General features: G+C 37.7%; 51 protein-coding genes, 1 pseudogene and 3 riboswitches. Of the genes and pseudogenes, 38 read left to right on the top strand and 14 right to left on the bottom strand.

The annotated features are described in order from the left end of the window. Window positions 1-804 precede the first annotated feature (804 nt). Window positions 805-906: riboswitch (purine riboswitch) on the top strand. Between the two features lie 110 nt (window positions 907-1,016). The 13 genes and pseudogenes from purE to Q9306_RS15745 form a co-directional block, all read left to right on the top strand. Beyond that, window positions 1,017-1,502, top strand: coding sequence for a 5-(carboxyamino)imidazole ribonucleotide mutase (gene purE / locus Q9306_RS15685; RefSeq protein WP_306200118.1), 486 nt, complete (start codon window positions 1,017-1,019; stop codon window positions 1,500-1,502). Beyond that, complete coding sequence (gene purK, locus Q9306_RS15690) at window positions 1,499-2,650, top strand: 5-(carboxyamino)imidazole ribonucleotide synthase (RefSeq protein ID WP_306200121.1); 1,152 nt, start codon at window positions 1,499-1,501, stop codon at window positions 2,648-2,650. Before purE ends, purK begins: the two co-directional genes overlap by 4 nt. Beyond that, window positions 2,647-3,948: an adenylosuccinate lyase gene (gene purB, locus Q9306_RS15695; RefSeq protein WP_306200124.1), complete on the top strand. Its 1,302-nt coding sequence runs from the start codon at window positions 2,647-2,649 to the stop codon at window positions 3,946-3,948. Before purK ends, purB begins: the two co-directional genes overlap by 4 nt. 94 nt (window positions 3,949-4,042) lie before the next feature. Then, window positions 4,043-4,762 carry a phosphoribosylaminoimidazolesuccinocarboxamide synthase gene (gene purC / locus Q9306_RS15700; protein ID WP_306200127.1) on the top strand — a complete coding sequence of 240 codons (720 nt, stop codon included), beginning with the start codon at window positions 4,043-4,045 and terminating at the stop codon, window positions 4,760-4,762. Further along, window positions 4,755-5,009 carry a phosphoribosylformylglycinamidine synthase subunit PurS gene (gene purS / locus Q9306_RS15705; RefSeq protein ID WP_306200130.1) on the top strand — a complete coding sequence of 85 codons (255 nt, stop codon included), beginning with the start codon at window positions 4,755-4,757 and terminating at the stop codon, window positions 5,007-5,009. The genes purC and purS overlap by 8 nt, the downstream gene beginning before the upstream one ends. After that, the gene (gene purQ, locus Q9306_RS15710) at window positions 5,006-5,689 is read left to right on the top strand and encodes a phosphoribosylformylglycinamidine synthase subunit PurQ (RefSeq protein WP_306200133.1); all 684 of its coding nucleotides are present in this window, start codon (window positions 5,006-5,008) and stop codon (window positions 5,687-5,689) included. Before purS ends, purQ begins: the two co-directional genes overlap by 4 nt. After that, window positions 5,673-7,892 carry a phosphoribosylformylglycinamidine synthase subunit PurL gene (gene purL, locus Q9306_RS15715; RefSeq protein ID WP_306200136.1) on the top strand — a complete coding sequence of 740 codons (2,220 nt, stop codon included), beginning with the start codon at window positions 5,673-5,675 and terminating at the stop codon, window positions 7,890-7,892. Before purQ ends, purL begins: the two co-directional genes overlap by 17 nt. Continuing rightward, window positions 7,877-9,292 carry an amidophosphoribosyltransferase gene (gene purF / locus Q9306_RS15720; protein ID WP_306200139.1) on the top strand — a complete coding sequence of 472 codons (1,416 nt, stop codon included), beginning with the start codon at window positions 7,877-7,879 and terminating at the stop codon, window positions 9,290-9,292. Before purL ends, purF begins: the two co-directional genes overlap by 16 nt. Window positions 9,293-9,611: 319 nt before the next feature. After that, entirely contained in the window at window positions 9,612-10,652 is a 1,041-nt protein-coding gene (purM, locus tag Q9306_RS15725) for a phosphoribosylformylglycinamidine cyclo-ligase (RefSeq protein WP_306200142.1), read from the top strand. Next, the gene (gene purN / locus Q9306_RS15730) at window positions 10,649-11,227 is read left to right on the top strand and encodes a phosphoribosylglycinamide formyltransferase (protein WP_306200146.1); all 579 of its coding nucleotides are present in this window, start codon (window positions 10,649-10,651) and stop codon (window positions 11,225-11,227) included. The genes purM and purN overlap by 4 nt, the downstream gene beginning before the upstream one ends. A gap of 36 nt (window positions 11,228-11,263) precedes the next feature. Then, the gene (gene purH / locus Q9306_RS15735) at window positions 11,264-12,799 is read left to right on the top strand and encodes a bifunctional phosphoribosylaminoimidazolecarboxamide formyltransferase/IMP cyclohydrolase (RefSeq protein WP_306200149.1); all 1,536 of its coding nucleotides are present in this window, start codon (window positions 11,264-11,266) and stop codon (window positions 12,797-12,799) included. Window positions 12,800-13,030: 231 nt separating this feature from the next. Beyond that, window positions 13,031-14,293: a phosphoribosylamine--glycine ligase gene (gene purD, locus Q9306_RS15740; protein ID WP_306200152.1), complete on the top strand. Its 1,263-nt coding sequence runs from the start codon at window positions 13,031-13,033 to the stop codon at window positions 14,291-14,293. A gap of 62 nt (window positions 14,294-14,355) precedes the next feature. Next, a pseudogene (locus Q9306_RS15745) lies at window positions 14,356-14,592 on the top strand (hypothetical protein); the annotation flags it as partial. A gap of 44 nt (window positions 14,593-14,636) precedes the next feature. On the opposite strand, the gene Q9306_RS15750 reads toward Q9306_RS15745, so the two are convergent. From Q9306_RS15750 to Q9306_RS15760, 3 genes are all read right to left on the bottom strand, one after another. After that, window positions 14,637-14,795, bottom strand: coding sequence for a type II toxin-antitoxin system antitoxin (locus Q9306_RS15750; protein ID WP_098916934.1), 159 nt, complete (start codon window positions 14,793-14,795; stop codon window positions 14,637-14,639). Between the two features lie 15 nt (window positions 14,796-14,810). Next, on the bottom strand, window positions 14,811-15,656 hold the full coding sequence (locus Q9306_RS15755) for an SPFH domain-containing protein (RefSeq protein ID WP_306200156.1): 846 nt from the start codon (window positions 15,654-15,656) through the stop codon (window positions 14,811-14,813). A gap of 481 nt (window positions 15,657-16,137) precedes the next feature. Next, window positions 16,138-16,521, bottom strand: a complete 384-nt coding sequence (locus tag Q9306_RS15760) for a YgaP family membrane protein (protein WP_306200159.1) — start codon at window positions 16,519-16,521, stop codon at window positions 16,138-16,140. 195 nt (window positions 16,522-16,716) lie between these two features. On the opposite strand from Q9306_RS15760, the gene pcrB reads away from it, so the two are divergent. The 6 genes from pcrB to pruA all read left to right on the top strand — a co-directional run bounded on the left by pcrB (window position 16,717) and on the right by pruA (window position 25,605). Further along, the gene (pcrB, locus tag Q9306_RS15765) at window positions 16,717-17,406 is read left to right on the top strand and encodes a heptaprenylglyceryl phosphate synthase (protein ID WP_306200161.1); all 690 of its coding nucleotides are present in this window, start codon (window positions 16,717-16,719) and stop codon (window positions 17,404-17,406) included. Beyond that, window positions 17,407-19,647, top strand: a complete 2,241-nt coding sequence (pcrA, locus tag Q9306_RS15770; protein ID WP_306200164.1) for a DNA helicase PcrA — start codon at window positions 17,407-17,409, stop codon at window positions 19,645-19,647. It begins immediately after the preceding gene. Window positions 19,648-19,662: 15 nt separating this feature from the next. Next, window positions 19,663-21,672, top strand: coding sequence for an NAD-dependent DNA ligase LigA (gene ligA, locus Q9306_RS15775; protein WP_306200167.1), 2,010 nt, complete (start codon window positions 19,663-19,665; stop codon window positions 21,670-21,672). Between the two features lie 16 nt (window positions 21,673-21,688). Beyond that, window positions 21,689-22,864 carry a CamS family sex pheromone protein gene (locus Q9306_RS15780; protein ID WP_306200171.1) on the top strand — a complete coding sequence of 392 codons (1,176 nt, stop codon included), beginning with the start codon at window positions 21,689-21,691 and terminating at the stop codon, window positions 22,862-22,864. Window positions 22,865-23,112: 248 nt separating this feature from the next. Continuing rightward, window positions 23,113-23,898, top strand: a complete 786-nt coding sequence (locus tag Q9306_RS15785) for a TSUP family transporter (protein ID WP_306200174.1) — start codon at window positions 23,113-23,115, stop codon at window positions 23,896-23,898. 159 nt (window positions 23,899-24,057) lie between these two features. Next, window positions 24,058-25,605 (top strand): L-glutamate gamma-semialdehyde dehydrogenase, encoded by a 1,548-nt coding sequence (gene pruA / locus Q9306_RS15790; protein ID WP_306200177.1) that lies wholly within the window; start codon window positions 24,058-24,060, stop codon window positions 25,603-25,605. Between the two features lie 168 nt (window positions 25,606-25,773). On the opposite strand, the gene Q9306_RS15795 is transcribed toward pruA, so the two are convergent. Continuing rightward, window positions 25,774-26,190, bottom strand: a complete 417-nt coding sequence (locus Q9306_RS15795; protein WP_306200183.1) for a PH domain-containing protein — start codon at window positions 26,188-26,190, stop codon at window positions 25,774-25,776. 251 nt (window positions 26,191-26,441) lie between these two features. Further along, window positions 26,442-27,005 carry a cysteine hydrolase family protein gene (locus Q9306_RS15800; RefSeq protein ID WP_306200185.1) on the bottom strand — a complete coding sequence of 188 codons (564 nt, stop codon included), beginning with the start codon at window positions 27,003-27,005 and terminating at the stop codon, window positions 26,442-26,444. Between the two features lie 196 nt (window positions 27,006-27,201). After that, window positions 27,202-27,309: riboswitch (SAM riboswitch) on the top strand. A gap of 105 nt (window positions 27,310-27,414) precedes the next feature. Between Q9306_RS15800 and Q9306_RS15805 the strand changes: the two genes are divergently transcribed. From Q9306_RS15805 to Q9306_RS15815, 3 genes are read left to right on the top strand one after another with little or no spacing between them, the layout of a single operon-like run. After that, window positions 27,415-28,434, top strand: a complete 1,020-nt coding sequence (locus Q9306_RS15805) for a methionine ABC transporter ATP-binding protein (protein ID WP_306200187.1) — start codon at window positions 27,415-27,417, stop codon at window positions 28,432-28,434. Next, window positions 28,424-29,089: a methionine ABC transporter permease gene (locus Q9306_RS15810; RefSeq protein WP_306200190.1), complete on the top strand. Its 666-nt coding sequence runs from the start codon at window positions 28,424-28,426 to the stop codon at window positions 29,087-29,089. The genes Q9306_RS15805 and Q9306_RS15810 overlap by 11 nt, the downstream gene beginning before the upstream one ends. Window positions 29,090-29,116: 27 nt before the next feature. Further along, window positions 29,117-29,971 (top strand): MetQ/NlpA family ABC transporter substrate-binding protein, encoded by an 855-nt coding sequence (locus tag Q9306_RS15815; RefSeq protein ID WP_306200193.1) that lies wholly within the window; start codon window positions 29,117-29,119, stop codon window positions 29,969-29,971. A 210-nt stretch (window positions 29,972-30,181) separates the two neighbouring features. Here the strand turns inward: Q9306_RS15815 and Q9306_RS15820 are convergent, their stop codons facing one another. The 4 genes from Q9306_RS15820 to Q9306_RS15835 all read right to left on the bottom strand — a co-directional run bounded on the left by Q9306_RS15820 (window position 30,182) and on the right by Q9306_RS15835 (window position 32,740). Next, window positions 30,182-30,667: an HXXEE domain-containing protein gene (locus Q9306_RS15820; protein ID WP_306200196.1), complete on the bottom strand. Its 486-nt coding sequence runs from the start codon at window positions 30,665-30,667 to the stop codon at window positions 30,182-30,184. Window positions 30,668-30,812: 145 nt separating this feature from the next. Further along, on the bottom strand, window positions 30,813-31,007 hold the full coding sequence (locus Q9306_RS15825) for a DUF3926 domain-containing protein (protein ID WP_306200199.1): 195 nt from the start codon (window positions 31,005-31,007) through the stop codon (window positions 30,813-30,815). Next, window positions 31,000-32,181, bottom strand: coding sequence for an ArsA family ATPase (locus Q9306_RS15830; RefSeq protein WP_306200202.1), 1,182 nt, complete (start codon window positions 32,179-32,181; stop codon window positions 31,000-31,002). The genes Q9306_RS15825 and Q9306_RS15830 overlap by 8 nt, the downstream gene beginning before the upstream one ends. 76 nt (window positions 32,182-32,257) lie before the next feature. Then, window positions 32,258-32,740 (bottom strand): MarR family winged helix-turn-helix transcriptional regulator, encoded by a 483-nt coding sequence (locus Q9306_RS15835; RefSeq protein WP_306200205.1) that lies wholly within the window; start codon window positions 32,738-32,740, stop codon window positions 32,258-32,260. 430 nt (window positions 32,741-33,170) lie between these two features. On the opposite strand from Q9306_RS15835, the gene Q9306_RS15840 reads away from it, so the two are divergent. The 8 genes from Q9306_RS15840 (at window position 33,171) to Q9306_RS15875 (ending at window position 43,290) form a co-directional block, all read left to right on the top strand. After that, window positions 33,171-33,422 (top strand): YiaA/YiaB family inner membrane protein, encoded by a 252-nt coding sequence (locus Q9306_RS15840; RefSeq protein WP_020062439.1) that lies wholly within the window; start codon window positions 33,171-33,173, stop codon window positions 33,420-33,422. A 306-nt stretch (window positions 33,423-33,728) separates the two neighbouring features. Further along, on the top strand, window positions 33,729-34,019 hold the full coding sequence (gene gatC, locus Q9306_RS15845) for an Asp-tRNA(Asn)/Glu-tRNA(Gln) amidotransferase subunit GatC (protein WP_020062440.1): 291 nt from the start codon (window positions 33,729-33,731) through the stop codon (window positions 34,017-34,019). A gap of 15 nt (window positions 34,020-34,034) precedes the next feature. Next, the gene (gene gatA, locus Q9306_RS15850) at window positions 34,035-35,492 is read left to right on the top strand and encodes an Asp-tRNA(Asn)/Glu-tRNA(Gln) amidotransferase subunit GatA (protein ID WP_306200211.1); all 1,458 of its coding nucleotides are present in this window, start codon (window positions 34,035-34,037) and stop codon (window positions 35,490-35,492) included. 14 nt (window positions 35,493-35,506) lie between these two features. Then, the gene (gene gatB / locus Q9306_RS15855) at window positions 35,507-36,937 is read left to right on the top strand and encodes an Asp-tRNA(Asn)/Glu-tRNA(Gln) amidotransferase subunit GatB (protein WP_306200214.1); all 1,431 of its coding nucleotides are present in this window, start codon (window positions 35,507-35,509) and stop codon (window positions 36,935-36,937) included. 485 nt (window positions 36,938-37,422) lie between these two features. Further along, window positions 37,423-38,325 (top strand): diacylglycerol kinase, encoded by a 903-nt coding sequence (locus tag Q9306_RS15860; RefSeq protein ID WP_306200216.1) that lies wholly within the window; start codon window positions 37,423-37,425, stop codon window positions 38,323-38,325. Between the two features lie 356 nt (window positions 38,326-38,681). Further along, on the top strand, window positions 38,682-40,043 hold the full coding sequence (gene gabT / locus Q9306_RS15865) for a 4-aminobutyrate--2-oxoglutarate transaminase (protein ID WP_306200218.1): 1,362 nt from the start codon (window positions 38,682-38,684) through the stop codon (window positions 40,041-40,043). A gap of 214 nt (window positions 40,044-40,257) precedes the next feature. Continuing rightward, on the top strand, window positions 40,258-41,634 hold the full coding sequence (locus Q9306_RS15870) for a sigma-54 interaction domain-containing protein (protein ID WP_306200220.1): 1,377 nt from the start codon (window positions 40,258-40,260) through the stop codon (window positions 41,632-41,634). Between the two features lie 246 nt (window positions 41,635-41,880). Beyond that, complete coding sequence (locus tag Q9306_RS15875; protein ID WP_371932391.1) at window positions 41,881-43,290, top strand: NAD-dependent succinate-semialdehyde dehydrogenase; 1,410 nt, start codon at window positions 41,881-41,883, stop codon at window positions 43,288-43,290. Between the two features lie 44 nt (window positions 43,291-43,334). On the opposite strand, the gene Q9306_RS15880 is transcribed toward Q9306_RS15875, so the two are convergent. The 5 genes from Q9306_RS15880 to Q9306_RS15900 all read right to left on the bottom strand — a co-directional run bounded on the left by Q9306_RS15880 (window position 43,335) and on the right by Q9306_RS15900 (window position 49,296). Next, window positions 43,335-44,564 carry an aminopeptidase gene (locus tag Q9306_RS15880; RefSeq protein WP_306200224.1) on the bottom strand — a complete coding sequence of 410 codons (1,230 nt, stop codon included), beginning with the start codon at window positions 44,562-44,564 and terminating at the stop codon, window positions 43,335-43,337. Between the two features lie 95 nt (window positions 44,565-44,659). Next, the gene (locus Q9306_RS15885; protein ID WP_306200227.1) at window positions 44,660-45,751 is read right to left on the bottom strand and encodes a polysaccharide deacetylase family protein; all 1,092 of its coding nucleotides are present in this window, start codon (window positions 45,749-45,751) and stop codon (window positions 44,660-44,662) included. 409 nt (window positions 45,752-46,160) lie between these two features. Continuing rightward, complete coding sequence (locus Q9306_RS15890) at window positions 46,161-47,279, bottom strand: polysaccharide deacetylase family protein (protein WP_306200276.1); 1,119 nt, start codon at window positions 47,277-47,279, stop codon at window positions 46,161-46,163. 250 nt (window positions 47,280-47,529) lie between these two features. Further along, window positions 47,530-47,814 carry a hypothetical protein gene (locus Q9306_RS15895; protein WP_306200229.1) on the bottom strand — a complete coding sequence of 95 codons (285 nt, stop codon included), beginning with the start codon at window positions 47,812-47,814 and terminating at the stop codon, window positions 47,530-47,532. A gap of 285 nt (window positions 47,815-48,099) precedes the next feature. Next, complete coding sequence (locus tag Q9306_RS15900; RefSeq protein WP_306200231.1) at window positions 48,100-49,296, bottom strand: NupC/NupG family nucleoside CNT transporter; 1,197 nt, start codon at window positions 49,294-49,296, stop codon at window positions 48,100-48,102. A 179-nt stretch (window positions 49,297-49,475) separates the two neighbouring features. Then, a riboswitch (purine riboswitch) is annotated at window positions 49,476-49,577 on the bottom strand. A 121-nt stretch (window positions 49,578-49,698) separates the two neighbouring features. On the opposite strand from Q9306_RS15900, the gene rlmD reads away from it, so the two are divergent. The 8 genes from rlmD to Q9306_RS15940 all read left to right on the top strand — a co-directional run bounded on the left by rlmD (window position 49,699) and on the right by Q9306_RS15940 (window position 57,541). Continuing rightward, a complete protein-coding gene (gene rlmD, locus Q9306_RS15905; protein ID WP_306200233.1) occupies window positions 49,699-51,075 on the top strand; it encodes a 23S rRNA (uracil(1939)-C(5))-methyltransferase RlmD in 1,377 nt (458 codons plus the stop codon). Window positions 51,076-51,203: 128 nt separating this feature from the next. Further along, window positions 51,204-52,181 (top strand): tRNA dihydrouridine synthase, encoded by a 978-nt coding sequence (locus Q9306_RS15910; protein ID WP_306200235.1) that lies wholly within the window; start codon window positions 51,204-51,206, stop codon window positions 52,179-52,181. Window positions 52,182-52,616: 435 nt separating this feature from the next. Then, window positions 52,617-53,147: a YehS family protein gene (locus Q9306_RS15915; RefSeq protein ID WP_306200237.1), complete on the top strand. Its 531-nt coding sequence runs from the start codon at window positions 52,617-52,619 to the stop codon at window positions 53,145-53,147. Window positions 53,148-53,268: 121 nt separating this feature from the next. After that, on the top strand, window positions 53,269-53,976 hold the full coding sequence (locus Q9306_RS15920) for a M48 family metallopeptidase (RefSeq protein ID WP_306200239.1): 708 nt from the start codon (window positions 53,269-53,271) through the stop codon (window positions 53,974-53,976). Between the two features lie 56 nt (window positions 53,977-54,032). Further along, entirely contained in the window at window positions 54,033-54,593 is a 561-nt protein-coding gene (locus Q9306_RS15925; RefSeq protein WP_306200242.1) for a MarR family winged helix-turn-helix transcriptional regulator, read from the top strand. Between the two features lie 270 nt (window positions 54,594-54,863). Then, complete coding sequence (locus Q9306_RS15930) at window positions 54,864-55,802, top strand: ABC transporter ATP-binding protein (protein WP_306200244.1); 939 nt, start codon at window positions 54,864-54,866, stop codon at window positions 55,800-55,802. Between the two features lie 12 nt (window positions 55,803-55,814). Then, window positions 55,815-56,558 (top strand): ABC transporter permease, encoded by a 744-nt coding sequence (locus Q9306_RS15935; protein ID WP_306200247.1) that lies wholly within the window; start codon window positions 55,815-55,817, stop codon window positions 56,556-56,558. Beyond that, a complete protein-coding gene (locus Q9306_RS15940; protein WP_306200249.1) occupies window positions 56,555-57,541 on the top strand; it encodes an ABC transporter permease in 987 nt (328 codons plus the stop codon). Before Q9306_RS15935 ends, Q9306_RS15940 begins: the two co-directional genes overlap by 4 nt. Window positions 57,542-57,671: the final 130 nt, after the last annotated feature.

The following is a 57,671-nucleotide window of genomic DNA, read 5'->3' on the forward strand; positions in this document are numbered from 1 at the left end:
CACGGAAGTTAAGCTCTCTAGCGCCGATGGTAGTTGGGACTTTGTCCCTGTGAGAGTAGGACGTTGCCAGGCAAAAACCTAAGTCGTTTCGACTTGGGTTTTTTTGTGTTCATTTTTATCCCGTATTAACGAGCGGTTAATCAGTGGGGAATGAAGATGCTGTTTAAAATAATAGCAATTTGTTTTGGCTTTCCAGGTTTTCCGAAAGAACCTAAAATAATTCCGATGATGGGACTGATTATTTCTACAAAAAGTCAGATGTTATAAAAGAGGATGCAATAATTGCAGCAGTTATTGCGATAGAAAAACATAAATATGACAATATGTTAAGTTTCCTCATACCGACAGAAAAGCATTTATTTAAATGGGCGAGAGAGACTGGCGATGCATAAGAGCGGTCAGTGCCTTTTCCTGCCACGTGCAAGGTTTGAAAACAAAAGTAGACAATAAGTGCAGGCTCCTGCCCTTGTTTGCATGACAGCAGTCTATATGCCAAAGAATGAATTTATAATAATAGTATCATAGGCGATGCTTAAATATACAAAAGGTAGTTCCTGCTATATCTCCAATCGCAATAACTTTGAATTGTTTTTGAATGTAATCCTTCCTATTTATATAGTGAATGGTTATGCGAGTTAAATTGCATATATTCTCGCATTTCTTCTTTAATTCCCTTCCTTTTTTGCATATTTTTTCGGTTCTTCTTTTTATTATAACTAAAACACGAACGTTATAATGTACTGGGTAAAAAACATTCGATTATTTATTGACATGTTTGAATAACACCTGTTAATATAACGGTAGAAACAATATTATATCGCACCTCATATAATCGCGGGGATATGGCCTGCAAGTCTCTACCTAACGACCGTTATTCGTTAGACTATGAGGGAAAGTCACTCGGTATTTTTCTATTCACATGAGATACTTATGCCTGAGTAGAGCGCTTTCTCTCATAGTAAAAGAGAAAATGTTCTATCTCAGGCTTTTTTTATTTGAATCGGGGGGATTCTAATATGAAATCACTAGTTGGAATCATAATGGGAAGCACGTCAGACTGGGAAACAATGAAATATGCTTGTGACATTTTAGAAGAATTAAACATTCCGTATGAGAAGAAAGTTGTATCTGCTCATCGGACTCCAGATTATATGTTTGAATATGCAGAAACAGCTCGTGAACGTGGATTAAAAGTTATTATTGCTGGAGCTGGCGGAGCTGCTCATTTACCAGGGATGGTTGCAGCGAAGACAAATCTTCCTGTAATCGGTGTTCCTGTTCAATCAAAAGCGTTAAATGGTTTAGATTCGTTACTGTCTATCGTTCAAATGCCAGGAGGGGTTCCGGTGGCGACTGTTGCGATCGGTAAGGCTGGTGCAACAAACGCAGGACTACTTGCAGCACAAATACTCGGATCATTTCATGATGATATACATGATGCATTAGAATTGAGAAGAGAAGCAATCGAGAAAAATGTGCGTGAAGGTAGTGAACTGATATGACAAGAATCATTTTACCTGGAAAAACAATTGGAATTATTGGCGGTGGCCAGCTTGGAAGAATGATGGCGCTAGCAGCGAAGGAAATGGGTTATAAAATTGCTGTACTAGATCCGGCAGAGCATTCGCCATGTGCACAAGTTGCTGATATTGAAATTGTTGCAGCATATGATGATTTGAAAGCGATTCAGCATTTAGCGGAAATAAGCGATGTTATCACATATGAATTTGAAAATATAGATTATAGATGTTTACAATGGCTTGAAAAACATGCGTATTTACCACAAGGTAGTCAGTTGTTAAATAAAACGCAGAATCGTTTTACAGAAAAGAATGCAATCGTAAGTGTTGGCTTACCAGTTGCACCATATAGACTCGTGCAGACGCAAGATGCACTTTTAGAAGCAATTACGGAACTTTCCTTTCCCTGTGTGTTAAAAACAACAACAGGGGGATATGACGGGAAAGGGCAAGTTGTTTTAAGAAGCGAAGCGGATGTTGTAAGAGCAAGGGAACTTGTAAATCAAGCTGAATGTATTCTTGAAAAATGGGTGCCATTTGAAAAAGAAGTATCAGTTATTGTCATTCGCAGTGTTAGTGGTGAAACGAAGGTATTTCCAGTAGCTGAAAATATTCATGTAAATAACATTTTACATGAATCCATCGTACCAGCTCGCATCACAGAAGCACTTTCCCAAAAAGCAATTGCATATGCACGGGTACTTGCGGATGAACTTCAGCTTGTGGGAACACTAGCGGTAGAGATGTTTGCTACGGCAGATGATGAGATTTATATTAATGAATTAGCACCAAGACCTCACAATTCAGGACATTATACAATCGATGCATGTGAAACGAGTCAATTTGGGCAACATATTCGAGCAATCTGTAATTTACCTCTAGGAGAAACAAATTTGTTAAAACCAGTTGTCATGGTAAACATTTTAGGCGAACATATAGAAGGGGTCCTAAGACAAGTGAATAGATTTACCGGGTGCTATTTACACTTGTATGGAAAAGAAGAAGCAAAAGCGCAGCGTAAAATGGGGCATGTAAATATTTTAAATGAAAATATTGAAGTTGCTTTAGAAAAAGCGCAGAGTTTGCATATTTGGGACCATCAAGAACAACTTTTGGAGGGAAAAAGATGATTAGTCGTTATACACGCCCTGAGATGGGTGCGATTTGGACGGAAGAAAATAAATTTAAAGCATGGTTAGAAGTTGAAATCTTAGCTTGCGAGGCATGGGCTGAGCTTGGCGATATTCCAAAAGAAGATGTGAAAAAGCTTCGTGAAAATGCATCTTTCGATATTGATCGTATTTATGAAATTGAACAAGAAACACGTCATGATGTTGTAGCATTTACTCGTGCTGTATCAGAAACACCAGCATTAGGCGAAGAACGCAAATGGGTTCATTATGGTTTAACATCTACAGACGTAGTAGATACAGCTTTATCTTATATCTTAAAACAAGCAAATGACATTCTACTAAACGATTTAGAAAATTTCATTACTATTTTAGCTAACAAAGCAAAAGAACATAAATACACAATTATGATGGGCAGAACGCACGGTGTTCATGCAGAACCAACAACATTTGGTTTAAAACTTGGTCTTTGGTATGAAGAAATGAAACGTAACTTAGAACGTTTTAAACAAGCAGCTGATACAGTTCGCGTTGGTAAATTGTCTGGTGCAGTTGGTACATTCGCGAACATTAATCCATTCGTAGAAAAATATGTTTGTGAAAACTTAGGGTTAGAAGCAGCTCCGATTTCAACACAAACATTGCAACGTGATCGTCATGCACATTACATGTCAACACTTGCATTAATCGCAACATCTATTGAGAAAATGGCAGTTGAAATTCGCGGTTTACAAAAGAGTGAAACACGTGAAGTGGAAGAGTCATTTGCGAAAGGACAAAAAGGTTCTTCTGCAATGCCGCATAAACGAAATCCAATCGGTTCTGAAAATATGACTGGTTTAGCTCGTGTTATCCGTGGTTATATGATGACATCTTACGAGAATGTTCCATTATGGCATGAGCGTGATATTTCACACTCTTCTGCAGAGCGCGTTATTTTACCAGATGCAACAATCGCGTTAAATTACATGTTAAATCGTTTCGGTAATATCGTGAAAAACTTAACGGTATTCCCAGAGAACATGAAACGCAACATGGAAAGAACATATGGCTTAATTTACTCTCAGCGCGTAATGCTTACGTTAATCGACAAAGGTATGGTACGTGAAGAAGCTTATGATATTGTACAACCTAAAGCGATGGAAGCATGGGAAACACAAGTACAATTTAAAGAGCTTGTAGAAGCTGACGAGCGTATTACAAGCAAGTTAACACAAGAAGAAATCAATGAATGTTTCAACTATGAACATCACCTGCAACATGTTGATACAATTTTTGAACGTCTTGGATTAAACTAAGCTGATAATTTTATATGGCACAGAATCGTTTCATTCTGTGCCATTCTTTATAAACATACTATTCACATTTTTCAAACTACAGGGGGCTTGCGAAATGCAAAAGCTAGAATTGCTGTATGAAGGTAAAGCAAAAAGAATTTATCGTACAGAAGCAGCAGATATGGTTTGGGTAGAGTATAAAGATAGTGCTACTGCTTTCAATGGGGAAAAGAAAGCGACGATTACAGGAAAAGGTCGTCTGAACAACGAGATTACAACTCTTCTATTCAGAAAGTTACAAGAAGTGGGAATTAAAACACACTTTGTTGAGAAAATATCAGAAATAGAACAAATTGTAAAAAAAGTAAGCATTATTCCATTAGAAGTTGTCACAAGAAATGTGATTGCGGGTAGTCTTTCAAAACGACTAGGTATGGAAGAAGGTATTACACTTACAACACCAATCGTCGAACTTTACTACAAAGATGATGATTTAGGGGATCCTCTTGTAACAGAAGATCATATTCGTGTGTTGAACGTTGCAACGCCAGAGCAAGTAAGCATACTACGAGAAAAAGCTCTACAGATCAATCAAGTATTGATTGATCATTTCGCAAGCTGTCGTGTAAGATTAGTAGATTTTAAACTAGAGTTCGGTGTAACAGAAAGTGGAGAAATTATATTAGCGGACGAGATTTCACCAGATACATGCCGTTTATGGGATGAAACGAGCAATGAAAAATTTGATAAAGATGTATTTCGCCGCGATCTTGGTAATTTAACAGAGGCTTATGAAGAGATTTTAAAACGATTAGGGGGAGCTTCACATGTATAAAGTAAAGGTATATGTAACGTTAAGAGAAAGTGTATTAGATCCACAAGGAACAGCGGTAAAAGGAGCGCTTCATAGTCTTTCCTTTACAGAAGTACAAGATGTTCGTATTGGTAAATATATGGAACTAACAATTGATAAATCAGTTACAGATATTGATGCAATGGTAAAAGAAATGTGCGAAAAATTATTAACGAACGTAGTGATTGAAGATTATTGCTATGAAGTTGAGGAGGTTGTCGCGCAGTGAAATTTGCCGTAATCGTTTTCCCAGGTTCGAACTGTGACGTAGATATGTTTCATGCAATTAAAGATGAGCTTGGCCAAGATGTAGACTACGTTTGGCATAGTGAAGAAAACTTAGATCAGTACGATGCAATTTTACTACCAGGTGGTTTCTCTTACGGAGATTACCTTCGCTGCGGAGCTATTTCACGTTTTGCAAATGCAATGAAAGGTGTAAAAAAAGCAGCTGAAGCAGGAAAACCAATCTTAGGTGTATGTAACGGATTTCAAATTTTAGTAGAGTCTGGACTATTGCCAGGTGCATTAATTCGCAATAAAAACTTAAAGTTTATGTGCCGTACTGTTCAGCTTCGTGTTGAAAATAATACAACAATGTTCACATCACAATATGAGAAAGATGAAGTGATCGATATTCCAATCGCTCATGGTGAAGGAAACTACTACTGTGATGAAGCAGCGTTGAAACAGTTAGAAGAAAATAATCAAATTGCCTTCCGTTATGTAGAGAATCCAAACGGAAGCGTTTCAGATATTGCAGGGATTGTAAATGAGCAAGGAAATGTACTTGGTATGATGCCGCATCCAGAACGTGCTGTGGATGAATTACTTGGATCCGCGGATGGTCTAAAAGTATTTCAATCTATTTTGAAACATTGGAGGGAAACATATGTCGTTACTGCTTGAACCAAATCCAACTCAAATTAAAGAAGGGCGCATTTATGCGGAAATGGGATTAACAGACGAAGAGTTTGCCATGGTTGAAAAGATTTTAGGACGTCTGCCAAACTATACAGAAACAGGATTGTTCTCTGTTATGTGGTCAGAGCATTGTAGTTATAAAAATTCTAAGCCAGTTCTTCGTAAGTTTCCAACGACTGGTGAACGTGTACTACAAGGTCCTGGTGAAGGTGCTGGAATCGTAGATATCGGTGATAATCAAGCGGTAGTATTTAAAATGGAAAGTCATAACCATCCATCTGCAATTGAGCCATATCAAGGTGCAGCGACAGGGGTTGGCGGTATTATCCGTGATGTGTTTTCTATGGGAGCACGTCCAATTGCGATGTTAAATTCACTTCGCTTCGGTGAGCTAAAATCACCGCGCGTAAAATATTTATTTGAAGAAGTTGTAGCAGGTATTGCAGGATACGGTAACTGCATTGGTATTCCAACTGTTGGCGGTGAAGTACAGTTCGATCCATGCTATGAAGGAAATCCACTTGTAAATGCAATGTGCGTTGGGTTAATTAATCATGAAGATATTAAAAAAGGGCAAGCGCACGGTGCTGGTAATACAGTAATGTATGTTGGTGCTTCAACAGGACGTGACGGTATTCACGGTGCAACGTTTGCATCAGAAGAGCTATCTGAGGATTCTGAAGCAAAACGTCCAGCAGTGCAAGTAGGCGATCCATTTATGGAGAAGCTTTTAATCGAGGCGTGCTTAGAGCTTGTAAAATCTGACGCACTTGTTGGTGTTCAAGACATGGGAGCGGCAGGCTTAACATCATCTTCTGCAGAGATGGCAAGTAAAGCAGGTATGGGTATTGAAATGTATTTAGATGATGTACCGCAGCGTGAAACAGGTATGACGCCTTATGAGATGATGCTTTCTGAATCACAAGAGCGTATGCTAATTGTCGTGAAAAAAGGTAGAGAACAAGAGATTGTAGAGTTATTTGAAAAATACGGCCTTGCAGCAGTAACAATGGGGAAAGTAACAGAAGATAAAATGCTTCGTTTATTCCATAAAGGTGAAATGGTTGCGGAAGTGCCAGCTGATGCATTAGCAGAGGAAGCACCTGTTTATCATAAGCCTTCAAAAGAAGCAGCGTACTTTGCAGAGTTCCAACAAATGAAGATGGAAACACCAAAAGTAGAAAACTATAAAGAAACATTACTTTCTTTACTTCAGCAGCCAACGATTGCAAGTAAAGAGTGGGTATATGATCAATATGATTATCAAGTACGCACAAACACAGTTGTTATACCAGGATCTGATGCAGCAGTTGTTCGTGTACGCGGTACAAATAAAGCATTAGCAATGACAACAGATTGTAACTCTCGCTACATTTATTTAGACCCAGAAGTAGGCGGGAAAATTGCTGTAGCAGAAGCAGCACGTAATATTGTATGTTCTGGCGGTGAGCCACTTGCAATTACAGATTGCTTAAACTTTGGTAACCCAGAAAAGCCAGAAATCTTCTGGCAAATTGAGAAGTCAGTAGATGGTATGAGTGAAGCGTGCCGCACCTTAAATACACCTGTTATTGGTGGAAACGTATCAATGTACAATGAGCGCAGTGGGGAAGCAGTATACCCAACACCAACTGTTGGTATGGTTGGTCTTGTACATGATGTAAAGCATGTAACAACGCAAGAGTTTAAGCAAGCTGGTGATCTCGTTTATGTAATCGGTGAAACAAAAGCGGAGTTCGGCGGCAGCGAATTGCAAAAGATGGTGTATGGGAAGATTTTCGGTCAGGCACCAAGCATCGATTTAGAAGTAGAAGAAAAACGTCAAAAGCAATTATTAGCAGCGATTCAAGAAGGTCTTGTACAATCAGCGCATGATGTTGCAGAAGGCGGATTAGCAGTTGCGCTCGCAGAAAGTGCAATGGGAGCAAACGGATTAGGCGCAGATGTGAAGTTAACTGGGGAAACGACAGCGATGCTATTTGCAGAATCCCAATCTCGCTTTATTGTTACAGTAAAACGCGAGCAAAAAGAAGCGTTTGAAAATATGGTAGACGCACTTTGTGTTGGGGAAGTAACAAATACAAATCAATTAACAATTCGTAATGAAGAAAATGAAGTGTTGCTTACAGCGGATGTTGATGAAATGAGAACGGCTTGGAAAGGGGCTATTCCATGCTTAATGAAATAAAGGGGCTAAATGAAGAATGCGGCGTTTTCGGAATTTGGGGGCATGAAAATGCAGCACAAGTTACGTATTATGGGCTGCATAGCTTGCAGCACCGTGGTCAAGAAGGCGCTGGCATTGTTGTTGATAATGGGGAGAAAATCGTTGGTCATAGAGGGCTTGGTTTAATATCAGAAGTGTTTTCACGCGGTGAGTTAGATGATTTAAACGGAAGATCAGCGATTGGACACGTTCGTTATGCGACAGCGGGCGGCGCTGAAGTGGCGAATGTTCAACCGTTGTTATTCCGCTTTTCAGACCATAGTATGGCATTAGCGCATAACGGTAATTTAATTAATGCTAAAATGCTTCGCCGTGAATTAGAGGCAGAGGGAAGTATTTTTCAAACAAGTTCGGATACAGAAGTATTGCTTCATCTAATTAAACGTAATACAAAAGGTACATTAATTGAAAGTGTAAAAGACGCATTAAACAAAGTAAAAGGTGCTTTTGCCTATTTGTTATTAACAGGAAACGAAATGATTGTTGCATTAGATCCGAATGGGTTCCGTCCACTTTCGATTGGAAAGATGGGAGATGCATACGTTGTAGCATCTGAAACATGTGCATTTGATGTTGTTGGTGCAACATACATTCGTGATGTAGAGCCTGGAGAAATCATTGTTATCAATGATGAGGGAATACACGTAGATCGCTATACAAATGATGTAGAGCATGCGATTTGCAGCATGGAGTACATTTACTTCGCGCGCCCTGATTCAAACATTGCTGGCGTTAACGTTCATGCCGCACGTAAAAACATGGGGAAATTATTAGCGAATGAAGCGCCAGTTGAAGCAGATGTTGTAACTGGTGTACCAGATTCTAGTATTTCAGCGGCAATCGGCTATGCAGAAGCAACTGGAATCCCTTATGAATTAGGTTTAATTAAAAATCGTTATGTTGGACGTACGTTTATCCAACCTTCTCAAGAGTTGCGTGAACAAGGGGTAAAAATGAAACTTTCGGCAGTACGCGGTGTTGTTGAAGGAAAACGTGTTGTTATGATTGATGATTCGATTGTGCGTGGTACAACAAGCAAGCGAATTGTTCGCATGCTTCGCGAGGCTGGGGCAACAGAAGTGCACGTAAGAATTGCTTCGCCGCCTCTTAAGTATCCGTGCTTCTATGGAATTGATATTCAAACAAGAAAAGAATTAATTGCAGCAAATCATTCGATAGAAGAAATTCGTGAGATCATTGGAGCAGACTCTTTAACATTTTTAAGTGAAGAGGGCTTAATCGATGCAATTGGCCGCCCGTATGAAGGGAAATATGGCGGTTTATGTATGGCTTACTTTAATGGGGATTATCCAACTGCTCTTTATGATTACGAACAAGAGCTTTTAGAAAGCATGAAATAAAGTAAAGATATATAAGTTGAAAAACGACATAAAAACCCTTTTCTTTTTAGGGAGGGGCGAGAGCATCTGGCCGTGCATAGAAGCGGTCAGGGCCTTTTCCTACCACATGCAAGGTTTAAAACAAAGGGAGCGAGCAAGTGTAAGTCATTTTTTGTCTGCACAGCAGCGACCTATATGTCGAAAAAATTTATATAGAGTACGATAAGAAAGTATAGCAGCTTCTACTATATGCTATGTAGAAGCTCGCTTTTTCTTACAGTTACTGCCCAGTAGGCGAGAGAAATTCTTTCAGTATAAAAAGACGAGGTGTATAGAAACGATGGCGAATGCATATAAGCAAGCAGGAGTAGATATTGAAGCTGGATATGAAGCGGTATCTCGCATGAAAAAACACGTGCAAACAACGATGAGAAAAGAAGTGCTAGGCGGGTTAGGCGGTTTTGGAGGAATGTTTGATCTTTCAAAATTTGCACTAGAGGAGCCAGTATTGGTATCTGGAACAGATGGTGTAGGAACAAAATTAATGCTTGCCTTCATGATGGATAAGCATCACACAATCGGTATTGATGCAGTTGCAATGTGTGTGAACGATATTGTTGTTCAAGGGGCAGAGCCACTTTTTTTCCTTGATTATATTGCTTGCGGTAAAGCAGAACCTAGTAAAATTGAAAACATCGTCAAAGGAATTGCAGAAGGATGCCGTCAAGCTGGTTGTTCATTAATCGGCGGGGAAACAGCTGAAATGCCAGGGATGTATTCTGAGGAAGAATACGATTTAGCTGGTTTTACAGTTGGTATTGTCGATAAAAAGAAAATTGTTACAGGACAATTGATTGAAGCGGATCAAGTATTAATTGGACTTGCTTCTAGCGGAATTCATAGTAATGGTTATTCTCTTGTCCGTAAAGTGTTATTAGAGGATGGACAACTTTCACTTGATCGTATTTATGGTCGTTTAGAACTACCACTTGGTGAAGAATTATTAAAACCAACAAAAATTTACGTCAAACCTATTTTAGAACTATTGAAGAAATATAACGTAACTGGTATAGCTCACATTACTGGCGGCGGATTTATTGAAAATATTCCACGTATGTTGCCAGAAGGTATTGGAGCACAAATTGAACTTGGTTCTTGGTCAGTTCACCCAATTTTTGATTTACTGCAAGAAGTTGGTGAATTAAAGAAAGAAGAAATGTTCAATATTTTTAACATGGGTATTGGTATGGTAGTAGCGGTCAAAGCAGAAGATGCAGAAGGTGCTATGAAACTTCTAGAAGAACAAGGGGAAATAGCTCATATTATCGGACGCACTGTGAAAGGGTCAGGTGTTACTTTTGCTGGAGGAGCAGTATTATGAGCCGATTAGCAATTTTTGCTTCGGGAAGCGGTTCTAATTTTCAAGCGATTGTGGATGCTGTAGAAGCTGGGAGATTAGATGCACAGCTTAGTTTGCTTGTATGCGATCAGCCAGACGCACGTGTTGTAAATCGTGCAAATGATCATCGTGTTCCTTGCTTTTCCTTTTCAGCGAAAGCGTATGAATCAAAGGAAGCATTCGAACAAGAAATAGTAACGAAATTGCAAGAATACGAGATTGATTGGATTATTTTAGCGGGGTATATGCGCTTAATTGGTCCGACATTGCTAACTGCTTATGGAGGGAGAATCGTTAACATTCATCCTTCACTATTGCCAAGCTTTCCTGGAAAAGATGCAGTTGGACAAGCAATTGAAGCTGGTGTGAAAGTAACAGGTGTAACAATCCATTACGTTGATGCAGGGATGGACACTGGGCCAATTATCGCACAAGAAGCAGTAACAGTTTCTGAAGATGATACACGAGAAAGTTTACAAAAGAAAATTCAACTTGTCGAACATAGATTGTACGTGGATACGGTGAAATCTTTATTACATTCTGAAGTAAGGTCATAAGAGCAGCCATTTAATACAACTAGGGGTGGGGAATAAATGAAAAAGCGTGCATTAGTAAGTGTTTCAAATAAAGCTGGAGTTGTAGAATTTGTAAAAGGATTACTTGAGCAAGGTATTGAGGTTATTTCAACAGGCGGGACGAAAAAATTACTAGAAGAAAACGGCTTACAAGTAATTGGTATTTCTGAAGTAACTGGTTTTCCAGAAATTATGGACGGTCGTGTGAAAACATTACATCCAAACATTCATGGTGGACTTCTTGCTGTACGTGATAATGAAACGCATGTAGCGCAGATGAATGAATTAGGCATTCAGCCAATCGACTTTGTTGTTGTAAACTTATATCCATTTAAAGAAACAATTGCAAAGCCAGATGTGACATTTGCTGATGCAATTGAAAATATTGATATTGGCGGCCCAACGATGATTCGTTCTGCTGCGAAAAACCATGAGTTTGTAACAGTTATCGTTGATCCAACAGACTACGATGTTGTATTAGGAGAACTAAAAGGAAGCGGAGACGTTTCAAAAGAAACAAAACGTAAATTAGCAGCAAAAGTATTCCGTCATACAGCGGCATATGATGCATTAATCTCAAACTATTTAACAGAACAAACAGGAGAAGAAAGTCCTGAAACGTTAACTGTTACGTTTGAGAAAAAACAAGACTTACGTTACGGTGAAAACCCACATCAAAAAGCAACATTTTATAAAGCACCGTTTGCAGCAGCTTCTTCTGTTGCTTATGCAAAACAATTACATGGAAAAGAATTATCTTATAATAACATCAATGATACAGATGCAGCGCTTAGCATCGTGAAAGAATTTACAGAGCCGGCAGTTGTAGCGGTAAAACATATGAATCCGTGCGGCGTTGGTGTTGGAGCTGATATTCATGAAGCATATACACGTGCTTACGAAGCAGATCCAGTATCAATTTTTGGCGGCATTATTGCAGCAAACCGTGAAATTGACAAAGCTACCGCAGAAAAACTGCATGAGATTTTCTTAGAAATCATTATTGCACCTTCTTTCTCAAAGGAAGCTCTAGAAGTCTTACAAAGTAAGAAAAACTTACGTTTGTTAACAGTGGATATCGCTAAAGCAGAAGCAGCAAGTAAAAAACTAACGTCAGTACAAGGTGGTTTACTTGTACAAGAAGAGGATACATTGTCATTAGATGAAGGTACAGTAACAATTCCAACAAAACGTGAACCAACAGAGCAAGAGTGGAACGATTTGAAATTAGCATGGAAAGTTGTGAAACACGTAAAATCTAATGCGATTGTTTTAGCGAAAGATAATATGACGATCGGTGTTGGTGCAGGGCAAATGAACCGCGTTGGCTCAGCGAAAATTGCCATTACACAAGCGGGTGAGAAAGCACAGGGTAGCGCACTTGCATCTGATGCCTTCTTCCCAATGCCAGATACAGTAGAAGAAGCAGCTAAAGCCGGCATTACAGCAATCATTCAACCAGGCGGATCTATTCGTGATGAAGAATCCATTCAAAAAGCGGACGAGTATGGCATCACGATGGTGTTCACTGGCGTCCGTCATTTCAAACATTAATTGAGGAACAAAGGAGATGACCAAAAGTCCACTTTTGGGTCATCTTCTTCTACTTTTGAATATGATCTAGCTTGCGTGTCGAACATCGTCGAAGGGTCTTTAAATCGTGTCGAAGCGCCGATATATGTTAAAGAACGGTCGATATATTGTGAAAGTCGCCGATAAATGCACCATTTCCGCCGATATATCGCGAAGGGACTGGGTTTTAACTTGAATAATGGAGGATGAAATATGAATGTTTTAGTAATTGGCCGCGGTGGACGTGAGCATGCGTTAGCGTGGAAATTTGCAGGGTCAAAGCAAGTAGAGACTGTATATGTAGCACCAGGAAATGAAGGAATGAAAGATGTAGCAACACCTGTAGCAATTGATGAAAATGATTTTGATGCGCTTATTGCTTTTGCGAAAGAAAATAATATCGGTTTAACATTTGTTGGACCAGAAATTCCGCTTATGAACGGGATTGTTGATCGTTTTGAAGAAGCAGGTCTTCGTGCTTTCGGTCCGAATCAAGCAGCAGCTGTAATTGAAGGAAGTAAAGCTTTTACGAAAGAGCTTATGAAAAAGTATGATATTCCAACAGCAGCATATGAGACGTTTACAAACTATGAGGAAGCGGTAGCATACATTGAAAAAGTTGGCGCACCAATCGTCATTAAAGCAGACGGTTTAGCAGCTGGTAAAGGTGTAACAGTTGCCATGACGTTAGAAGAAGCATTGCAATCTGTAAAGGAAATGCTGCAAGATGTTAAATTTGGAGAAGCAAGCAAAAAAGTTGTGATTGAAGAATTTTTAGATGGACAAGAATTTTCGCTTATGGCATTTGTCAACGGGACAACTGTACACCCAATGGTAATTGCCCAAGATCATAAACGTGCTTTTGATGGGGATAAAGGGCCAAATACAGGGGGAATGGGTGCGTATTCTCCGGTACCGCAAATTCCAGAGTCAGCAGTTGCAGAGGCGATTGAAACCATTCTACATCCGACAGCCGCGGCAATGATTCAAGAAGGACGTTCTTTTACAGGTATTTTATACGCAGGACTTATTTTAACAAGTGAAGGACCGAAAGTAATTGAATTCAATGCGCGCTTTGGCGATCCGGAAACAGAAGTAATCTTACCTCGTTTAGAGAGTGATTTAGTTGATGTATGTAACCATGTATTAGATGGAAAAGAACTTGCTTTAGAGTGGTCTGAAGAAGCGGTAATTGGTGTTGTTCTTGCTTCAAAAGGATATCCAGAAAGCTATGAAAAAGGCGCGGTTATAAAAGGCTTAGAAACGTTAGAGGATGTAATTGTCTTTCATGCCGGAACAGATGTGAAAGACGGAGAATTTGTAACGAATGGCGGGCGTGTGTTGTTTGTTGCTTGTAAAGAAAAAGACTTACAAACAGCGAAAGATAAGGTGTATAAAGAAATAGCAAAAATTGAAAGCGACGGTTTATTTTATCGTAGCGATATTGGGTACCGTGCGATTGGCCAGACTCTTTAGATACTGGCGATGATGTAAGGCCTCAAAGTGAAAGTACATTTCGCTTTGGGGTCTTATTTAATTTTGCAAGTGCGTTTAGTGAAAACAAAGAACAATCTGAGAAGGAAATGGAGTAAATGATGACGACAACTCTTGTTAAGAACTTGTCTGATAAAGATGCGGTAATGGCGACCCGTGAAGTTACGCTGAACTTAAAGAAAGACAAGGACGGTAACTATAAAATTGTTTCTGATGAAAACTTACAGGAAGCATTGCTTGCAAACTCAAAATCAATAGATAAAATGTTTGGCAATAAATAATTGCGGTACATATAAAAGGAAAAAGAGTCCTATTCATTAAAAAGTTAGGACTCTTTTTTTATCTTACCCTTTTGCTTTGCCATCTCGCGAAGTAAATATTCAATATGAGCATTTACACTTCGAAATTCGTCGTTTGCCCATTTTTCAATAACTGCGTACAATTCGGGATCGATTCGTAATGGGAAGCTTTTCTTTTTAGCCATGATTACCTACAACCTTTAGTAGAGACTTCCTGTATTAATAACGGGTTGTGCTCCTTTATCTGAGACGATGGCAACTAATAAGTTATTAACCATATTTGCTTTTCTTTCGTCATCTAGATCAAGTATACCCTCTTCATCGAGTTTTTGAATAGAATCTTTCGCCATTTGTACAGCACCTTCTACAATTTCTTTTCTTGCAGCTAATACTGCTTTTGCTTGTTGACGCTGAAGCATTGCATGGGCAATTTCAGTTGCGTAAGCTAAGTGCGTTAAACGAGTTTCGATTACTTCTACGCCTGCAATTTCTAAACGTGCTTCTAATTCGCGTTTTAATTCTTCGGAAATTTCTTCTGAGTTTCCGCGCAGTGTAATACTGTTTTCATCTTGGAAATTATCATATGCATATTTCGTTGCCACGTGGCGAATTGCTGTTTCACTTTGAATTTCCACGAAAGCATCATAATGCTCAACACCGAAGATTGCTTTTGCTGAGTCGACAACTTTATAAACAACAACAGCTGCAATTTCAATTGGATTCCCCTCGACATCGTTTACCTTTAATTTTTTACTATTAAAGTTTTCAACACGTAGTGAAACGGTTTGACGAAATGCAAATGGAACTGTTAAAAATAGGCCATTTTCACGAATGGTTCCTAAATAGTTACCGAAAAATGTAATCACTTTTGCTTGGTTTGGCTGTACCATGCCAATGCCGCTTACAAGGATTGCTGCTAATAAAAAAGAAGGAATACCAATAGCAAATAGTTCATTAATAAGGCTTACTAAACCAACTCCAATTAAAACTAAAACTGCAAGCAGTCCTAAAAATCCATTTACATGAAATACTTGTTTTTCTTTCATGATCTCGCCTCCTTTTGATATAAAAATGATATCACTTTTATATCAAAGATGACAATAGGTTTCTGTTATAATTTTTAGAAAAAACGTAACTACTCAGCTATACCTTTTAGAAATTTAGAAAAGGGTATGATTCTAGTGAAGATGTGTCTCTCTATTACTTATAAATTCATTTTTTTGCATGTAGACTGCTGTCATGCAAACAGGGTAGGAGCCTGTACTTATTGTCTACTTTTGTTTTCAAACCTTGCACGTGGCAGGAAAAGGTCCTGATCGCTCCTATGCATCGCCAGTTCCTCTCGCCCATTTAAAAAAATGCTTTTCTGCCTTTTTTTCATAAAGTAACTGAGTAGTTACGAAAAAATAAAATTTCAGTAAATAGAACATTAGTTCTTGTTTGTGATAAAATAAAATAAAAGAAAACTTAGCCGCCCACTGCAGCGACTAAGTTTCTTTGAGAGCATCTTGCATGTTGACAAATGATTCAAAGCGGTTTGGATAGAAGAGCCTTTTCGAGTTCAGACTCAATTTCCTTATCAGAAGCATCATAACTTCCATGACTTGTCTTTTCGTCTTTATGAGAAGTAGGAGGTGCTTCTTGTTTATTAGACTGTCCATTCTTCATAAAATCCATGCCTGGCATTTTTAAATCTGGCATGTTCATATATTTACTAAGTTTGCATGCTTCGACAATAGGACAGAAACGAATGATGCCCTCTGCGATTCTCATTGCTCCGACCCAAAGCATAATCTTCGACCAAGTACACCATGGTTTTCTTACAAGCTTTGCAGTGCTGCAGCTAAGTAGTACAAAACCAAGTGTAATACGAATAAGAGCATTGATTGTGCCGATGTTTTGCTTGCTCAAGACATTCACTCCTTTTCATCAGCTTTGAAATAGGTTTATCCATTTCAAGAGTTATTGTTCCTTGCATGCTTTTTCTGTATACAATCCAACATTTGACGTAGAAAAAGATGTTGGATGGGACGTGTGTCAGCAGCTTATTTTTTGTTATAATGAAAGAATGTGTAAAGACGATTAGAGAAAAGAAAGGGTGTTTTCATGTACGATATTTCACAGTGGAAACATGTATTTAAGCTTGATCCAAATAAGGAGTTAAGCGATGAACATTTAGAGCTTATTTGTGAATCGGGAACGGACGCTGTTATTGTTGGCGGAAGTGACGGAATTACAATTGATAATGTATTACACATGCTAGTAAGCATTCGTAGATATGCGGTTCCTTGTGTATTAGAAGTTTCAACGCTGGATTCGATTACACCAGGATTCGATTTTTATTACATCCCAAGTGTATTAAACAGTCAAAAGGTAGACTGGGTAACAGGTCTTCATCATGCGGCATTGAAAGAATATGGAGATATTATGAACTGGGATGAAATTTTCATGCAAGGATATTGTGTGTTAAATCCAGAAGCGAAAGTAGCAAAGTTAGCGGAAGCAAATTGTGAACTATCAGAAGATGATGTGATTGCATATGCACGTATGGCAGATAAACTTCTCCATTTACCAATTTTCTATTTAGAATACAGCGGCACGTATGGAGATGCGGAACTTGTAAGAAAAGTGAAAGCTGAGCTGCAGAGTGCAACATTATATTATGGTGGCGGGATTGCAAATGCAGACCAAGCGAAAGAAATGGCACAATATGCAGATACAGTTGTCGTTGGAAATTTAATTTATGAAGATATAAAGAAAGCTTTAGCAACAGTACAAGCTGTAAAAGGAAAGTAGGTGGCCGAATACATGAGTATAACAGAAAAATTATTAACAGGATTAAATCCGCAGCAACAAAAGGCTGTCCAATCAACGTCTGGACCATTGTTACTTATGGCGGGAGCAGGTAGTGGTAAGACGCGTGTGTTAACGCACCGCATTGCTTATTTACTTGGCGAAAAAGGTGTTGCACCGTGGAATGTACTTGCGATTACGTTTACAAATAAAGCGGCGCGTGAAATGCGTGAGCGTATTGATAAACTTGTTGGTCCAGAAGCAGAGGATATTTGGATTTCAACATTCCACTCTATGTGTGTGCGCATTTTACGACGAGATATTGATCGCATTGGTATTAATCGTAACTTTACAATTTTAGATGCAAGTGATCAATTAACAGTTGTGAAAAAAATTATGAAAGAGCGCAATATTGATCCGAAGAAATTTGAACCGCGTTCTATTCTTGCGGGAATTAGCAATGCGAAAAATGAATTGTTATCTTCAGAAAAATATGCGAAAAAAATTACAATTGCAGATCCATACGAAAAGTTGACGAGCGATGTGTATACAGAATACCAAAAGCGTCTTCTTAAAAATAGTGCACTTGATTTTGATGATTTAATTATGACGACGATTCAATTATTTGAGCGGGTACCAGAAGTACTGGAGTTTTATCAACGTAAATTCCAATATATTCATGTTGATGAGTATCAGGATACGAACCGTGCTCAGTATATTCTTGTTAATCAATTGGCAGCGCGCTTTAAAAATCTTTGTGTAGTTGGTGACTCAGATCAGTCGATTTATCGCTGGCGCGGAGCCGATATTTCGAACATCTTGTCATTTGAAAAAGATTATAACAATGCACAAGTTATTTTATTAGAACAAAACTATCGCTCAACGCAAAGTATTTTAAATGCAGCAAATGCGGTTATTGAAAATAATACAAATCGTAAACCGAAAAAGTTATGGACGGATAATCAAGTAGGAAGTAAAATTTCGTATTACCGCGCTGCAACTGAAAAAGATGAAGCATATTTTGTTGCGAAAAAGATTCGTGATGAAATTCAAATGGGAAATCGAAAGTATACAGACTTTGCAGTATTGTATCGTACGAACGCCCAGTCCCGTATGGTCGAGGAGATTTTCTTAAAATCAAATATTCCATACAAAATTGTTGGCGGCATTAAGTTCTATGACCGTAAAGAGATTAAAGATATGTTGGCGTATTTGCGTTTAATTGCAAACCCGGATGATGAAATTAGCTTTGCGCGTATTATTAATGTGCCAAAACGTGGTGTTGGAGCAACATCTATTGATAAGATAATTAATTATGGGGTGCAAAATGGTCTTTCATTGACAGCTGTATTAGATGAAATTGAGCATGTTGGTGTAAGTGCCAAAATTGCGAAGACAGTAGCAGAATTTGCAAAGCAGCTTCATAATTGGGTAAACATGCAAGAATATTTATCTGTAACAGAACTTGTAGAAGAAGTGTTAGAAAAAACAGGTTACCGTGATGCGCTGAAGAATGAACGTACGTTAGAATCAGAGGGGCGTTTGGAAAACTTAGATGAATTTTTATCTGTTACACAAACGTTTGAATCACAAAGTGAAGATAAGAGTCTTGTTGCGTTTTTAACCGACTTAGCACTTGTTGCTGATATTGATCGTGTAGATGAAGATCCAACTGCTGGTGAAGAAGTCATTTTAATGACGATGCACTCTGCAAAAGGATTGGAATTCCCTGTCGTTTTCATTTTAGGATTAGAAGAAGGGATTTTCCCGCATACTCGTTCTTTAATGGAAGAAGATGAAATGCAAGAAGAACGCCGCTTAGCATACGTTGGGATTACACGTGCAGAAGAAGAGCTGTACGTAACGAATGCCCAAATGCGAACGATATTTGGTAGAACGAGCATGAATAAAGAATCTCGTTTCATCTCGGAAATTCCTGAGGAGCTTATTGAAACGCTTCATGAAGTAAAACCAAAGCGGGAAACTTTTGGTACAAAGTCTAAGCCTGCAACTACAACAACAGTTCGCTCTCGTTCAGCCTTTGTTCGTCCAGCTGCGAAAACAACAGGCGGTGAGCAAATTGGCTGGTCAGTTGGTGATAAAGCATCACATCAAAAGTGGGGGATTGGCACGGTAGTGAGTGTGAAAGGCGAAGGAGATGGGAAAGAATTAGACATCGCGTTCCCAAGTCCGATTGGCATTAAACGATTAATGGCTAAATTTGCGCCAGTGACGAAAGTGTAAGAAAGGAATGAGGTCATGTCGAAAGAAGCAGCACAAAAGCGTATTGAAGAGCTTCGTGACATTTTAAATAAGCTTAATTATGAGTATCACGTGCTAGATCAGCCATCTGTATCAGATGCAGAGTATGATCGTTATATGCAAGAGTTAATTAAATTAGAAACAGAACATCCGGAATTTTTTACAGAAGACTCTCCAACTGTTCGTGTTGGCGGAGAGATTCTTGATATTTTTGAGAAAGTAACACATAAATCGCCGATGTTAAGTTTAGGAAATGCTTTTAATGAAGGTGATTTACGTGATTTTGATCGCAAGGTACGGCAAGGAATTGACGATCAAAATGTAAGATATGTGTGCGAATTAAAAATTGACGGACTGGCGGTTTCCCTTCATTATGAAAAAGGACGCTTCATTCAAGGAGCAACTCGCGGTGATGGTATAACGGGTGAGGATATTACGCAAAATTTAAAAACGATTAAAGCGATTCCTCTGCGTTTAACAGAAGAAATGACGCTAGAAGCGCGCGGAGAAGCGTACATGCCGAAGCGTTCATTTGTGAAATTAAATGAAGAAAAAGAACAGAACGGAGAAGCTGTCTTTGCGAACCCGCGAAATGCAGCTGCGGGTTCATTGCGTCAATTAGATCCAAAAATTGCAGCAAAGCGCAATTTATCTTTATTCGTATATGGGCTTACGAATTTAGAAGGAAAGACGATCACATCGCATAGTGAATCGTTAAACCTTTTAGGAGAGCTTGGATTTAAAACAAACCCGAATCGCCGAGTTTGCGAAACAATTGATGAGGTCATTCATTACGTGCAAGAGTGGCAAGAAAAACGTCCGCATCTTGATTATGAAATTGATGGTATCGTTATTAAAGTAGACGATCTATCACTTCAAGAAAGCTTAGGAACAACAGCAAAAAGTCCAAGATGGGCCATTGCATATAAATTCCCAGCTGAAGAAGTTATTACAAAACTGACGGGTATTGAACTAAGCGTTGGACGTACAGGTGTTGTAACCCCAACTGCTGAGTTAGAACCAGTACGCGTGGCAGGAACGATTGTCCGCCGTGCTTCCTTACACAATGAAGATTTAATTCGTGAGAAAGATATTCGCATTGGCGACTATGTTGTTGTAAAGAAAGCTGGAGATATCATTCCTGAAGTTGTAAATGTGATTGTAGACCGCCGTACAGGTGAAGAAGAAGAGTTTTATATGCCAACGCATTGCCCGGCATGTGAGAGTGAGCTTGTTCGTTTAGAAGAAGAGGTTGCGCTTCGCTGTATTAATCCAGCATGCCCAGCACAAATTCGAGAAGGATTAATTCACTTTGTATCACGTAATGCGATGAATATTGACGGATTAGGCGAACGGGTAATTACGCAGTTATTTGATGCGGATTATATTCGTACATTTGCAGATCTTTATACATTAACGAAAGAACAGTTATTACAACTAGAACGTTTTGGAGAAAAATCTGCTTCAAATCTAGTACAAGCGATTGAAGCTTCAAAAGATAATTCATTAGAACGATTACTGTTTGGTCTTGGTATTCGTCACGTTGGGGCAAAAGCCGCTCGTACATTAGCGGAACATTATGAAACGATGGATCACATCGTGGACGCTACAGAAGAAGAGCTAACAACTATTAATGAAATTGGCGAAAAAATGGCGCAATCGATTGTTACGTATTTTGATAATGAAGATGTACAAGAGCTATTACAACAATTTAAGTCATATGGTGTGAATATGACTTATAAAGGGATAAAACGAGCAGATTTAGAAAACATTGAGTCTTATTTTGCAGGAAAAACAGTTGTGTTAACAGGAAAACTAGAAGTGATGGGCCGAAGTGAAGCGAAAAAGAAAATTGAAGCGCTGGGCGGGAAAGTCACAGGTAGTGTAAGCAAAAGTACAGACTTAGTCATTGCAGGAGAAGCTGCTGGTTCTAAGTTAGCACAAGCAGAAAAACATAACGTTGAGGTTTGGGATGAAGCGAGGTTCTTACAAGAGCTCAATAATTAAGAGGTGCAAAGTTACCATGAAAAAAGTGATATTAGCAGCGTTAAGCCTTGGATTACTTCTTAGTGGATGTGGTATGGGGCCAAAAAAAGAAGAAAAAATCGTAGAAAAAGGGAATTCGAAAGAGAAATCAATTATTTCGAAATACTCGATTTCTGATGATTATTATAAAACGGCAGTTCCGTTTGAAAAAGGATCGGCACGAGGATTAGCTGTGAAAGGATTAAATAGCCGTTTAGATGTTGATGAATTTGAAACGGGATTAATGCGTATTGCGAAAGAATCATATAGTACGAAAGATTATATATTTCAGGGCGGAAAGTATTTAGATAAAGATACGATACAAGCATTAATTGAGAGAAAACGTACACCCGAGAAGCAAAAAGATTTAGAAAAAGCGTTGAAGAAGAAATTGCCGAATGGTTTAAATCCAGAGCTACCACCAGGAGAACCGGAAACACTAGAAGCGAGAAATCAAAAGAGTCCAATGTATTTATCGCAAATTCTAGAACAAGATTACTTGAAAATAAAAGGTGAGAACCAAGCAGAATTAGGTGGAGTTGTTATCGGCCTTGCGATGAATTCTGTTCATTATTATACGGAGCAGCATGGTTATCCGCGTGAACAAAAAATTGATGATAAAACATTGCTAGAAGAAGGGAAAAAAATGGCGCAAGAAATCTTACCACTTCTGCGCCAAAAAGATGAATTGAAAAATGTTCCAATTACGTTTGCAATCTATAGACAGGAAGCGAAATCTTCACTTGTCCCAGGCTCCTTTGTATCATATACAACAGTTGATAAAGGAAGCGATAAAGTAGATGATTGGAAAGCGTTGGACGAAAAGTATTATTTATTCCCTTCTAACGAAGCAGAAAAAGATTATCGTGACGATGCAACAAATGTAAAGAACTTCAATGCGAGCATAGCGAATTATTTTACGGGTGATTATACTGCGGTTGTAGGTAGAGGATTTTATAAAGACGGTCAATTAAAAGAATTGAAGCTTGAGATTCCAGTCCAGTTTAGTGGAAAGGCAGAGGTCATTGGATTTACACAATATGTAGCTGGGGCTGTTATGGATTTCCCTAATTATATTAAAGTGCAAGTTACAATTAAATCTGTAGACCGTACAGAAGCAATTATTATTCGCGACGTGAAACAAGATAAGCCGTTTGTTCAAATGTTAGATTAAGAAAAGTCGTTCCTCTTTATGAGGAACGACTTTTTTGTACATAAATCCATTTGGATTATTAGTATATAAATTGCTGTTATTCAGACACTTTCGTATTGCACGTGGCGACCGCTTCTATGCAGGGCCAGATGCTCTCGCCCATCTAAATAAAAGAAAATGATTTTTAAGTCGTTTTTATTAACAACATTAAAAATTTTGTTATAATTTTTAATGTTGTTATATAAAAAGGGGATCGAGGGAAAGTACAGATGGAAGATTTAAGTTTGCAAGTCATTATACTACTTATAGCTTTCGGTTTTTTAGCATCATTTATTGACTCTATTGTTGGAGGAGGCGGTTTAATTTCGCTTCCGGCACTTATGTTTGTAGGGTTACCTCCAGCTTCGGCAATCGCAACAAATAAATTGGCGGCAACAATGGGTTCGTTTACGAGTACAATGTATTTTATTCGTTCTAAAAAAGTAGATTTTCGCATTGTAGGAAAACTGATTCCCTTCACAATTGTTGGAGCAGTTGCAGGGGCATTTGTTGTAAAATTCATTCCACCGGATGTGTTGCGTCCTCTTGTATTAGTTTTACTTGTATTAGTTTTACTTGTATTAATTGCTATTTATATTATTGTAAAAAAAGATTGGGGTAGTGTATCTACTTATAAAAAAATGACGAAGGGAAAAACATTTTTATTTTATCTAGTCATTTTGATTATTGGATTTTATGATGGTTTTTTTGGACCAGGTACAGGTTCATTTTTAATTTTTGCATTTTTATTAATTGGTTTGGATTTTATCCGCGCGGCTGCCGCTGGTCGAATTTTAAATTTTGTTAGCAATATTGTATCATTGATTACATTTTTATTTTTAGGAGCAATTCAATTTAAATACGGATTAATTATGGGTGTATCAATGGTTGCAGGGGCATATTTTGGTTCGAGATTTGCTGTTCAAAAAGGTGTAGGGTATGTACGGGTTTTATTTTTAGTAGTAACAATTTTATTGATTGGTAAAAATTTCTGGGAATATATTCATATTTCATAACATGATGCTTATGCATCATGTTGTTTTTTTATTTATTATATTTTAAAAATTATTTAATTTTAAAAATATAAGTCTAAGAATATTTGAATAAATCGAAATTATCGTGTAGAATAATGTTGTATTTATGTAAACGCTTTTTTCTAAGGGGAGGCTAAAATAATGGTAGTAGCATACAAACATGAGCCATTTACAGATTTTACGGTAGAGGCAAATAAAGTTGCATTTGAAGAAGGTTTAAAGAAAGTAGAATCTTATCTTGGACAAGACTATCCATTAATTATCGGGGGAGAAAAGATCACTACAGACGAGAAAATCGTTTCTGTAAATCCTGCAAATAAAGAAGAAGTCGTTGGCCGCGTTTCAAAAGCAAGTCGTGAATTCGCAGAGCAAGCAATGCAAGTAGCGGATGAAACATTCCAAACTTGGAGAAAAACGAAACCAGAAATGCGCGCAGACATTTTATTCCGTGCAGCTGCAATCGTTCGCCGCAGAAAACATGAATTTTCCGCAATTCTTGTAAAAGAAGCAGGTAAGCCATGGAATGAGGCAGATGCTGATACAGCAGAAGCAATTGATTTTATGGAGTATTATGGTCGTCAAATGTTGAAATTAAAAGATGGCATTCCGGTAGAAAGCCGTCCAATTGAATATAATCGTTTTTCTTACATTCCATTAGGAGTAGGTGTTATCATTTCTCCTTGGAATTTCCCATTTGCTATTATGGCAGGTATGACAACAGCTGCATTAGTGTCTGGTAACACTGTATTATTAAAACCAGCTAGTACAACACCTGTAGTAGCAGCGAAGTTTATGGAAGTATTAGAAGAAGCTGGATTACCAGCAGGCGTAGTAAACTTCATTCCTGGTAGCGGTTCTGAAGTTGGTGACTACTTAGTAGATCATCCTCGTACACGCTTCATCAGCTTCACTGGATCACGCGATGTTGGTATTCGTATTTACGAACGCGCAGCAAAAGTAAATCCAGGACAAATTTGGTTAAAACGCGTTATCGCTGAAATGGGCGGTAAAGATACAATCGTTGTTGATAAAGAAGCAGATCTTGAATTAGCAGCAAAATCTATCGTTGCATCTGCATTTGGATTCTCAGGACAAAAATGTTCTGCATGTTCTCGTGCAGTAATCCATGAAGATGTATACGATCACGTATTAAACCGTGCAATTGAATTAACAAACGAATTAACAGTAGGAAACCCAGAAGAAAAAGGTATCAACATGGGACCTGTTAATGACCAAGCTGCATTTGATAAAGTAATGAGCTACGTTGCGATTGGTAAAGAAGAAGGTAAACTTGTAGCAGGTGGCGAAGGTGATGATTCTCAAGGTTGGTTCATTAAACCAACAATCATTGCTGACGTTGCAGAAGATGCTCGTCTTATGAAAGAAGAAATCTTCGGACCAGTTGTAGCATTCTGCAAAGCAAAAGACTTTGATCATGCACTGGCAATTGCGAACAATACAGAATACGGTTTAACAGGAGCTGTTGTTACTAATAACCGTGAACATATCGAAAAAGCACGTGAAGACTTCCACGTTGGTAACTTATACTTCAACCGTGGATGTACTGGTGCAATCGTAGGTTACCAACCATTCGGTGGCTTTAACATGTCTGGTACAGACTCTAAAGCAGGTGGCCCTGACTACTTAGCACTTCACATGCAAGCAAAAACTACTTCTGAAACTCTATAAGAAGTATAAGGAAGACCTTCTCGTAATCGAGAAGGTCTTTTTTCAGCGTTTTTTCAAATATATCGGCGGAAATGCTTCGTTTATCGGCGCTTTTTCGAATATATCGGCGATTCGACACAGTATAAAGACCGTTCGTCAGTATTCGACATGCACGTGCAGACTCCTAGGTCAGATCTTATTCTTGTTTAGAAGCGGACACTTCTCTTGCATTGTTTTCATAAATAAATCGGGGTCTTTTGGTAACGATATAAGAGCTATATCATAATTGCTATAAGTAATTTCTACGCGCTTAAACGTCCAGGCAGGTGCGGAAAGCAAGTTGTAAGTATATCTGATGCTCGTTATTTCATGGAGCGGAATCATAATTTTGGTGAAACCAAATACAGCAATGAGATGTGTGCTTGTAATCTCGTGATAAGAATGAAATAGTGCCCATAGAAGCATAAGTATAATGAGCAACATAATGATTCCTCCTATAATGGAGCCTGTATCAGCTTCCTTTGCAAAAAAGAGAATAAAAGGTATGGGGCATAATGCAATAATTAATAGAGAAAGCAGTGGATTTCGTTGAATTGGAATTTTCATGAGTGGCACCTCCTTTATTATCAGTTTACCTTATTTTGGATTATTACGCTTAATTTAAATAAAAACGCACAAAATGACTAGAAAATTTTACCCGTTCGTCATATTTCTTTGTATAAATTTTATAAATTTCCTGTATAATACAATTTGAAGGAAAATCTATGATTAGACAAGAAGACACCGCTTTCAGTTTGCTCGCTGAAAGCGGTGTTTTTTTACATATACTTTAAGAAAAATAGAAACAATTTCTTTTGTTAAGTCTGGAGGGATTGCTCGCGTTGTAAAAATTCCGCCCCGCTGATTACCTCAGCATATACGTCATTTAAGGAAGCTAGAATTGTATTGTGAATGTATACAGCGGGAATCGAAACATTTTTAAAGATTAAATCTTTCGTTGCACACGCATCATGCACGACTGTGCATGTAAAGCCAAAATCAAAGGCAGCTCGTACGGTAGCATCAATGCACATATGAGTCATCATCCCGCATACGACGACTTGTTCAATTTGTAGATTTTGCAATTCTTGTAATAGTGGCGTCTCTCGAAAGCTATTCGGAAAATGCTTTAGTATGACCGTTTCCTGTTGAAAAGGACGAACACTTTCATGAATATGTACGCCTTCTGTATTCGGCAGGAAAAACGTTGCATTTTCTTGCATGGAAACATGTTGAATATGAAAAATAGGCTGGTTTGTTTCACGGAAATGTTGAAGTATGCGCTTTGCATATTCACTTGCTTCATCGGCGTTTCGCAGTTCCATCTTTCCATTTGGAAAATAATCATTTTGGATATCAACGAGTAAAAGAGCAGTTTTCATTTCAGTTACAGCCCCCCAATTTTCAATTTTGTATTCGTTTAATTATTCCATTACTTTAGAGAGTTTTCCTTTTAAAAAATGTGAGATAAAGAAATTTACATAAAATTAAAACTGAAAAGTTAAAGTTTTTTGTTGACTCTTACTTTTTAGAGTTTTATAATAAAAAACAATTAAATGACAACTAAATCAATATGAATTCTTATCCAGAGAGGTGGAGGGACTGGCCCTATGATACCTCAGCAACGGATTCCTTTGAATACCGTGCTAATTCCAGCAAGCTTTTTGAAAGCTTGGAAGATAAGAGGATGTGAGCGTGTATATTCAAATGCTCTTCTTCTTATGAAATTGGATAAGAAGAAGGGCATTTTTTATTTGCTTCAAGTTGTTCCAACGAATAGGAGGGAGTAGGATGATTTCATTCGACAGAGTGAGTAAAGTGTATGAATCGGGCGGTCAATCAGTACATGCGGTAGAAGATGTATCTTTAACGATTGAGCAAGGTGAAATTTTCGGCATTATCGGTTTTAGTGGTGCTGGAAAGAGTACATTATTACGCTTAGTTAATATGTTAGAGCGACCAACGTCAGGTGTTGTATCTATTAATGAAAAGGATATTACATCGTTGTCGACAAGGGAGTTGCGACAGTTGCGTCAAAGGATTGGAATGATCTTTCAAAGCTTTAATTTGTTCAATTCACGAACGGTGTATGGAAATATTGCGTATCCGCTCAAGTTGGCGAGATTACCAAAGGATGAAATTAAAAGGCGTGTCACGGAATTATTGCAATTTGTCGGATTAGAGGATAAGGCAAATTATTACCCGGAGCAATTATCTGGTGGACAGAAACAGCGCGTTGGTATCGCAAGAGCATTGGCTACATACCCAGATGTATTAATTTGTGATGAAGCTACATCTGCACTAGATCCAGAAACAACGTCAGAAATTTTAAATCTATTAAAAAAGGTAAATAAAGAATATAAAGTTACGATTCTTCTTATTACCCATGAGATGCACGTTGTAAAAGAGATTTGCGACAGGGTTGCTGTTATGGAAAAGGGAAAGGTGATTGAAGAAGGTACGATTTTTGATGTATTTACAAGCCCGAAAACAAAAACGACACAAAACTTTGTAAGGTCTGTTATTAATGATCACTTACCAGAGAGCGTGATTGCTAAAATTCAAAATGGAGGCTTCATTTATCGTATAACATTTACCGGTGAAGCAACAGGACAGCCGCTATTATCTTATATTGCCAAACATTATAACGTTGATGTAAATGTACTCTATGGAAATATTATTGAATTACAAGGTATTTTATTTGGTAATCTTCTCGTTGAACTACAAGGAGAGACGAAAGAAATTCAGAAGGCGCTTCAACATCTACGCTTGCAAGTTCAGTTGAAGGAGGTTGAAAGTCATGCAAGTTGATTGGAGTACATTTTGGCCGCGGATTGTAGATGCGACAGGGGATACGGTATTAATGGTTATTGCCACCCTTATATTCGCTACAATTCTCGGTATACCTCTAGGTTTGCTTTTATATGTTACGAGAAAAGGGAATTTTTTAGAAAATAAACTGGTCTTTTCTATTCTTAATCTTGTTATTAATACGATTCGTCCTATTCCGTTCATTATCTTTTTAGTAGCTCTTAGCCCTGTGACGCGTGCTGTTATTGGAACAACGATTGGAACAGCTGCTGCAATTTTTCCAATGACGCTCGTTGCTTCTATTGGGATTGCAAGGATGGTAGAAACAAATCTTGTTTCTGTTCCAAAAGGAGTTATTGAGGCAGCTCAAGCGATGGGGGCTTCCCCGTTAAGAATCGTTTTTGAGATTCTTGTCCCAGAAGCGTTAGCACCATTAATTTTAGGAGTTACGTTTATGACAGTTGCTTTAATCGAATTTTCAGCAGTTGCCGGTCTTGTTGGTGGCGGTGGCCTCGGCGATTTATCAATGACATACGGTTATCAACGTTTTGATACATCCGTGATGTTTGTAACAGTTGTATTATTAATTCTTCTTGTGCAAGTTGCACAAAACTTAGGAAACTATTTTGCGAAGAGATTTTTACGTAGATCATAAAACAGAAAAAGAAAAGAGGGAAATGAAATGAAAAAATTATTAGCATTTGCATTGTCGGCGGTTGTGAGTGTATCGGTATTAAGTGGCTGCGGTAAGGATTCAACAGAAGCTGGAGCGAAGGAAAAAGTCGTTCGCATTGGTGTAACAGGAACGGATGGGGAATCATGGAATATTCTCAAAAAGAAAGCTGAAAAAGAAGGGATTCAAGTTAAGTTAGTTGAGTTCTCTGACTATACAACACCTAATAAGGCACTAGCAGATGGAGATATTGAACTAAATGCCTTTCAGCATATCGCGTTTTTAGAGCAGTTTAAAAAAGAGCATAAATTAGATATTACAGCAATTGGTACAACGCAAATTGCGCCGATGGGATTATTCTCAGAAAAGTATAAGAAACCAAGCGAAATTCCAAATGGTGCAGAAATTGCAATCCCGAATGATCCAACAAACCAAGCTCGTGCGTTAAAACTTCTTGATGCAGCTGGACTATTGAAATTGAAAAAAGACTTCGGTTTATTCGGTGATCCAAGTGGCATTGCTGAAAATCCGAAAAAATTAAAAATTACACCAGTTGTCGCACAGCAAACACCGCGTGTATTAAAAGACGTGGCAGCATCTGTTATTAACAATGGTGTAGCGGGCCAAGCAAATCTGAATCCAGTGAAAGATGCTATTTTCTTAGAAGATCCAAAGAATGATAGCGCAAAACCATACTTAAACATTATCGCAGCTCGTACGAAAGAGAAAAATAACGCAACATATAAAAAGATTGTTGAATTGTATCACTCTAAAGAAGTAGAAGAAGCGCTTCAGAAAGAAACAAAGGGCGGATCTATTTCTGTGAATCTTCCATTGAAAGAGATTGAGAAGATTACGAAATAATATTGGGTTTAATTAATTATCAGATGAACCCCCTTTGCTGATAATTAGTTTGGCATATAGTACCTAACAGACAATACCCTAATTTGTACTCTTTAATTCTGTGAAATATATGTTAGGTATAATAAGTAGAAGAGACTAGGATTTTTCCTAGTCTCTTCTACGTGCCTGTTAGCGTAATATATAGTCTCGATAAATTGATTTTTTTAGTTTTTAATTAAACTGTTTAGAAATAGATCTTCCTATTTTAAATAGAGAGGGAATTAAACTTAATAACACTCCTGCTACTATAAGTGTTGATAAAAATAACTCTCTAAAAGTTAACTCGTTGTTTTTAAAAAATTGATAAATAATCAAACTATTAATAGGAATATTTAATAACAAACCGGTTAAAAGGCCTGGTGCATATCTTTTTAACACGATGTTTGCAAGTAAATGAGGAAAAATAGCATTAATAATCATTGAACCCATGAAGCCAATAAGAATATATTTAGCCAGACTTGAATTTGGGAAGAATAGATAATAAAAAGTTGAGAGGTAAGCCAAAGAAGTAATAACAATAACTGCAAAATAAAATTCGTCTTTCCCTACAGGTTTGTGGAAGTTTGGGGCGTAATTTGACCACGCTGGTAACCATACTGCTTCTTCTAAATTATGCAACGTAATAGCAAATAAAAATAAAATAACCAATTCTTCCAATAGAAAAACCCCCTCTGTTTAATCTGTTTCTATTAAATAATTATTGTGTATTGCGAAGTGAATGCATTCTTAATTTTTCATGTAATTAAAACTAAGAAGTTCAAGTAGAAGAGACCAGAGTTTTTCCTGATCTCTTTTTATACATTTATTCGATTATCACACGTTTTAAAGAGGTTTCGGCAGGTTGTTTCTGCTCTTGTATATAAGAAGTGAGTTCTTCCTGAAATATGTTTAATAATCCTTTTGCTCGCTGCTGAAGCGGGGCAGGTAATTCGTTTATCATATACGCTCCGACTTCAATTTTCGTTCGAATCATTTTGCGTAGTAAGTCTTCACGCATGAACGACACCTCCAAATCGAATGTTGAGGACATCACCTTCAAATTTTGCTCCTTGAATGGATAAATGCGTTAATGTTTTTGGCAATGTAATGTTTCGTTTGACGGAACCGGCGCGAATAATAAGTTCATCACCTTTTTGATTTAATGAGAGTTCACTTTTATCGGAGAACGGGATGGAAAGGATAAAGATATATTCATCTCCGTTCTTTGTGACATACTGCGTACGACCGTTGAATTTTACCGCAGTTGGATCTGGATCATTTTTAAATAAAGCATCGCCGACACGCTCTAGCATAGATAAGCCAACGACTTCTTGTTCAAACATTGGTGCCTCGTAAATAGGAAGCGGTTGAAAACTATCTTGAATTAATGCTTTATATTTCTTTTGAGCGTCTTTCCATGCTTGAAAATACGAATCTGTTACAGTATCGGGAATGATGCGATTAATCATGATGGCATCAACGTTGTAGTCATATAAATTTAAATATGTGAAGCTGTGCTGTGCTTCTTTAATCACCATTTTTTCTGGATTTACAACAACGCGAATGCTCGTTACTTCTCGGTTCGATAAAATATCTCTCATTTCACCGAGTTGTTCGAGAGTATTTGTTAATTCTTCCATCGTATCGTCGGTAGGAAGGGGGAACCCGATAAGCGGCTGTGCAACAGGACGGACAACTTTTAATATTTTACGTTTAATTGGGAATAGTTTTTCCATCCACCAGCCGAGCATATCAGGAAAGCTTAACATTGCTAGTGTTTCACCGGTTGGAGCGCAGTCAATAATGATGACGTCATATGTTTTTTGTTTATAGTAATCTAATACACGCAGTAAACTAATTAAATCTTCCATACCTGGGAACATCGTAAGTTCCTCTGTCGTAATATCGTCAGCCGCTTTTGACGTAAATAACAATGTGATATATTTTTGTAGCTTGCCCCAGCCTTTTTCCATTTCATAGATTGTATTAATTTCTTGTGCCCATAGGTTTTCACAAATTTCTTGCGGTTCTGATGAAAGTTTCATACCAAATGAATCTCCTAAGCTATGGGCAGGGTCTGTGCTCATGACTAACGTTTTTAATCCTTGCTTTGCACTTTGCATCGCTGTTGCTGCTGAAATACTTGTTTTTCCCACGCCGCCTTTACCTGTGTACAAAATAATTCTCATCATTCATATCCCCTTTATTTCGGTAGTCGAATATTACGAGAGTCGAAATATATCTTTGAATAAAAACCCGCAGAGGGGTCTATTCAATCGGAATGTTTTTGATCTTAGGTGAAGTAAGCTTTTCTTCTGTTTTTGGTTGTGATGTAGCAATATGATTCATAATTTTTTGGAAGATCTGTAGTAAAAATGCTTTTTCTTCTTCTGATAGCGCTTCTGTTACAAGGCTAAAGTAATAAGCAGCATTTTGTTTTACTTCCTCTACAAGCTCTAGACCAGTTTCTGTTAAACGAATCAATACAATGCGACGATCACTGTCATTTCGGTAGCGCTCGATATATCCCTTTTTTACAAGACGATTGACTACACCTGTTGTTGTACTCATTGGAATATCGAGAAGTTCCGCAATTTTACTCATCGTGATGTCTGTATTTCGCTCCATCCAAAGCAAGCAAAATACTTCCGTTTTTGAAAGTGATAAATCAAGGCTTACCCATTCTTCTGGATAGAAAAGCTTCTTGGCGTTATCAAGCAGTAAGTCTAAAAAATGTTCGTATTGCAGCAATTATTTCCACTCCCGTATATTTCGAGGTTCGTAATATTTATTTTTATTCTATGTTTCATCCAAATAAATGTCAAATGATTTTTAAAATTTTTCAGACTAAATAAATCCAAGTTAAAAAAACGACATAAAACCATCTTTTTTAGGTAGACGAGAGCATCTGGCCATGCATAGAAGCGGTCAGGGCCTTTTCCTGCCACATGCGAAGTTTAAACAAAGGGAGAAAGCGAGTGGCAGCTCTGTTTTTCTGCATAGCAGCAATCTATATGTCGGAAAATCAAAATGGATTCATATAAATCCATTTCGTTCTTTATAAAGAATTATATATATGCTAGAGTAATACAAAAGATAGATTATTTCACATATTTTTGCATAATATGGATAATAATCCCTTCATCTAATGATGAATTGAGCCATAATAAGGAGGATACTAATGAGAAGAAGAAACACCCAAGCATTCACATTTTTAGCATGGACATCTTTCGTTTGTGCGCTTTCTGGCATGTTAATTGGTATTTATACGTTAGAGGAACCGCTCAGTGTAAAAGGCTATTATTTAATTGGTACATTATTTTTAACAATGTCTAGTTTTGTACTGCAAAAAACAATTCGTGATAATGAAGAGGATAATGCAAACAACATTCATACTGAACCAGTTTCTAAAAAAGAAACAATCGAGAAGTAAGAATGGACTCTTTTAAAACCTCTTTCTTTTTAGGGGGGGACAAGAGCATCTGGCCGTGCATAGAAGCGGTTAGGGCCTTTTCTTGCCACGTGCCAAGTTTAAAACAAAGGGAGCGGGCAAGTAGCGACTTATATGTCGGAAAATCAAAATGGATTTATATAGCGAATTGATAAGGGAGGCGAAAGCCTTTCTTTTTTTATGTAAAAATGCTGTAAGTCTCGTGTGTTGACTTGCTTGAACTACTGAAAATTTGGTATCATCAATAGTATTGTAGATTGTACGATATATTATGGAGGTGGCCTAGCCGTGTCAAGAATTTCCGTTGAGAATGTAAAGCACGTTGCCCATTTAGCACGTCTTGCGATTACAGATCAAGAAGCAGAAAAATTTCAAAAACAACTCGATGCAATTGTTACATTTGCAGAGCAGTTAAATGAATTAGATACAACAAATGTAAAACCAACAACTCACGTACTAGATATGAAAAATATTATGCGTGAAGACGTACCTGAAAAAGGTTTACCAGTTGAAGAAGTATTAAAAAATGCACCGGATCACAAAGAGAATCAAATCCGTGTTCCAGCAGTATTAGAATAGAGGAGGGGAATTTCGATGTCATTATTTGATCATTCTGTATCAGAGTTACATAAAAAATTACATAGCAAAGAAATTTCCGTTACGGATTTAGTAGAAGAATCTTACAAACGTATTGCGGATGTTGAAGGTAACGTACAAGCTTTTCTTACATTAGATGAAGAAAATGCACGTGCAAAAGCGAAAGAATTAGATGCGAAGTTAGGCGCTGAAGATAATGGTTTACTATTCGGTATGCCAATTGGTGTGAAAGATAACATCGTAACAAAAGGTCTTCGTACAACATGTGCGAGCAAAATTTTAGCAAATTTTGACCCGATTTATGATGCAACAGTTGTGCAAAAGCTAAACGCTGCTGACACAATTACAATCGGTAAATTAAACATGGACGAGTTCGCGATGGGTTCTTCTAATGAAAACTCTGGTTTTTATGCAACAAAGAATCCATGGAATTTAGATTATGTTCCAGGTGGATCTAGCGGTGGTTCTGCAGCTGCAGTGGCGGCAGGAGAAGTATTATTCTCTTTAGGTTCTGATACAGGTGGTTCGATCCGTCAACCAGCTGCATATTGCGGCGTTGTTGGTTTAAAACCAACATACGGACGTGTATCTCGCTTCGGTTTAGTTGCGTTTGCATCTTCTCTTGACCAAATCGGACCGATTACGCGTACAGTGGAAGACAATGCATACTTACTGCAAGCTATTTCTGGTGTGGACCGTATGGATACAACTTCTGCAAACATTGAAGTTGGCAATTATTTAGCTGGTTTAACAGGCGACGTAAAAGGTTTACGCATCGGTGTACCAAAAGAATACTTAGGTGAAGGTGTTGGCGAAGAAGCTCGTGAGTCTGTACTAGCAGCTTTAAAAGTGTTAGAAGGCATGGGCGCAACTTGGGAAGAAGTTTCGCTTCCACACTCTAAATATGCATTAGCAACGTATTACTTAATCTCTTCTTCTGAAGCGTCTGCAAACCTTTCACGCTTTGATGGCGTACGTTACGGCGTTCGTTCTGATAATGTGAATAATTTAATAGACCTTTATAAGAATACGCGTAGCGAAGGCTTCGGTGATGAAGTAAAACGTCGTATTATGCTTGGTACATTTGCACTTAGCTCTGGTTACTATGATGCATATTACAAAAAAGCACAACAAGTACGTACATTAATTAAAAATGACTTTGAAAATGTATTTGCAAACTATGATGTTATTATTGGACCAACAACGCCAACTCCAGCGTTTAAAGTGGGCGAAAAAATTGATGATCCAATGACAATGTATGCAAATGACATTTTAACAATTCCAGTAAACTTAGCAGGTGTTCCGGCAATTTCTGTTCCATGTGGCTTCGGTTCTAACAACATGCCACTTGGTTTACAAATTATCGGTAAACACTTCGATGAAGCAACAATTTATCGCGTTGCACATGCGTTTGAGCAAGCAACAGATTATCATACAAAAAAAGCAAGTCTGTAAGGAGGCGAGCATAGATGAATTTAGAAACAATTATCGGTTTAGAGGTTCACGTTGAGTTAAAAACAAATTCGAAAATTTTCTCTGCGAGTCCAACAGAATTCGGAGCGGATCCAAATACACAAACAAGTGTAATTGACTTAGGATATCCTGGGGTGCTTCCAACTCTAAATAAAGAAGCAGTTAACTTTGCAATGAAAGCTGCAATGGCATTAAACTGTGAAATCGCAACAGAAACAAAATTCGACCGTAAAAACTATTTCTATCCAGATAACCCGAAAGCGTACCAAATTTCTCAATATGATAAACCAATTGGGGAAAATGGTTGGATTGAAATCGAAGTAGACGGCAAAAAGAAACGTATCGGTATTACACGTCTTCATTTAGAAGAAGATGCAGGTAAATCAACGCATACAAGCGAAGGCTACTCATTAGTTGATTACAACCGTCAAGGTATGCCGTTAATCGAGATCGTATCTGAGCCAGATATGCGTACACCAGAAGAAGCGTATGCATACTTAGAAAAATTAAAATCAATCATTCAATATACAGGCGTATCTGATTGTAAGATGGAAGAGGGTTCCCTTCGTTGTGATGCGAACATTTCCCTTCGTCCAGTTGGACAAGAAAAGTTCGGTACAAAAGCAGAACTGAAAAACTTAAACTCTTTCACTTACGTTCAAAAAGGTCTTGAGTTTGAACAAGTGCGTCAAGAAAAAGAGCTATTATCAGGTGGTATCATTCAACAAGAAACACGCCGTTATGATGAAGCGACGAAGAAAACAATCTTAATGCGTGTAAAAGAAGGATCTGACGATTACCGTTACTTCCCAGAGCCAGATTTAGTTGAACTTTACATCGACGATGAGTGGAAAGAGCGCGTTCGTGCTTCTATCCCTGAGCTTCCAGATGCTCGTAAAGTACGTTATGTTGAAGAGCTTGGCTTACCAGCTTATGATGCACACGTATTAACGTTAACGAAAGAGATGTCTGATTTCTTCGAAGCAACAGTTGCAGACGGTGCAGACGCGAAATTAACATCAAACTGGTTAATGGGTGAAGTATTAGCATACTTAAACAAACAACAAAAAGAATTACAAGATGTAGCACTAACACCAGCTGGTCTATCTAAAATGATTCAATTAATTGAAAAAGGTACAATTTCGTCTAAAATTGCGAAAAAAGTATTTAACGAATTAATTGAAAAAGGTGGAGACCCAGAAGAAATCGTAAAAGCAAAAGGTCTTGTTCAAATTTCTGACGAAGGAGCGCTTCGTAAAGTCGTAACAGAAATTCTTGATAATAACGAACAATCTATTGAAGATTTCAAAAACGGTAAAGACCGTGCAATTGGCTTCTTAGTTGGTCAAATTATGAAGGCAACAAAAGGACAAGCAAACCCGCCGCTTGTTAATAAAATCTTACTTGAAGAGATTAACAAGCGATAATAACGAAAAGCGGAGGCGGCTCGATTAGAACGGGAAGGCATTGGAGCTTTCGACAGAGAAGCGCTTTTTGCTTCGTCGGAGGAGGCGAAATGACTGACTGTTCTAGCCACCGGAGCTAGACAGTAACAACAACGATTAGCCAGAAAAACACCCATATATGGGTGTTTTTCTGAGTTAATCAAACGTTTGTTTAAATGGCATTTCGTTTAAACAAACGTTTGATTAACTGACAAACATAAGGAAAATACTGTCATGTTAAGTATGGTAAGATAGTTGCAAAAAACTTGTAATAATGATAAATCTAAGTTTAGAGAGAATTTTTTCATCACATGAAATAAATAGTGCCTTAATGTGAAAAATGAAGTTATATGACTTAGTGAGAGTGAAAAATGGAAGGAGGGTATGCATAGGAATGCTAAGTGAGCGCTTAGCGGCTATTCCTTTCCCTTTTTTGATGAATGAGGGTTTTCCTGTGCTAATGCTATATGAAACGTGCAAGAATTATTTATAATCCGACTTCTGGTCGGGAGTTATTTAAGAAAAACTTACCAGAAGTACTACAAAAATTAGAACAAGCAGGGTATGAAGCATCATGTCATGCGACGACGGGTCCTGGAGATGCGACTGTAGCGGCGAGGCAAGCGGCAGAGCGTAAGTTTGACGTTGTAATCGCAGCAGGCGGTGACGGTACATTAAATGAAGTGGTAAATGGGTTAGTTGGAAATGAACATCGCCCAAAGTTTGGGATTATTCCAGTTGGAACAACGAACGACTTTGCTCGTGCGATTGGTGTACCTCGTTCCATTGAAGAAGCTGTTGATATCATTTGTGCTGGCCAAACGGTACCTCTTGATCTTGGAAGAGCGAATGATACATACTTTATTAATATTGCAGGCGGTGGCCGCATAACTGAATTAACATATGAAGTACCAAGTAAGTTAAAAACAGTACTTGGACAACTTGCGTATTATTTAAAAGGGATTGAAATGTTACCATCCTTACATCCAACATATGTAGAAATTGAATATGATGGAAAATTACTGCAAGAAGAAATTACAATGTTTTTAATTACAAATACACGATCAGTCGGTGGCTTTGAAAAAGTAGCGCCATATGCTTCTATTAATGATGGTTTGTTTGATCTGTTAATATTGAAAAAAGGATCAATTGCCGACTTAATTAAAGCAGCGACACAAGCGCAGCGCGGTGAGCATATCAATAATCCGAAAGTGTTATATACACAAGCGAATCGAATTAAAGTACATTCAACAGAAAAATTAATGATTAATTTAGATGGTGAATACGGCGGTGATGCACCGATGGAGTTTGAAAATGTGTATCACTGTTTGGAATTGTTTATTCCAGAACAGCAGGAAACTACCTTGTAAGAGGTAGTTTTTTTGTGAAGAAGGGAAAATAAATATAAATTGAAAAAACGATATAAAAACCTCCTTTTTTAGATGGGCGAGAGCATCTGGCCGCGCATAGAGGCGGTCAGGGCCTTTTTCTGCCACGTGCCATGTTTAAAGCAAAGAGAGGAAGCGAGAGCAGATCATGTTGTGTTTTGCATAGCAACGATTTATATAGAGAAACCTTTTAAATAAGTCATTAAAGACTCGTGATAAGTCTTTAATGACTTATTTTTGTGTCAAAACGCACGGAAACATAAGAGAACCGTGCATTTATAAGTTGGCACACATTTTGCATTATAAAAGGCAAATGACTAAAAGAGGTGGAGAATATCATGAAAACAAATTTTGCGAAAGTAAATCAAAATATTCCGGGTTCAAAAGCAGCTTCTTTATTTGAACGCCGTCAAAATATTGTACCAAGAGGAGTAAGTAATGGAATTCAAACATTTGTACAATCTGCTCAAGGAGCACTTGTGACAGATGTGGATGGAAATCAGTTTATCGACTTTGCAGGGGCAATCGGTACAATTAACGTCGGACATTGTCATCCGATTGTTACGGAAGCTCTTCATAAGCAAATCGATCAATATATTCATACAGGTTTTAACGTAATGATGTATGAGTCGTATATTGAATTGGCAGAAAAGCTAGCTGCGCTCGCACCAGGTGACTTTGATAAGCAAGTTTTGTTTTTAAATAGCGGAGCGGAAGCAGTTGAAAATGCAGTGAAAATTGCTCGAAAGTATACGAAGCGAACAGGGATTATTGCCTTTACAAAAGGGTTTCATGGCCGCACATTAATGACGATGACAATGACAAGTAAAGTAAAGCCATATAAAAATGGATTTGGTCCATTTGCACCAGAAGTGTATAAAGCTCCATTCCCTTACGAATATCGTCGACCAGCTGGATTAACAGAAGAGCAATATGAAGATTTCATTATTGAAGAGTTTAAAAATTTCTTAATTACAGAAGTTGCACCAGAAAGTATTGCTGCTGTTGTAATGGAGCCTGTACAAGGAGAAGGCGGTTTTATTATACCTGGTAAAAAATTTGTAAAAGAAGTACACCGTTTATGTGCTGAACACGGTATTTTGTTCGTTGCTGATGAAATTCAAACAGGATTTGGCCGTACGGGGAAATACTTTGCGATTGACCATTACGATGTCGTACCGGACTTAATTACGGTATCAAAATCGCTAGGGGCAGGCGTGCCAATTAGTGGTGTAATTGGCCGGAAAGAAGTAATGAATGAGGCAGCGCCAGGTGAATTAGGCGGAACGTATGCTGGAAGTCCATTAGGATGCAGCGCTGCATTAGCTGTTCTTGAAGTAATGGAGAAAGAAAATTTAAATGAAAGAGCTGTGCAGATCGGAAAAGTAGTGATGGATCGTTTTCATCAAATGGCTGGAAAATATGAATGCATTGGTGATGTTCGCGGATTAGGAGCGATGTGTGCCTTTGAATTAGTGAAAGACAAAATGACGAAAGAGCCGAATAAAGAACTAGCTGGCAAGCTTATTGCAGAAACAAATAAGAGAGGCTTACTTTTATTAACGGCAGGTACGTACGGAAATGTTGTGCGCGTTTTAATGCCGCTTGTAATTACGGATGAGCAACTTGAAGAAGGGCTTATGATTTTAGAAGAGTCGCTTCAAGCTTGTTATGGAACAGTAGATAAAGCACACGTGTAAGAGCCTCTTTCTTTTTAAGAGTATTTGACCGTACTTGAAGCTGTATTAAATCTATATTTTAAAAACTTGTTTGCCACTGTTCCCATTCTCCCTGTTATATAATGATAAGAAAGCATTATATAAATTGGACGTGTTTGCATATTAGTAACTCTGAGGTATTTCAACACAGGGTTATGAAACTTTTAAAATATTTAAACCTCAGGGAGTGACTGGGATGGTGGCGGAAAAGGAACGAGCGTTTATGGATTTGAAAGATGTATTTGAATACGCTTTTGATGAAATTTTTGTAACAGATGAGAAAGGCATTGTTGTTCGTGTAAACAGCATGTGTGAAAGACATTACCAGTTACCGGCGGAACAATTAATTGGTAAGAGCGTAAAAGAGCTGCAAAAGGACGGGATTTTTTATCCGTCGGCAACTCTTGAGGTGATTGAAAAACAGAAGCCGATTGAACTTGTGCAAACAATAAAATCGGGAGAATATTTACATGTTCGTACGCGACCAGTTTTTGATGACCAGGGCAATTTACGGAGGGTCATTAGCTATTCGCGTGATTTAACAGAGCTCTATCAATTGCGTCAGCAGGTAGAGACAATGACCGATCAATTAAAAACGTATAAAAAAGAATTACGAGAAACATATGAACATGAAGGACTTATTTTTAAAAGTGCAGCTATGGAGAGAATAGTTGGAACAATAAAAAAGGTATCTGTAGTCGATAGTACAGTTCTTGTTTTAGGAGAGACCGGAGTTGGGAAAAGCCGACTAGTACGCCATTTACATGAACTAAGCCATCGGAAAAATGAAATGTTTTATGAAATTAATTGTGCCGCTTTGCCAACGAATTTAATTGAATCCGAACTGTTTGGATATGCAGGCGGTTCTTTTACAGGCGCGCATCGTGAAGGGAAAAAAGGGATTTTAGAACTGGCTCATAAAGGAACGCTCTTTTTAGATGAAATCGGAGAAATGCCTCTTGAAATTCAAGCGAAGCTTTTACAAGTATTACAAGAAAAATCGTTTCGTGCAGTCGGAGGCAGAGAATTAAAAAAAGTAGATGTTCGCATTGTAGCTGCAACAAATAGAAACTTGCAAGAGATGGTGAAGCAGGGAACGTTTCGAAAGGATTTATATTATCGCCTTAACGTTATTCCTATTTATATTCCGCCTTTACGTGAGAGGCAGGAAGACATTTTACCACTCGTTTCGTATTACTTGCAGCATTTTAACGAGAAGTATGGGCGCAATGTGACATTATCCCCGCATGTGTTGCATGCATTTTTAGAATATCCGTGGGAAGGAAACAACCGCGAAATAGAAAATGTAATGGAACGTGTTGTCATTACTGCAGATGAGCTTGTAACAATGGACGATTTACCATTATCTATGCAAAAATCGACGATTGAGCAATCGGGGAAAAGTTTGTATGAAATGTTAGAAGAAGTAGAGCGCAGCATTATTTTAAAGGCATATAAAGTGCACGGGTCAAGCTATAAAGTAGCGGAATCGCTAAAAATTAGTCAGTCGGCAGCAACGAGAAAAATTAAAAAGTTTATTGAAGAGGAAGAAGTATCGATAAATATAAATTGAGAAAACCGACATAAAAACCGCCTTTTTTGGAGGGGGCGAGAGCAACTGGCCATGCATGGTAGCGGTTAGTGCCTTTTCCTGCCACATGCCATGTTTAAAACAAAAGGAGGAAGCGAGAGCGGGTTATGTAGTGTTTTGCGAGGTCGCGAGCATCTCATTTTTTATGTTACATAAAAAGGTATATCATAGTAAATATAAGGGAGGACGAACAAATTGGATAAAAAAGCAATGTTAGATAAGAAAGCGATGTACATAAATGGAGAGTGGATTCATTTGCATGAGCAAATTGAAATTAACAATCCTGCTACGCAATATGTGTTTGCTACTGTTCCGAAAGGCGGGGTAACAGAGGCGAAGCAAGCAGTGGATGCGGCGCATGATGCATTTAAGACTTGGTCAAAGTTAACAGCAGCAGAGCGTGCGAACAAATTGAAAAAGTGGTTTACATTAATTGATGAGCATAAAGAAGAAATTGCCGCTATTATGACAAAGGAACAAGGAAAACCGTTTGCGGAAGCACTTGGTGAAGTAAACTATGCAAATAGTTTTGTAGAATGGTATGCGGAAGAAGGAAAGCGTGTATATGGTGAAATGATCCCTGCTTCTCACCCGAATAAACGAATCCTTGTATCGAAACAACCTGTTGGTGTCATAGCAGCAATTACGCCGTGGAACTTCCCGGCAGCAATGATTACAAGAAAAGTAGCGCCTGCATTAGCGGCTGGTTGTACGGCAGTTGTAAAACCAGCAAGCCAAACGCCATTAACAGCATTAAAATTAGCTGAGCTTGCGCATGAAGCAGACATTCCAAAAGGTGTTTTAAACATTGTAACAGGCAGCGCGAAAGCAATTGCGGATACATGGATGAATGATGGACGTGTGAGAAAGGTATCCTTTACAGGATCAACGGAAATTGGTAAAGAATTAATGCGCGGTGCGGCAGAAACAATGAAAAAAGTTTCCCTAGAGTTAGGTGGCCATGCACCGTTTATTGTAATGAATGACGCGGATTTAGATAAAGCTGTCGAAGCGGTAATCGGTTCGAAATTCCGTAATGCTGGTCAAACGTGCATTTGTACAAATCGCGTGTTTGTGCAAGAAGATGTATATGAAAACTTCGTAGAGAAGTTCCAAAAAGCTGTAGGAGAATTACAGGTAGGTGACGGTTTTGCAGAAGGGACAACTGTCGGGCCGCTTATCGATCAATTAGCTGTTGAAAAAGTACAAGAACATATAGAAGATGCCATTCAAAAGGGTGGAAAGGTACTGAACGGAGGGCAAAAGGTTGCAGAATTAAATGGTCACTTTGTTCAGCCAACTGTAATCGGTGAAGCGAATGATGAGATGTTATGTATGACAGAAGAAACATTTGGGCCGCTTGCACCTGTTGCGAAATTTAAAACAGCTGAAGAAGTCATTGAGCGTGCGAATAACACGCCGTATGGCCTAGCAGCATATGTCTTTACAACGAATATTAGCCAAGCGTTTCAAATTAGTGAAGCATTGGAATACGGAATTATTGGTTTAAATGACGGTCTTCCATCGGTTGCACAAGCGCCATTTGGTGGATTTAAAGAAAGTGGTATCGGCCGTGAAGGTGGTCACTTTGGCATTGAAGAGTATATAGAAATTAAATATATTTCGTTAGGACTATAAAAAAATCGCATCAACGAAAACGTTGATGCGATTTTTTATTCTTATTAAAGTGCCCAATTCCCTTTACGGAAGATTGGTTCATGAGTACCATCTGCTGTAATACCATCGATATCTAGTTCACCAGAACCGATCATAAAGTCTACGTGTGTAATACTAGAGTTTGCACCGTTTTCTGCAAGTTCTTCTTTTGACATTGTTTTACCGCCGTCTAAGTTGAAAGCATAAGTGTTACCGATTGCTAGATGGCATGATGCATTTTCGTCAAATAATGTATTGTAGAACAAAATATTTGTATTCGAAATAGGTGAATCGTGCGGTACTAATGCAACTTCTCCTAAGAAGTGAGAACCTTCATCTGTTTCAACTAAGTGTTTTAATGTTTCTTCGCCAACTTTAGCTTTACAGTCTACAATGCGTCCATTTTCAAATGTAAGTGTGAAGTTATCAATTACATTTCCGGCATATACTAATGGTTTTTTACTTGTTACATAGCCGTTTACGCCTGTTTTTAATGGCATTGTAAATACTTCTTCAGTTGGAATGTTTGCCATGAATGGTACATTCTTTTCGTTAACGCTACCAGCACCAACCCATAAATGTTTCTCAGGAAGTTCGATTGTTAAATCTGTGCCTGGTCCTTTGTAAGATAATGCTTTATAGTGTTTATCGTTTAAATAGTGTACTTTCGTATGTAAGTTATCGTTATGTTCGTTCCATGCTTCAACAGGATTTTCTAAGTTCGCACGAGTAGCTTGGAAAATCGCATCCCATAATTTTGCGACTTGCTCTTCTTTTGGTACATCTGGGAATACTTTTGCCGCCCATTCTACTGTTGGAACAGAAATTACACACCAGCTTACTTTGTCAGCTTGCATATATTCGCGAACTGTTTTCATCGCTTCTCCAGCTGCTCGGTTTGCGCTCGCAATACGCTTTGGATCTACACCTTTTAATAAATCAGGATTTTCTGCGTAAATAGACATAAATGCTGCGCCTTCTTTTGCTAGTTCTTCACGTGCACGTGCTTTCCAAGCAGGGAATTCAGCAAACGCTTCTTCTGGTGCTAAATCAAATTTTAAGCGTGATAATTGCTCATCTACAAAGTCAACGTATACATGTTTTGCTCCAGATTCATAAGCTTTTTTTGTAACAAGACGAACGAACGGGGCAGCTTCAATTGGTGCACCAATACTTAATGTTTGTCCCGGTTGAATATTAACTCCGATATTTACCGCTAGTGAAGCGTACTTTTCTAACGTTTGCTCAAATGACATATGTATTCTCCTTTGTTTAAATATTTCTTATATCCATAATACAGGAAAATTCTGAATTTATAAATAGACCCCGATTGTAATCGAGGTCTATTTTCTTATTTAATTGCTAAGGCAAACTGCTCTACAGTCGTGTTGTTATGAATACGGACACGTTTCATGCGTAATAACTCATCTGCTTCACCTTTTGTAATAAATTGTCCAGGTTTCGTTGTTGTCGCAAATTGATAATACTTTTTCGTCTCTGCAACAACTTGATCATTTACATGGCCAAATGGATAAGCAATCGCCATAACAGGTTTTCCAGTAACTTTTTCGAGTTTCTCCTTCGAACCTTTTAACTCTGCTTCATAGTTTGTGATTTTTGGTAAATCTGCATGTGTTGCTGTATGAGATTGAACAGAAAAAATGCCGGAGTTTACCATTTCTTTTATATCAGCTGTAGATAGAGAACCTTCTGTATCGATAGAATCGGCAATCATGTACTCTGTTGCAGTTGGTTTAAATTTGTCATCTTTCAGCTTTTGTAAAATATGAAACGCGTTTAAATTGTTTTTCATCCCATCATCAAATGTAACGAAAATCGGCTTATTTACTTTGTTAATATCGTTCCAACGTTCAAAAGTTAGAAGTGTATAGCCGTTGTCTTTTAAATACTTCATTTGCGCTTCAAAGTTGGCAGGGGAGACAAATAGGTCTTTAATACCGTCGCCTTCCTTATAATCATCAATCGCATGATACATGAGAATCGGTACGTGCTGCTGAAAGGCAATTGCTGATTTTGTAAGTGGAATCGTTTTTCCGTCTTCCTTTACACCAGTTGCTTCAATTTGATATTCCCCGCGTTTTCCTTCAAACTCTTTCAGATCAAACGGTAAAGAAAAATGATTTTCTTTTTCTTTAGAAGAAAATGTTTTTACACTTTCTTTTCCATCCGCAGTGCGCCAAATTTTATATTGCACCTCTGTAAGGGGATCTTTTACATCTTTTGTATAGATAACAGTATTTGTTGATTCGTGTGTAATCGGATTCCACGAAATGGATCCTTGCGGCTGCACTTTCTCTTCTGTTTTCTTAGCTGTTTGCTGCTTGGAAGCCGTCGCTTCTTTTTTCGGTTCTGTTTGCGTCGAATTACTACAACCAGCGATGAACAGAGTAGAGAGTAGTATAGTAGAAATATATTTTTTCATAGTATAAGCATCCTTTACTCAAAGTATAAGAAGAGGCTGTTTTGTTCATAAAAACAGCCTTACAATATATAAATTCATGTTCATTTTTCCACATATCAGTCGTTGTTATGCGGCAGGAATTTGCATGTATCCCGCTATTCGTGGGCAGTAATACCCCCACCTCAAAATTTGGCGAAAGCAATGTCCAGCTCCAGTGGCTAGAATGTTTGGTGGCTTCGCTTCTTCCTACGAGGTAAAAAGCACCTCTACGTCAGAAGCTCCATCCCCCTCACATTCTGAACGAGCCACTTCCGCTTTTCTTAAGAAGTTAGGTGAGAGATAAACTGCCCGTAAAAGCCCGATTGGTGAGGGCTGATAATCAGTGGGGGATGAAGAAAACCCCCACTGATTAAAGTTTCACTTTATATCATTAATTGCGCTCTCTTACCAATGCTGTAAATTCACCCATTGTTGTTTTAGGTCCGACAAAATGGCGTTTAATTAAATATTGCTCGTTCGGTGAACCTTTTGTCAGATGATTGCCATGATCTGTTGTTACGGCAAATTCGTAGTATTTTTTTGTTTCTGCAACAGCTTGATCGTTATAAGAACCTACTGGATACGCAAGAGCAATGATTTTCTGACCAGTAAGATTTTGAATTTTCTCTTTTGAAACGCGTAATTCTTCATCGTAATTGTTTGAAAAGGCCATCATCGCATGAGTAGATGTGTGCGATTGGATAGAGAAAATACCGGAATCAACCATCTGTTTAATTTCATCTTTGGAAAGACGATTTGGTGCATCAATATCATTGGCAACGATAAACTCTGTCGCTGCTGGCTGGAATTTATCATCTTTTAAACCTTGTAAAATTCTAAGGGCATTCATATTATTCTTTCGCCCGTCATCTAACGTGATAAAGACAGGCTTATTAACACGATTGATATCACCCCAACGTTCAAAAGTCAGCAATGTATACCCGTTATCTTTTAAGTATTTCATATGTGATTCGAACTGTTCTGGCGGTACATACAAACCTAACTCACCGTCACCCGGTCCAGAGTATTTTTCAATTGCATGATACATTAGAATTGGTACAGATTGTTGGAATGTAATTGTAGATTTCGCAAGAGGTACTTGTGAGCCATCTTCTTTTAATCCCGTTGTTTCAATTTGATACTCTCCGCGTTTCAAATTGAAAGCTTTTAAGTGGAATGGGAAAGCAAAATTATGTTCTTTTTCCTTTGAGGAAAATGTTTGTTTGCTTTCAGGGCCATCAGCAGTGCGCCAAACGTGGTATTGTACTTCTGTAAACGCATCCTTTAAATTGTTCATATAGAGCACAGTGTTTTTTGCATCAGGTGCAAAAGGCTCCCATGTTACATTCCCTTGTGTTAAAGGAACGTCGACTGTTTTCGCTTCAACTTTCTTCGTTTCTTTTTGCTTCTCGGCAGCTGCCTCTTTTTTCTGTTTATCACTAGTTACACTAGTGTTACAGCCTACGAGAATAGTAGAAGAAAGTAAAGCCAATAGTGCGTATTTCTTCATCATATCCATCCTTCTATTGTGTATTATATCCTTGTTAATCATATCACTCTCAAATGGAGAGGGGAATATCCTTTTTTGGATAATTACGGCAAGGATACTGAATTTTTGTGATTTATTAGGGGGATGTTTTTATATCAGTTAAAAAATAGCATAAAAGATTCTTTCTGTTTAAGGGGGGGAGCTGTCCTACATAGTAGTAACTATATGTAGAAAAATGGAATCAAAATTTCTCTGTTTGCCATCTCGTTAATTACATAAGGAGATCAGCAAACGTCATTGTTATGAATTTGGAGTTTTGTTCATATATTGCATACAATATAAACCCAATATAGTAACTTAAATTAAACATTGCAAGCATAACGTGTTGATAAGTCTTAACGGCCCCAGCTGCAAATATAGCCCCTGCAAGAGGTGCAAATATCCCGATTTTCCAAAAGATATTTGCTGAGCCGCCTATTTCTAATGTAGCTTCATTCCATACAGTTAGAAGAGCAAAAGGTACACATGATAGAGATAATATAGCCCACTTGTTCAAAGCACCACCTCTTTTCAATTTTTTTATATGAATAGAATGTTAACCATATCTATAAGGTTATTATATATACCAAAAATTTTTTTAGGCAAATGCTGATTGGTTCTATTGCAAAGTTTCACCATAAAAGAACATCCGCAGCGAAAACCAAAAAGAGCAAACAAGTGCAGGTTCCTTTTTTCATAGTAGCAATCTATATGTAAAAAAAAAATTTGGATTTATATATATGTTTTGTGAAGAAAATAAAAAATAGCTTCCTATTTTAAAAATAGGAAGCTATTCACACAGTTAAATAAATAACCCTGCAATTGTCGCAGATAAAATAGAAGCTAATGTGGAAGCGCAAAGGAGTTTCCAACCAAAGCGTGATACAACGCTCCCTTGTTTTTCAGATAGAGCACGAATTGTACCAACGATTGCGCCGATTTGGCTAATGCTTGCGAAGCTAATTAAGAATACTGTCACAATCCCAACTGTGCGCGGGGATAATGTTGTCATGATTTTCTTTAAATCTAAAATCGCAACAAATTCGTTTAATGCAATCTTTGTTCCCATAATACCGCCAGCAGAAATAACATCATGTGCTGGAATTCCCATTAAGAACGCAAATGGTGAAAGAATGTAACCGAAGATTTGTTGTAGTGTAATTTTATAACCAATCGCACCTGAAGCAGAAGAGATTACGAAGTTTACAACTTCCATTACACCAATGAAAGCAATCATTAATGCCGCAACAATTCCAGCTACTTTTAAACCGTCTAATGCACCGTTAATCATTGCATCGATTAAGCTGTTGCCAAACATATTTTTATCGAACTTTTGGAGCTTTTCATCTTCTTGAAGCGTATCAACTGGTGTTAATAATGAACAAACGATAAGACTAGAGAATAAGTTTAGCGGCAAGGCTACTAATACGTATTTTGTATCTAACATCATTACATAAGATGCTGTGACAGAAGCTGATACAGAACTCATTGCCGAACAGCAAATGATAAACATACGGTTTGCATTAAAATGCTGCAAATCATTTTTAATAACAAGTAATGCTTCACTTGATCCAAAGAAGACCGAGTTTACAGCGTGGAACGATTCCACACGCGGTAAACCTGTAATTTTTGAAATCGCACCGCCAACAACGCGAACGATAAAAGGTAAAACACCGAGATAACTAAAAATAGAAAGTAGTGCAGAGAAAAAGACGATAATTAATAATACATTAAAGAAAAAGACAAAATCTTTATGAATGCCGTTAAATAAAAAGTCTACACCTGTCGTACCAAGTTTAATTAATTTATTGAAGGCTTGACCGATGAAAACGATGATTTGCTGACCAGTCTTTGTTCCAAATACAAACCAACCAATTAAAATTTGGAAAACAAGCATAATAATAATAGCGCGGAAATTCACTTTTGCTCTGTTGGTAGAGAAAGCAAAACAAATTCCTAATACGGCAAGAATGCCGATAATACTCATTACATAGTGCACAAAATTTGCTCCTTTCAGATGCTGTTAAGTAAATAGATGAGTTATCCTCAAAGGTTCTAAGTCATACGTACGATGTCTGACCTTTAAAATAAAATAAAAAAAAGACCCATACAGATCGACTTTCTTCTATGCGAGAAAGCTAATCAATATGAGTCTTTATATATATAATAAAAAAGCTAATATTCATTAGTTTTCCCCATAGTCCAGCAATTTCCGGTTGCCAGGTAGAGACTCTCGATCCATATCATCAAGTATATATGAGGTAACACCATCCGTATGCAATTAGTAGTAGCGTATCATTTATAAAGAATTGTCGTCAATAGATTTTTTCTTCCAATGGCTAAAGAGCGAGGGAATATGGTAAAATGTAACGCAGTGTTATGAAAAAAGAGAGGTCGGAAAATGGTTAACAAAATGACGCCACCAGTTGAAAAAAACGAGTTTATAGATGTAGTGTTTGAAGATTTAACACATGACGGTGCCGGTGTTGCGAAAGTAGAAGGCTATCCTATTTTCGTCAAAAACGGATTACCAGGTGAAGAAGCGCAAATTAAAATCATTAAAGTGAAAAAGAACTTTGCCTTTGGTCGTTTAATGAAGCTTCATAAAGAAAGCCCATATCGCAAAGACGCAGAATGCCCAGTATATAATCAGTGCGGCGGTTGTCAGCTTCAGCATTTAACATATGAAGGACAACTACAAGCAAAGGAAAAACAAGTGCAAGGCGTAATGCAGCGCATCGGCGGACTACATGATGTACCGGTTCACCCTGTTCTTGGCATGGAACATCCATGGGTATATCGAAACAAAGCACAAGTACCAATTGGCGAACGTGAAGGCGGACTTGTCGCTGGATTTTACCGCCAAGGAACGCATGACATCATCAATATGGAAACATGTTTAATCCAAGCGGAAGAAAACGATACATTAATTCAAGAAGTAAAACGCATTTGTGAAAAGCACGGCATAACAGCGTACAACGAAGAACGCCACAAAGGCACGCTTCGTCACGTCATGGCTCGCTACGGACAAGTTACAGGGGAAATCATGCTTGTCTTTATCACACGCACGGCAGAACTTCCAAACAAACAAGCAATCATCGAAGAAATCACGGCGAAGTTCCCAAGCGTAAAATCAATCGTCCAAAACGTAAACAACAAGCGTACAAACGTCATTTTTGGCGATACAACAACAGTCCTGCACGGATCAGAATATATTTATGACTTGATTGGCGATATTAAATTTGCCATTTCAGCACGTTCATTCTATCAAGTAAACCCGGCGCAAACGAAAGTGCTATATGACAAAGCGCTAGAGTACGCAAAACTAGATGGAAACGAAACAGTCATCGACGCATATTGCGGCATCGGAACAATCTCCTTATTCCTAGCGCAAAAAGCAAAGAAAGTATACGGCGTTGAAATCGTCCCAGAAGCAATCGAAGACGCAAACCGAAACGCAGAACTAAACAACATGACAAACGTCGAATTTGGCGTAGGAGAAGCAGAAGTAGTCATCCCAAACTGGTACAAACAAGGCATCATCGCCGACACAATCGTTGTCGACCCGCCTCGTAAAGGCTGCGATGAAGCATTACTAAACACAATTATCGACATGAAGCCAAAGCGTGTTGTATACGTATCATGTAACCCAGCGACACTTGCTCGTGATTTGAAAGTGCTTGAAGAAGGTGGGTATAAGACGCAGGAAGTTCAGCCTGTTGATATGTTCCCGCATACTACGCATGTGGAGTGTGTGGCTTGGTTAGAGTTAGTATAATTAGGAAAGCAGTTGATATAGAAAAGATCTATAACATCTGCTTTTTTGTTTATAAAAATACCATTCAGGAACGATTTTAGTTAAAATAAACATTGCCGATTTTCACAACGAGAGGATTTGAGTTTGAAATGATAGATAATTTTTGGCGTGATTTACCACGACCATTTTTTGTACTTGCACCAATGGAAGATGTGACAGATGTTGTTTTTCGTCACGTAGTAAGTGAAGCCGGTCGACCGGATGTATTTTTCACAGAGTTTACAAACTCGGATAGCTATTGTCATCCAGAGGGTATGAAAAGTGTGCGTGGCCGTTTGATTTTTACAGAAGATGAACAGCCAATAGTGGCACATATTTGGGGGGATAATCCCGAATATTTCCGTCAAATGAGTATTGGCATGGCAGAGCTAGGATTTAAAGGCATCGATATTAATATGGGCTGCCCTGTACCGAATGTGGCATCGAGAGGGAAAGGTAGTGGCCTTATTCTGCGTCCAGACGTTGCGGCAGAACTTATTCAAGCAGCAAAAGCGGGCGGACTGCCTGTCAGCGTGAAAACACGACTTGGCTTTAAAGAGTTAAATGAGTGGGAGGATTGGTTAACGCATATTTTAAAACAGGATATTGCGAACCTTTCTATTCATTTACGTACAAGAGAAGAAATGAGCCAGGTAGATGCGCATTGGGAGCTAATTCCGGAGATCAAAAAATTACGTGACCGTATCGCACCAAATACGCTACTAACAATCAATGGAGACATCCCTGATCGTCAAACTGGAATGGAACTTGCTGAAAAGTACGGTATTGATGGCGTTATGATCGGACGAGGTATCTTTAAAAATCCGTTTGCTTTTGAAAAAGAGCCGAGAGAGCATAGCAGTAAAGAACACCTTGATCTTTTAAGACTACAGCTTGATCTTCAAGATCAATATGCGGAAGTACTGCCACGTTCAATCACAGGGCTTCATCGCTTTTTCAAAATTTATGTAAAAGGATTCCATGGAGCTGCTGAATTAAGAAATCAATTGATGAACACGAAATCAACAGATGAAGTGCGTGCATTGCTTGATAAATTTGAAAAAGACGGGGACAGTGAAATGATGTAACTCTCAAAAAGTTAGAGGGAACTGAATTACATCGAATCATGTGTACTTATTTTATTCAGTCAGCCGACAACTTTTGTTTTGAGAAAGTCTGTTTTCTGAAAGAAGAAGGTCTTAAGAATGTAATAAAACCACCAGTACCTACACTCTGGATATGTGGAGTGTGTGGCCTGGTTGAGTTTAAAATAAGCGTAGATCTGGAAAAGAACAGTGTATTTGAGAAATCAAAGCACTGTTTTTTTCTTTTAGTTAATGTTATGAGAGAAATCTTTTTATAGGCATACAACAAACACGTAAGCGATCCATAGATACAATGATGAAGAAAAGGTCGGGTAAGACTACAAAACCTACCTCTAAAATGTTAAAGTATTAATTTAACGACATTAATTTATACATGCTAAAAGCATTATTATATTTAACATTTCAGGAGGAAAAACAATGGCAATGAGCAACAATGATATATTAAAAAGAGTAAGATATGCTATGGATATAAAAGATATAGATATGGTCGAAATATTTAAACTTGGTGGTATGGAAGTAACGAAAGAAGAAGTAGTTGATATGCTTACAAAAGTAAAGAAAAGTCCACAACATGAAGCTGAAAATGCTGATGTAGTCGAAGATGATTACGTATTAACATGCGATATGATGATGTTAGAGTCGTTTTTAAATGGATTTATTACTTTAAAAAGAGGAAAGCAAGATCCGAAACCAGGGCAACCAGCTGAACAAGCGATGCCTTTACAGAGTAATGAAAGTGCCAATAACCTTCTTTTAAAGAAAATGAAAATAGCACTATCATTAACGAGTGAGGATGTACTAGATATATTAGATAGCGTAGGAGTTAAGGTGACAAAAGGAGAGTTAGGCGCTCTATTAAGAAAGAAAGGCCATAAAAATTACAAAGAGTGCGGCGATAGATACGCAAGGAATTTTGTAAAGGGATTAGCTGTAAAGTATAGAGGCTAATGAATAAGCTTTGTAACATTTATGTTGAAACAGTAAATGATATAATAGATAGAGTAGGATGTTTGTAGCCTACTCTTTTTTATTTGTAAAAATATAATGAACAAATACGCTAGGTGATGAAATGATACATACATATTTAGGTGAGACAATTAATTTTCATATAAATTATAAGAAGAAAAAATCAGTACGTCTTTATGTAGATTCTTATGGAAATGTTGAGGTGCAAGCTCCGAAAGGTACACCTGTTGAATATATAATTCAGCTGTTAGAGGAGAAATGGGATTGGATTCATAAAACACGTAAGGAAATGCAGGAGCGAGTGCTTGGACCACAGGAAAAGGCTTATGATCAAGGAGAGGGCTTTCTGTATTTAGGAAACACGTATCCGATACAGATTTCTCAAGATGCAAGCATTGAGCAGGACAAGGCTGTATTTGAAGGAGGTAAGCTGCATATATATGTGAAAGAGCTTGAAGATGAGAAAATAAAACAAGCTTTAAAACGATTTTATTATAAGCAGTGTAAAGTGTTAGTAGAGAAGAGTATCAAATCCTATCAAAGTAACTTTAAAACAAAGCCGCGTTCCATTCGTATTACAGATAGTAGCCGTACATGGGGAACTTGTGATTCAAATCTACAGTTAACGTTTAATTGGAAGCTAGCAATGGCACCACAGCAGGTAATTGACTATGTAGTCGTTCATGAAATGTGCCATATGGTTCATTTAAATCATGATCGATCTTTTTGGCGTCTTGTCGGGAAGATAATGCCTGATTATAAGGAAATGGAAAACTGGTTAGCGTTATCAAGTTGGAAGATGACTGTTTAGCATGTTATGTTATTATCATTTTAAACAATATAATGTCTAAGAAGAAAGGGGATATTATGGACACTTATAGAGAGCTATTTTTAATGCAGCAAACTTACGGAACACTTTTTTCTCTTGCAAATAAGCTTCAGGTACAAGGCGATAAATACTATGACAAATTAACATCGCGACAGTATATGACAATGATCGCAATAGCTCATTTGCCGGAAGATGAAACAACAATTAACAATATTGCTAAAAAGTTAGGTACCACGAAACAGAGTGTGAAACAGCTGATAACGATTATAGAAAATAAAGGATATGTTACGACTGTGCCAAGTCAAAAGGATAAACGGGCTGTTAATGTTAAAATTACGGAGGCTGGAAAACAAGTAGCAGTGGAATGTGCTGAAGGTGGAATTAATTTTTTTCTAGATCTTTTTGAAGATTTCAAAACTGAAGAAATGGAAATATTGTGGCGGTTATTGAAGAGACTGTATTCTTTTGACGGTGAGGAGCAAGATGGCTTTGAAGAAGAAGTTGAATTAGAAATGGGTGAAGATGTGAAGGACGTGGAGGCGAGACTATTAAAGGAATTTGAAAGACGAAGAAGCCATTCTAGAAATGAGAAAAGATAAAAACATAGTAAAGAAACGAAGAAGTCATAATTAAGTTTATGGCTTTTTAATTTTGTTAAATTTAAGTTCGTTTTGATTTTCCTACATTCAACTCCTGCTATTTGCGGGTAGTAATGCTCCCGCCTAAAAAGAAACGGATGTTGGTTTTCCAATTGGTATTTATAATAGGTGACGGCATCCGTCTTAAAAAAGACAGTATATTGACCAATAAAGATTATTGTGATATCGTTCATTTAGACATTATATTGTCTAAATGAGGGGGATGGAAAAATGAACAGTATTGTTACGGTTGAAAAACTAGAAAAAAATTATCATGAGAAAAAAGCTGTTGATGGCATCAATTTTGTAGTTAATAAGGGGGAAATCCTTGGATTATTAGGTCCGAATGGAGCAGGGAAAAGTACAACGATAAATATTTTGGCTACTGTATTAGCAGCTGATAATGGCGAAATAACGATTTTGGGGCATGACTTAAGAAAAGATGTAAAACCGATAAAACAGGGGATTGGAATTGTTCCTCAGGATTTAGCAATTTATGAAGAAATTTCTGCCGAGAAAAATGTACGTTTTTTTGCAAGTCTTTATAAAGTAAAAGGAAAACAACTAGATAGTATAGTCAAGGAGGCTTTGGAACTAGTAGGGCTTTATGATAAAAAAGACGATAAGCCCAAGACCTTTTCAGGCGGTATGAAACGAAGATTAAATATTGCTTGTGCAATTGCCCATCAGCCACAACTTATTATCATGGATGAGCCGACAGTGGGTATTGATCCTCAATCAAGAAATCATATTTTAGAATCAATTAAAACATTGAAAAATAGAGGCGCAACGGTTATCTATTCCACACACTACATGGAAGAAGTGGAAGCAATTTGTGATCGAATTATTATTATGAACGAGGGAAAGATTATTGCAGAGGGGACAAAAGAAGAATTAAACCAAAAAGTGAGTGATGAAATTACTTATTATTTTTGTGTTAAAAATTTAAATAGATTAAGTGAACAGCAGTTGTATGAAATGAATGGGATAACAAAGGTTAAATTACTTGAGAATATGCTTGAGATAACTGCTGAAAAATCCAATGATAATCTAAATAGCATTATATCTTTAATGTTGGCAAGTGGTTGTGAAATTGAAAGCATGAGTAGTAAAGAGGCATCTTTAGAAACTACTTTCTTAGAATTGACAGGAAGAAGTTTAAGGGATTAGGGGGATACATAGATGAACTTTATAAAAATAATAAAATTTGATTTTATGAATATCCTTAGAAATCCAGCATTGTTAATTACCAATACGATATTCCCATTTATACTCATAGGAGTTATGGGGTTCGCAACAAAAGGTGGCTATGGCTCAGGGCCGATAAGTTCCTATGATTATTACGGAGTCACGATGATGATTTTTACCGCATTATTGATTGCCATGACAGCTACGAATACGTTTATGGAAGAAAAGGTTAAGATGGGGAATACCCGCATTACATATGCACCAGTTTCTAAAACAGAAATATATTTATCCAAATTAATCTCTACTTATATGTTAGGCACTATTTCATACAGTGTCATATTGTTTGTAGGTCAATATCTCCTTCACATTAATTTTGGGCAGGAAAACTTTCTATACATCATGCTGTTAATGAATATGCTGACACTATTTGGCTGTTCTCTCGGCACAATGTTCTGTAGTATTTTCAAAAATGAAGGAGTTGCAAATTCAGTCATGCAAATTCCAATATTAGTGTTTGTCTTTTTTGGTGGCAGCTTTTTTCCTATAGCAAGTCTCGGAAAAATCGTAGAGAAAATATCCTATATATCGCCAATAAAGTGGGTTACAGAATGTGCCTTTAAGGTTATTTATGACCATGACTTCAGCACGTATATACCTACTCTTTCCTTTTTGCTGTTTGCTTCGATCGTTTGCATGATAGTATGTCAAATAACTTTTAAGCCGGAGGAGTATGTATGATGAATGTAATTCACATATTTAAAAATAATTTTAATAGGATTTTAGCCCAAAAAGTGGTGATCATAGTGGCATTTATAGTTATCCCAATTATGATTGGACTTGCAGTATTTTTTACGGAAAAAACAGATATAAAGGGCAACATAGCTTTTATTTCAAATAATGAACAGAGCATTCCAAAAGATAATAGGATTAAAATTGAGGTAATCAATAAAAAACCAGCCATTTCAGAGCTTCTTTCGGGAAAGTATATTGCCATTGTGGAAGAGAAAAATAATGGCAACTATGATATAACAACTTTAAAAAACAAAAATGATGAAAAAATTATAGAAACCTTTTTTAAAACAGGTGAAATTTCAGAAAACAAGCAAGTAGAAAACAAGAAAAGAGGTGTTGGAACAAACGTTTTAGGATTTATTTTAATGATCCTTTTCATGCAAGGTGTTGCATTGATAACCCTTTATACAGAGGACAGGGATAAAAAAATCTTCAAACGTGTATTAACGGCGCCGGTAAGTGAAAGGCAATATATTTTTGCACATGGGATTTTTACATTCTTATGGCTTTATATACCGTCATATTTAGCGCTCATTATCACAAAGGTTGCTTTTAATGTAGACATCGGATTTAGTTATGGAATGTTGGCGATATTAATAGGAATTCTTTGTGCCCTCGCAACGGCATTAGCTTTATTCATTGCAACAATTATTGAACATAACTACTCTGTAGTGGCCAGTGGAATTTATGTTATAACTTGTATATTATCAGGCTGCTATATTTCTTTTACAGGGGAAAATACAGTTTTAAATAAGATTTGTAACGTTTTACCACAAAAATCATACATGACGTTGGCTCAAGGAATAGAAAATGGACATGACCTATTAGAGTTTAAAGGACAGCTTATATATTTACTTACTTGGATTGTTGTACTTTGGCTCTTTGGGAGTATGATTACTAAAAGGAAAATGAAGCAAGGGATGTATTAACTTTAAATGATTTATAAATCGTAACTACGCAGTTACTTTATGAAAAAAAGGCAGAAAAGCATTTTTTAAAATGAGCGAGAGGGACGGCGATGCATAGGAGCGGTCAGTGCCTTTTCCTGCCACGTGCAAG

This window comes from Bacillus multifaciens (genome assembly GCF_030756675.1).
GTDB classification, from domain to species: domain Bacteria; phylum Bacillota; class Bacilli; order Bacillales; family Bacillaceae_G; genus Bacillus_A; species Bacillus_A multifaciens.

Bases quoted from the DNA above. Each gene is read 5' to 3' on its own strand.
- purD (WP_306200152.1), top strand. From the start codon at position 13,031: ATGAATGTTTTAGTAATTGGCCGCGGTGGACGTGAGCATGCGTTAGCG.
- Q9306_RS15785 (WP_306200174.1), top strand. From the start codon at position 23,113: ATGGAAGATTTAAGTTTGCAAGTCATTATACTACTTATAGCTTTCGGT.
- purC (WP_306200127.1), top strand. From the start codon at position 4,043: ATGCAAAAGCTAGAATTGCTGTATGAAGGTAAAGCAAAAAGAATTTAT.
- Q9306_RS15750 (WP_098916934.1), bottom strand. From the start codon at position 14,795: ATGGCTAAAAAGAAAAGCTTCCCATTACGAATCGATCCCGAATTGTAC.
- Q9306_RS15810 (WP_306200190.1), top strand. From the start codon at position 28,424: ATGCAAGTTGATTGGAGTACATTTTGGCCGCGGATTGTAGATGCGACA.
- Q9306_RS15780 (WP_306200171.1), top strand. From the start codon at position 21,689: ATGAAAAAAGTGATATTAGCAGCGTTAAGCCTTGGATTACTTCTTAGT.
- pcrB (WP_306200161.1), top strand. From the start codon at position 16,717: ATGTACGATATTTCACAGTGGAAACATGTATTTAAGCTTGATCCAAAT.
- Q9306_RS15935 (WP_306200247.1), top strand. From the start codon at position 55,815: ATGAACTTTATAAAAATAATAAAATTTGATTTTATGAATATCCTTAGA.
- Q9306_RS15795 (WP_306200183.1), bottom strand. From the start codon at position 26,190: ATGAAAATTCCAATTCAACGAAATCCACTGCTTTCTCTATTAATTATT.
- gatA (WP_306200211.1), top strand. From the start codon at position 34,035: ATGTCATTATTTGATCATTCTGTATCAGAGTTACATAAAAAATTACAT.
- purB (WP_306200124.1), top strand. From the start codon at position 2,647: ATGATTAGTCGTTATACACGCCCTGAGATGGGTGCGATTTGGACGGAA.
- purH (WP_306200149.1), top strand. From the start codon at position 11,264: ATGAAAAAGCGTGCATTAGTAAGTGTTTCAAATAAAGCTGGAGTTGTA.
- purM (WP_306200142.1), top strand. From the start codon at position 9,612: ATGGCGAATGCATATAAGCAAGCAGGAGTAGATATTGAAGCTGGATAT.
- Q9306_RS15915 (WP_306200237.1), top strand. From the start codon at position 52,617: ATGGCAATGAGCAACAATGATATATTAAAAAGAGTAAGATATGCTATG.
- Q9306_RS15815 (WP_306200193.1), top strand. From the start codon at position 29,117: ATGAAAAAATTATTAGCATTTGCATTGTCGGCGGTTGTGAGTGTATCG.
- Q9306_RS15830 (WP_306200202.1), bottom strand. From the start codon at position 32,181: ATGATGAGAATTATTTTGTACACAGGTAAAGGCGGCGTGGGAAAAACA.
- purN (WP_306200146.1), top strand. From the start codon at position 10,649: ATGAGCCGATTAGCAATTTTTGCTTCGGGAAGCGGTTCTAATTTTCAA.
- gatB (WP_306200214.1), top strand. From the start codon at position 35,507: ATGAATTTAGAAACAATTATCGGTTTAGAGGTTCACGTTGAGTTAAAA.
- pruA (WP_306200177.1), top strand. From the start codon at position 24,058: ATGGTAGTAGCATACAAACATGAGCCATTTACAGATTTTACGGTAGAG.
- rlmD (WP_306200233.1), top strand. From the start codon at position 49,699: ATGGTTAACAAAATGACGCCACCAGTTGAAAAAAACGAGTTTATAGAT.
- Q9306_RS15910 (WP_306200235.1), top strand. From the start codon at position 51,204: ATGATAGATAATTTTTGGCGTGATTTACCACGACCATTTTTTGTACTT.
- Q9306_RS15800 (WP_306200185.1), bottom strand. From the start codon at position 27,005: ATGAAAACTGCTCTTTTACTCGTTGATATCCAAAATGATTATTTTCCA.
- ligA (WP_306200167.1), top strand. From the start codon at position 19,663: ATGTCGAAAGAAGCAGCACAAAAGCGTATTGAAGAGCTTCGTGACATT.
- purK (WP_306200121.1), top strand. From the start codon at position 1,499: ATGACAAGAATCATTTTACCTGGAAAAACAATTGGAATTATTGGCGGT.
- Q9306_RS15840 (WP_020062439.1), top strand. From the start codon at position 33,171: ATGAGAAGAAGAAACACCCAAGCATTCACATTTTTAGCATGGACATCT.
- Q9306_RS15875 (WP_371932391.1), top strand. From the start codon at position 41,881: ATGTACATAAATGGAGAGTGGATTCATTTGCATGAGCAAATTGAAATT.
- Q9306_RS15885 (WP_306200227.1), bottom strand. From the start codon at position 45,751: ATGAAAAAATATATTTCTACTATACTACTCTCTACTCTGTTCATCGCT.
- purL (WP_306200136.1), top strand. From the start codon at position 5,673: ATGTCGTTACTGCTTGAACCAAATCCAACTCAAATTAAAGAAGGGCGC.
- Q9306_RS15925 (WP_306200242.1), top strand. From the start codon at position 54,033: ATGGACACTTATAGAGAGCTATTTTTAATGCAGCAAACTTACGGAACA.
- gabT (WP_306200218.1), top strand. From the start codon at position 38,682: ATGAAAACAAATTTTGCGAAAGTAAATCAAAATATTCCGGGTTCAAAA.
- Q9306_RS15920 (WP_306200239.1), top strand. From the start codon at position 53,269: ATGATACATACATATTTAGGTGAGACAATTAATTTTCATATAAATTAT.
- purS (WP_306200130.1), top strand. From the start codon at position 4,755: ATGTATAAAGTAAAGGTATATGTAACGTTAAGAGAAAGTGTATTAGAT.
- Q9306_RS15860 (WP_306200216.1), top strand. From the start codon at position 37,423: ATGAAACGTGCAAGAATTATTTATAATCCGACTTCTGGTCGGGAGTTA.
- Q9306_RS15940 (WP_306200249.1), top strand. From the start codon at position 56,555: ATGATGAATGTAATTCACATATTTAAAAATAATTTTAATAGGATTTTA.
- Q9306_RS15930 (WP_306200244.1), top strand. From the start codon at position 54,864: ATGAACAGTATTGTTACGGTTGAAAAACTAGAAAAAAATTATCATGAG.
- Q9306_RS15870 (WP_306200220.1), top strand. From the start codon at position 40,258: ATGGTGGCGGAAAAGGAACGAGCGTTTATGGATTTGAAAGATGTATTT.
- Q9306_RS15880 (WP_306200224.1), bottom strand. From the start codon at position 44,564: ATGTCATTTGAGCAAACGTTAGAAAAGTACGCTTCACTAGCGGTAAAT.
- Q9306_RS15825 (WP_306200199.1), bottom strand. From the start codon at position 31,007: ATGCGTGAAGACTTACTACGCAAAATGATTCGAACGAAAATTGAAGTC.
- Q9306_RS15755 (WP_306200156.1), bottom strand. From the start codon at position 15,656: ATGAAAGAAAAACAAGTATTTCATGTAAATGGATTTTTAGGACTGCTT.
- purF (WP_306200139.1), top strand. From the start codon at position 7,877: ATGCTTAATGAAATAAAGGGGCTAAATGAAGAATGCGGCGTTTTCGGA.
- purE (WP_306200118.1), top strand. From the start codon at position 1,017: ATGAAATCACTAGTTGGAATCATAATGGGAAGCACGTCAGACTGGGAA.
- Q9306_RS15890 (WP_306200276.1), bottom strand. From the start codon at position 47,279: ATGAAGAAATACGCACTATTGGCTTTACTTTCTTCTACTATTCTCGTA.
- Q9306_RS15805 (WP_306200187.1), top strand. From the start codon at position 27,415: ATGATTTCATTCGACAGAGTGAGTAAAGTGTATGAATCGGGCGGTCAA.